This is a genomic window from Streptomyces agglomeratus (assembly GCF_001746415.1).
In the GTDB taxonomy this organism is placed as follows: Bacteria; Actinomycetota; Actinomycetes; order Streptomycetales; family Streptomycetaceae; genus Streptomyces; species Streptomyces agglomeratus.
The window spans coordinates 8200272-8257376 of the sequence record NZ_MEHJ01000001.1 but is presented as its reverse complement, the minus strand read 5'-3'; the positions used below and the strand labels follow the sequence as shown (position 1 = coordinate 8257376).

Below are 57105 nucleotides of genomic sequence, written 5' to 3'. Positions count from 1 at the left end.
CCGTTGACCGACTCGATGGGCCGGCCCAGGAGACGCGGACAGTCGCTGGAAACACCAGAGCCCGCCGGTCATCTGACCGGCGGGCTCTCGGCTTTCGCGTGCTGCTGAAGGGTTTAGCTGCTGTGTCGTCGTGATCTCTCGCGGGTGCTGTTCTCGGATGCGTTGTCCGCCGCGGCGACAAGGGCGTCGAGTTCCTCATCGCTGACGATGACAAACGCCGTTGCCGGGACCCGACCGACCTGCGCCTCGTAGCCGACGCTGCGGAGTCGCCGGGTGAGCGACTGCGCCTCGTACGGTGTGAGGACGTACTTGCTCTCCGGCGGATCGGCGAGAGCCGTGACACGGTAGATCCATTCGTGGCCTGCCTCGTGCGCTGGCATCGTCATTCCATTCGCTCGTGGTGACGACCTCATGGTGACCGTCACCAGTCTCTGTCCCCGGTCGGGACGTCGTGCGTGGGCATCGCTGAGCGCGGCCTCCGGGTGGAGGCCGCGCCTGTGGCTTCAGCGGTGTGGCGCGCCGCCCATGTCAGCCGCGCTTGCGGAAGAAGCGGCGGCGGGTACGGGGCTGCGGCCGGTGCGGCCGCTGCCCGGCCAGCTCGTAGACGGCGTCGTGGAGCTGGGGGTGCGCCAGGAGGGTCCAGTGCTTGCCCAGGGCCGCCCAGACTTCCGTCAGGGCGGTGCGGGGGTCCGTTCCCAGGAGGGTGCTGTACGTCGCTGCCACGGCGGGGGTGCGGGAGCGGCCTGCGACACAGTGGAGGAAGACCCGCTTGCCTTCCTTGCGGAGCCGGAGAACCTGGCGGGCCGCCTGGTCGAGGGCGTAGTGAAGGTTGGGGTTCTCGCCCTCCTTGTCGACCAGCCATACGCGGACGTGTTCGACGTCGGTCCGGGAGAAGATCGGCCCCTGTCCGACTCGGCACAGGGAGACGACCGCGTCGACCGGCGGTGTGCCAGCGAACTCGGTCATGGGGAGGTTGCCGAGCAGGACTCCGGGGTCGTCGGGGTGCTGTGCGACGTACTCCTTTCCGGCGTAACCGGGGATCTTGACGCGCGGGGCCGAGGGCCAGCCGTCGTTGTCGTCCATGCCCTTGCGGGCGGTCAGGACGGCCAGGCGGACGAGATCCGGGGCAGTCATTGTGGGCCAGCCGTTCACTGCCTGCTGCCAGGCGAGCGGGATGGCCGAGACTCCCCAGCGCGCGCCCAGGAGGGTGCCCGCGATTGCGGCCACGGTGTCCGTGTCGTTCCCCGCCCGGACGGCCGCTTCGGTGGCGAGCTGGAAGTGCTGGGCGGGGAACGATCCGCGCTCCGGTGCCAGCTCGGGAACGGGCGTGCGGGTGATTGCGGACCACGCGGCCTGAAGGGCGGTGACGACGTACCCGTTGCGGGCCCAGTGGTGCGGCGGGTTCGCCTCGGCCTCATCCAGCCTCGCGTGCCAGATCTCCTGCCGGTCCTCGGGGAGCAGTGTGATGCCGTCGCGGACGCCGCTGAAGGTGCCTTCCAGCACGGCGGTCCGGATGCCCGCGCACCACAGGATGCACGCTTCGACACACTGGGGGTCGCTGTGGGTGAGGGAGCTGATCATGGTGGCGGCCCGGACCATTCCGTCCACGTCGTCCAGGTAGGCGAGGGCGACGACGCCGGTCCGCATCAGCGAGCCGTTGCCCGCGCTGAACCGGGTGCGGGCGGTGTACGCGTCGGCTTCCGCCCTCATGGCCTGGGCGGGCGTCCCCGTCTTGTGGCTCTTCGCGGCGCGGAGCACGCCGCTGGTCTGGTTCCCGATGTCGCTCGCGCCCCCGTCGCGCCAGAGGTGGAAGTTGCGGGCGATCTGGTCGAGTGCGGTCGGGCTGGTGAGGTCGGTGCCGGTGGATGCGACGGCGGCGATGCACACGTGCATCTGGGTGTCGTCGGAGTACTCGCCGGGCTTGTAAGGGCCCAGCCCGCCACCAATCATGGCGGGCTGCTCATCGGAGCCCAGTCGGCGGGCGAACTCATAGGGAACGCCGAGGGCATCACCGCACGCGGCGCCGAGAAGGACGCCGGCTGCGCGGTCGGTGGCGTGGACGTTGAGCGGATGGGCCGCCGGGGCCAGGGTGTGGGTCGTGAGGTCAACGAGCTTGGCATTCACGGGTGTTCTCCCGAGGTCATGTACTACGTGCGTGGTCTGAGGAGGGCGGGGGCGGGGAGCGCGGCGTCAACTCACATGGCGCTCAAACCCGCTGTCGCTACGTCAGAGTGGCACGACCAAACCTCTTTCGTCAACATGACGATTAGCGTTGTGTATTCTCTTTTCCATGTGTACTATGATTTGGGCATCTCCCGGAGCCGGGGCAACGCGAACGGGGCCGAACTGAACGGCTCCTCCGCGACCAGTAGCACCAGCCAGTCCGTGACGGAGGCACCCGGCTCGACCGGCTGGTCGGGGGGCAGGGCCAGAGTGACGGCCGCACCGTTACCGGCCTCCGCCGTCCAGCGGCCCGCCACGTACTCCCCGGGGAACAGGTCCGCATGCATGCGGTGCCGGTCGGTCAGGTCGAGCAGGACACAGAACAGCTTCCGGTCTGTGGTATTGCGGAGCCGGACAAAGACCGTCGGCGGTTCCCATGTCGCGCCGGTCCAGGTGTAGGCGAAGTCGAGGTCTTTCACCGGTGCGGGGGCGCCGTCGCGGGGCGGGCGCTGCCGACCCGGCAGCGCCGGGAACAGCTCGAGCTGGATCGCCTCCTCAAGCGCCGGGGATGCGCTTTCCAGGTTGCGTACCTGCAGCCAGCGGGCGATGTGGTCCAGGTCGCTGACGGTCTGTTGGATGCCACGGTCGTCGATGGGGACCGGGGACGCCAGTGGCTTGTCGTCGAGGCGGTTACCTGAATCGTGCGGCTGCTGTGGGCTTGGCGTACCCGTATCCCGAGCCGGAACGCGGACTCGCCGGTGGTCGGGACGATGCGAATGTGCGGTGATGGGCCGCCGCCGGGGCCGGTGGTCTGGACGGTCTCGGTCAGGCGAAGGACGACGTCGGGGTCCGCCTGGATCGACACCGCGGCAGGCGGGAGCGGCACGTCGGTCAGGACCATGTCGTACTGCTGTTCTTCGTCGGGTGTCCAGTCGATCGGGTCGACGACGCTGCGTTGGGTGTACACGTTGGCAACGTGAACCTCCCGGAGCGGCGCGGTGCGGTGCACCCCGAACCGCGAGCCGGTGACGACGCCATGCATGGCCCCCGCGTCCACCTCCCACTGGTCCCGCAGTTACCGCATGGTGACCCGGGCAGCGCGCGGCCGCAGTGCCCCGCCAAAGACCTCCCGGTCGGCGAGATCCCCGATCGCTTCCAGGTTGGGTATCTGCCGCAGGAGCCGGCCCTCGACCCGGCATCGGGCGTAATTGAGCACTTGGCGGTAGGTGGCGTCGCGGCCGAGTCGGGCCAGTGCGTGACCGAGTGCCTCGGTGAACACGCCGTGCCAACCGTCGGGGAACGGCCGCTCGTTGGCCAGTTCCCACTCGTCGCACGCGGAGAACGCCACATGCCTGGGCAACTGCGCGCCGGGAACTGGACGGGATGGGTCCGTAGCGTCGGTAATCAGCTCGGGCAGCAGATCGCGGAGTTCGGGCGGAGTTTCCAACCTGGGAGCAAACCGCGGGGTCAGGTCGGGCGGCAGGCCGTCACGCATCGCGCTGCGGGAATGGCACGCATCCAGGATCGTCACAAGGGTGGCGCCGGTACTGACCACCTCGTAGGCCAGGATGGCGAGTTCCTTGTCGTACAGGTCCGGGACGCCGGCGCGGCTGTCGTGGCACACCATCGTCTGGCACATGCCGGCGCTTTCGGCGTACCAAATCTCTTCCGGTAACGGTCCCGTCGAGCCGTGACCGCTGTACCAGAACAGCGCGATGTCGTCGGCGCCGAGACCGCCGAGGTGGCTGCGGAACGCCTCGATGATGCCGGCGCGGGTGGCCTGCTCGTCGCAGCGCTTCTCGATGACCAAGTCCTCTGGCGCGACCCGGTCGCGCAACAGCCGCTCGGCCAGTTTGACGTCGTTCACGCAACCGCGCAGGTTCAGGTGCGGCAGCCGGTACGTGTCGATACCGACCAGCAGGGCATGGACCTTAGGCATCGATGGAGCTCCTGTCCGTGGCGTTTTCGCGGTCATGGACCGATGTGCGCGAACGCCGGTCCACGAGGTGGGCCAGTCCGCCGATTCGGCACGCAGCCGGCGTACGGCATAGTGCAGCCCGGCGGCGGCACGGTCGGCGTGCAGTACGCCGTCGGATGCCACGGCGCGATAGACGTCCGCGGCAACCTGTGCCGCCTCCCCAGCTCCACGATCCCCGCCCCCTCGGCCGTACGACGCCCGTCCGTTCGATGTGATGCCACTCATTGCCACGAGTCAGCGCCACTATCCGTTCCCGACCGCTGGGGGCGCACAGACGCACATCTACGGCGCACACCGTCAGATCTGAGCGACTCTGTGTCAGCGGCTTCGTAGAGCAGGCCAAACCCAAGATTCGTTCAGCGATCCAGGCGGCGCTTGCACCGAATCGGTGGCCCGACCGGCGGCCAACAACGTATCCAGAGCGTACGAAAGCTGGATGTCGTCGGGGTCGTGGGGCAGTTCGGCGAAGTCGCGCTTGTCGACGGAAGCTGTCACGCGGCCAGCGCCGTGGTGGACCAGGGACCCATGTGCAGCCAAACCTCCCGGTCCCCGAACGAAGATGCCCGAAGTCATACCTGGCTCCGAACCCGTCACTCAGGCGGCAGAATGTGGTCGCTGATGTACGGGTTCCACGCTGACGCCGTCCAGGATTCTGGGAACCTGCGCGCCTTCCCGTGCTCCGTGCGCACTTGCGGCCGCTCAGCACTAATCGGGATGTCCTCGCTGCTCTGTTGCGCGGCGACTACCACCCGGCAGTCAGCGAGGCGCCCGGGATTCGACCATAACCGACCACCTCTTTTGCCGATCGCAGCACTCCCCAATCATGCTACTGAAATACTGCTACTGAGGGAGTGCGCAGCCGGGCTGCACTCGTCTGGCCGATGAGGGGGGATCGGTGCTGGTAACTCCGTTACCGATCAACGTTTTTCTCAGGCATCTGCTGTCCGCGTCCGCTACGAGCGGCTACTTGGGTACGGTGCTGCTGCTGGCCCGCACAGCTGACGCCCGCGCCCAGCATGAAGAGCTCAACCAAGACTGGACGAGCGTTCACGATCTGACCGGTGCGTCGCTGGCGGTGCTGTCCCCTGTGGTGCTTCCGGATCGCGATCAGCCGAATATGGGGCAGGTCGGCGGCGTCCCGCACCCCCAGGGCGGGGGGAGAGTCGCGGGGGCCGAGGGCATGAGGCTTCACCTGCCTTCCTCGCCCGACGGATACTTCGAACGCGCGTTCTGGCAATCCGTGGAATTGGAGGGCTCGTATTCCCCATTCGTTCAGGCGGCTGGGACGAGGCCGCATTCCGCCGAAGTGCATGAAAGGGGGTGGACGCAGGCGACTACCAGCGCGGCAGCATTATTCGAAATCCCTGAGTCGCTCCTGCCCTGCCTCCTCGTACTGAGCATGCGGGAGCGGCGCGGCATGGTTCTCGACATCGAGGAACACCTTTCCGTCTACCGTCTATTCAAGCGACTCATCGTGCACATAGGACCTGCCCACATCCAACTCGCCGAGCTGCTGCGGGAGCAAGAATCAGCGGAACGGAGACTGGCCCATCTGCGGATTGCTGAGCAGCAGTGGAGAATCGAACTCAGGCGCGTTCCTATAGAGTGGCCCGTGCAGATCGATGCCCTTTGGCGTCACCTCGGAGAGGTGGAGAACTTGGCCCCTGAGCTGATTGTGGACTGCCGCGGTCGGCTCGCCGCCATCAGGGATACTGGGGCATCGGATTGGGGCCTTGCTGAGAAGCTGCGCGAGGCGATCGACGCACTTCCCCCGGAGTCGGAGCTGCACCGGCAGAACATTCGGAGTGGTATTCGCAGACGGCTAATACGCGTCATTTCCAAAATCGAGAACGGCCATCCTGGGGGAACAGAAGGGTGTCCACGGGGTGTCCGCCCGGACGGACTGGACGAAATTCCCCTATTGCGCGAACGGCTTGCCGGACTACGCGATGAAATAATGTCGTTGAGGCGGCTGGTGGAGTCGGCGAGTCTCTCGGATGCCGTACTCAGTGTGGGGGAAGAGCTCCTGGCCCCTCTGGATAGGCAGCGTCTGGCCTCACCTCGATCCCTCGCTGACTGGTCCTTCACTCACCTAAAACGCCGTGCAGGTCGGACATCTCCGACAGCAATGCGATCTGCCTGACAAAGCTGCGGAGGGTGGGATTATGGCTACGCCGGAAAGCAACGCCAGACAGGTCCTCGGCGCACTATTGGAGGATCAGCTCAATGAGGAGCGCAAGATCAAGGAATCACTGATCCAGCGCGGCAACGCGGTGGTGAGCAGCAGCGGCGTGCTGGTCGCGCTCGCCCTGGGAGCCGCTTCGGTTAGCGGCCGGGACCCCAAAGGCCACCTGCCAGCAACCGTGACAGTCCTGACCATAGCCGCACTGGCTCTGTTCGTCGCCGCCGCCGTCACAGCGCTGACCGTGAGCACCCCGCGCCGCCAATCCGCTCTCAGTACGCAATGGCTGCGGGAAGTCTGGGACAACTCCGGCCCAGATCCATTCTCGGCATCGCATAATGCCCGACTGGACCTGCTCGACAGCCTGCGCGGCACGAACCGCTCCGCGGCCCGGTTGCTCCTGTGCTCGCTTGCCCTGGAAGTGGCCGCGGTCTCTCTGCTGTCCCTTGCCGTGGCCGCCATGCTGGTCCAGGCCGGTTTTTGAAGAAGCGGTCGCCGAAAACGGACAGCGTCTCAGCGAGCCAAAGGATCAGGATCGGTCGCTGCCGCAGCAGGCTCACGTACCTCACCCGCGCGACTGTGGGGGCCGACGAACATCAAGAAGCGTCTTCGGCCACTCTTCCGTAGAAGGCAGCAACGGCCGTTTGCGGCGCCGACGCGTCCTGTCCAGACCGGAGCCGTGCCTTACATGCCTGCACGAGCTTCAACCCCATGACCTGCAGTGGTACTTGACAGATGCAGATAATCCCCGCGGCGGTCCACCGGTTCGGGCTGCTGGACCTCGAGCCCGCAGGGGGCGACGACGGCCAGGTGGTCGACGGCAGCCTGCTGGTGGGTGTCGTCGTCCTGGGCGTCCCGATGAGCCGTCGTGCTCTGACCAGGGTTTTCCCGTCGCTGTGCCCGTATACGGAGGCGTTGGAAATGTCGAGGGTGTGCTTGTCCCCCTCGGTGGCGAGCAACGGGGAGAGCTTCGCCGTCGCGGGTGCCCTGCGTCTGGCCGCAGGCCGCGGCGTGCGGGGAGTGGTCACCTACGCGGACCCCGTCGCACGGTGAGAATTTCAGCAGAGGCTGGCGCTAGAAGTGGGCGTTGATCTGCGAATTTGGCAAGTTCTGTCAGGGTGACTTGGCACCGGATTTCGATAAGGGATGGCACCTTACTGGCCTTTCAGTCCTTCTGGCACCGCTTTGATCGAATACATCTGTACAGGACCTTTGCCTGTGTCTTCTGTACCCATGAGACAGATCAGCATGGATGGGCCGTCAAGGGCAGTTGAGCGCTTACTCGCCTGAGCCAACGACCCCGGTCGACGCGGGATTGCGCGTGGGCCAGGGCGGGACACCACCGTGTACGCCCCGGCCACTGTTCCTCGCGCAAGGCGACGGGCTCTGTGTAACAAGGTTGTCACCGGTTGTGCATGAGGAGGTCCGTCGTCGGGCCCGTGGAGGGACGATGAGACGATGACTGGGCGCGTTCAGGTATGGGTTGGTGGGACGGTTGCGGCCGTCGCCGTGGTGGGGCTTGCCGTGCATCTAATGCTGGTGGGGCTGGATGCCGCGGACAAATGGGCCAGTGTGCTGGGCTTGTTCGTGGCCCTGGCCGGCCTGGGGGTGGCAATGGCCGGACTCCGACAAAACCGACAAGAGGGCGGCAGTCAGTCCGTGGAGAACAGCACGCTCGGCGGAGCTGCCACTCAGGTCGCCCGGACCGGCGGAAATGTGCGCATCAACCACCACGCTCCCGCATCCCTGCCGGCCACAGGTCCGCCCACAGGCGCTGTTCCGCCCGTCGGCATGCCCCCCGTACCGGATGGCGGACAGTCCGTTCGTAACTCCCAGACGTCCGGGCCGGTCGACCAGGTGCAGAGCACGGACGGGAATGTGGAGATCGAGGGCCCGTGAGGTCCTTCCGACGCCGCACGCGGCAGCGCCGCGGCCCGTCGGCGGCTGACACCCCCACGCCCGACGCTGGCCAGGAGCCGGGGGCGGGTCAGTGGGTGGTCGACTCGGTCGTGTACGGATCGCTGGCCATGGTCAACAACACCGCCGGTGATGTGAACATCACGTTCACCGGACCGGCCGCCCCGACCGCTCTGGCGTCCTTGCCTCCTCCTCCAGCAGGCTTTACCGGTCGAGACCGGGAACTGGCCGAGCTGCTTCAGGCGCTGGACACAAGCACGGGCAATCCGACTCGGCAGGGAGTCATCGTCTCGGTGGCCGGGCTGCCCGGCGTCGGCAAGACCTCTCTCGCTCTGGCAGCTGGTCACACCGGGTGCGAGGAGGGCCAGTTCGACGGAACGCTCTTCGTGGACCTGCACGGCTACGACGAGACCCCCCTCCAGCCCTCCCAGGCTCTGGAGAGACTGCTGCGCGGCTTGGGCGTCGCCCAGGAGTTCATCCCACATACCTTGGAAGAACGACAAGGGCTCTATCATTCTCGGCTGAGTGCCCTGGCCGCCGAGGGCCGCCGTGTTCTGGTGGTGGCGGACAACGCCTCCAGGGCTGAACAAGTGCGCCCGCTACGGCCGGCCTCTGGTCGCCATCGGCTGCTCGTGACCTCTCGGGACACGCTCGCCACCCTGGGCGCCCGCCTACTCGACCTCCCCGTCCTGTCGCCCGAGGCGGCAGTGAACCTGCTGGACACCGCGCTGCGCACCGCCGACCCTGCCGACTCGCGCATCTCCCAAGACGCAACCACGGCGCAGAGTCTGGCCTTGCTGTGCGGATACCTGCCGCTCGCCCTGCAGATTTCTGCTGCCCGCCTCATCGCCGACCGGGGCCGGCAGGTGGCCGGACTGGCCACCGAGTTCAAGCAGGAGCGCACTCGTCTGGAGCATCTCGACGACGGGGAACGCGCTGTGCGCGCGTCCTTCGACCTGTCCAGTCGCCACCTGTCCGGCCCCTTGACCGAGACCTTCCGGCTCCTGGCACTCAACCCCGGCTCGGACATCTCCACCGAGGCCGCCGCTGTCCTGACGGACCAGCACCCCGATGAGATACGGTCCCTCCTGCTCGAACTCGCGCAGACCCATCTCCTGGAGCAGGTACCAGCTCAGGACCGGTGGCGGATGCACGACCTGATCCGGGCTTACGCCAGCGAACAGGCCGATGCCTACGGTCGAAGCCACCCCCAGGCCAAACGTCTCTACGAACAGGCTAGACGCCAACTGCTGGAGTACTACGCAACGAGTGCGCAGGCTGCTGGCACCCACCTCGATCCCAACCCGTCCGCGACCAGATCGCCACGCTTCGAAACCAAAGAGCAGGCTGTGAAGTGGCTCGACGCGGAGTTACCCAACCTCGTCGCCGCTTCAACAGACAGCACGTCCCAGGAACAAAAGCGCATCATCCTTGGCCTGCCGCGCGCCTTAGCAAGCTACCTCAACACGTCTGGCCATATCGACGAATGGCTCACCATCTCCCAGGCCGCCCGCCAGGCGGCACGCGACGTCGCCGACCGGGACGCGGAAGGCGTTGCTCTGGAAGCCTATGGAGCAGCCCTCGGCATTCTGCGCCGGGAGCACGAGGCCAATAAGACACTCGAACACGCCTTAAAGATCTCTCGAACCACACGCAACCGCGAACTTGAGGCGCTGGTACTCACCGACATCGGTAATCTCGCCGTAGCGTTCAACAAAGGAGAACGCGGCCTCGCCTGCCACAGGCAGGCGCTTCACTTGTTCAAGGAACTAGAGGACCAGTACGGCGAGGCGGCAGCCTGGACGAACATTGCACAGGCTTTGATGCAAGCAGACGCGTCTGGTGATGTGTTCGACGCTCTCAAGCACGCCGACCGCATCTACCGCCAGCACGGAGACGAATCAAGATCCGCAGCCGTGGTAATGACCAGGGGCATTGCCCTGGGACGAGTCGGCAGGCTGGACGAAGCGATCACCTGCTTCCGCACAGCGGCCGCGACCTGGCACACGCTCGGAGCGAACTTCCACGAAGCGGTGGCGCTGGGCAACCTCAGCTGGACCCTGTTGCGCGCCCGAAGGAACAAGGAAGCTCTCTCGGCCAGCTGCAGCGCGGTTGATCTCAGCCGCCGGGCGGCGCAGGAGAGCGGCAGCCATATTCCCTCTCTCGGCTTCGCCGGGGCGCTCACTGCGTACGCAGAGGCGTTGTACCGCTCGCGCAAGCATCTGCCTGAGGCCGCAGCCGCAGTCCACGAAGCACTTACCCTCTTCGAGCAGATCCCCGGCGCCCCGGCAGTCAACCTGACAGCGGCCCGCTTCACTGCCGTCAGAATCCTCCAGAGTTTGGGGGGAGGTAAGAAGAACGCGTTGATTCGACGCCAACTCGAAGCACTCCTCGGCTCAATCCCCACGCCACCCGTTCGGCGACGGGGGCGACGACTCTCCCGTCATCGTGTCGTGACACTGTTCCAGTCCGCCTGGGTCGCCGTGGTCTGGTGCGGCTTCTATCACGCGCGCCAAGCGAGCACATCGCTGTGGCTGCTGATGCTCTACTGCACTGCTGGGCTGGTCATCACAGGCTTCATTCGCTTTAGGCCCTACCCAGGGACCGATGGCAGTCCCGGGCAGGTGGGGCAGACCGTGAGGACGCAGATTGGCTGCATGCCCAGACTTCTGCCCTTCCTCACCCTGATCGCTTCTCTTTCAGTGCCTGAGCAGCTTGGCCCGTTCAGCAAAGCAGGAGGAGCACTAGCTCGCGCCCTTGGGCTGGCCTGATGCGCCGGGTCCACAGCACAACGACGCCGAGGACCCACAGCTTTATTGTCTACACCCAAGGCCGAGACCAGTCGACCTCAGGGCGGTGCCACCTCTCACTGAAAAGTGCCATGTCGCGCTGAAATTCTCACACGGCTTCGGACCCTGCCGGACGGGCGCACGGCCGGCTCGCCCCGAGGGCATCTCGGGGTCACCTACCAGGCCCTCTCCGCGACTTATACGGGCCGCAGCACGGCGAGGACGGTCATCGTGCTGACGGATGGCCAGGTGCTCCCGGCGCGGTCGATCGCGAAGTTCGTCACCGGAGACTGCGGTGCCGACGGGTTCGAGCGGCGCATCGTGGCGATGGGCGCCTCGGAGCGCCCTGCGGGGGCCGACCGGCGCGCCTGGCTGCGCACCGCGCTGGAGCAGATCGGGGCCAGGCGCCAGCGGCACCCTGGGACCCACAGGTATGCCCTGCCCGTGGGGCGTAGCCGGGCCGAGCGGTCGAGGGCGGTCTTCGGCATGCCCGCACTTGCGTACCCGAAGTGGGCAGACTCCGGTCACACCATCTAGCATGTTGCGTATTCATATATCTATATGTATTGTGGTTGTCGTGGTTGAGCGACGCCTTCGCTCTCACACCGTCATCTTGGAACCTCACCCAGAGGAACGACCGTGGACAAGCCCCTCTCCGAACGCAAGGCTGCTCGCTTCACCGCGGCGCTGAACTCCGGCGTCAACATGACCCCCATCCGCGAGTGCACCCTCGCGGACCGCGCCGCATGGGCCAATGCGGCGCTGAAGGCGTACAACAGGCAGGCCCCCAAGGCCCTGTTGCCCGTTCCCGAGCTGGCCGAGCGGGTACGACTCGGCGTCCTCGCGGCCGAGGCCATGGCCCAGATCGCCTTCAACATCCCCGGCGACCGGGTCGTGGACGACCAGGAACGCGCCGACCGCGTCATCGGTGATCTGGTCGCTCAGGTCTTCTGCCTGACGGACGGGCGGGTCACCGCCCATGAGCTCCACCAGGCCGCCGAGAGACTGCGCAGCGACGCGTACCCCGTGAGGCTTGATGTCCTGTGCGCCGTCGTTGCCGCCGGGGCTGAACGAGAGGCCGCCATGCTCGCGGCGCTCCTGGACGCGGCCCAGTCCTTCGGGTGCGACGTCCCCGGCATGGTCGACAGCGCCCGCGCCTACTTCGAAGAGCTCAAGGCCGAGGACGAGGAGGCCGACGCGGCACGCGCCTGAGCAACGTCCGGGAGCGAGGGCCGCAGCCCTGGCGGCCGCGCTCGCTCCCGGCAGGGCCGCCACGGAACACCACTGATGAAGCTGATCGTCCCCGCCTTCGACCAGCACTACCGCGCATCCGCCACGGACTACGCCTGGACCGGCCCCGGAGAGATCCTCACCATCGGCACCGACGACGCCTTCGTCGGCATCGACAGCTGCCGCTACACCACCCACGGCCGGGTCACCGCACTCGACGTCACCCGCGACGAGGTCACAGCCAAGATCATCAACCTCCTCACCCAGGACGGCTTCTACGTGCCCGGACGTGAGCGGCAGAGCACGGAGACCCGCAGGCACACGGCCGAAGTCTTCGGCCTGGCCCGCGGCTTCGAGGTCGGCGCCGTCATCGGCGTCCACCGCGGCCGGCCCCGCCGCCACGCCGCACCCACGAACTGACTCGCTGGCCGCGGACCATGCGCCAGCACCCGCCGTCCCCAGGAAGGGCCCCCATGGACACCATGCGAGGACACCTGCGCGCATTGTCGACGCCTGCTGCCGCCAGGAGCCGGGGCGTTGCGTCGGGGGCGGACTGGCTGGCTGACCTACTGCCCCTCCGAAGCCCCTGACCCGCAACACCCGGGCCTGGTCCTTGAGTCCCGCGATCCAGACCAGAGACGCCATGATCCTCTTGCTGCGTTCGTGCACGCGCGCCTCGACGAAGACGACCAAGGCACCTCGGGCGACGGGACTTCCTGGCGGCACCGTCCTCGACGACCACGACGAACCCGTGGTGCACACCCAGCGGGACATCGCCACCCACCTGGAGACCTGGGACCCGCCACGCGTCTGGGCCAACATCGAGTCCCGCCGTCTGATCGTGGACCTGTCCGAGGCCGCGGCGGCCGGCAGCCCCGAAAAGGACGCTCTTCGGGACGCGGTGAGCGCAGTCGCGATGGCCTACCAGGACCACCCCGACTTCGATCCAGACTGGCTGCTGCGGGAATGGTGAACGACACCGACTGCACGACTGATCAAGAAGACCATCGGCGGCAACAGCCCTGGGGTGCCCCTGTCTTGGCCTGAGCCGAAGCGTCATCGCAGCGTCTGCAATTGATCCCGATGGCGCTTTTCCCTTTGGTGTTTCCAGTACGCGCAGCACAGCCCAAGACTCATGAGTCCAAATAGTGAGTATTCGGCAGTCATGAATGTGTCGGTCGGAAGAATTGCGTCGTCGTATCCCAGACTGAAAAGGAATTGAACTTCGATTGAGAGGGCGAAAAGCATCCAGCCGACGAACAGTCCGGCCGCGAATCGGTGTGGTTGAACGATAATCCCGAATACGGGTAGAAGTGACGCAAGAAGTGCAATCACCAATGCTCGTGCGAATTTCCCGGAAGGCTCATACTCGACTAGTCCTCCGATCCCAATCTCGGTATTCAAGGCGATAAAGAACCCGACGTATGCACTGCCGAGTGAAAGTATGAGGATGGCGATAGGGGTGGCGTATCCGGCGGGGCGAGTAATTTTGAATCGTGGGCGCATCCGGATTGCAGCTATAAGGCCTGTGACGGCTACTAACCCTAGGACTGTCCTTGCGGATACGATTACATCAGCCAACCAATGGTCACCGTAGGCGGCAACCTGGCTATACAGATATGCAGAATTGGCAAGTGGGATACCCGCCGCGTCGGCAAGGCCATATCCTAGTATGGCGCCGACGGCCGTCCATGAATATATACTTGGCCGGCGCGCGAATCGCCAAACAAGGAATCCCGTGAGCATGTTGAAAAGTGGCACTATGATATCGATCAGGGTTACTCCGTGATCACGGCTTCCCGTGGCAAGTTCTCGGAAGCTTAGCTCGAGGGTCGGGCTTGCTAATGCCTCGATCATCACTGAAATCGGCACCGCTAGTTGAGCCAGTCCGTAGAGCCAGGTTGTAAAGAGAGTGGTCCAGGCAATAGTGCGTACGACGGTGCTCTGGCCTGCGTGCTTAGTGGGAGGATCTGCTGGCTGGGCGCCTGGTCCGGTCGGTGCCGCAGACCCCGCTGGGTTTATCAGAGTGCTAGGCGCGTCCGTGGTTGACTCCGACTCTGCCAGAGAGGGTTCATAGGCCGCGGTAGTCTCATCGGCTGCAAGGCCCTGTCGGGGGGGAGGAGCCACCGACGGTGCGTAGATGTGGCGCAACGGAGGCTCAGCGGTCCGTGTGCGGACAGTCTTGGCGACCGGGGGAGGCAACCAATCCGGGTTAGTAGGAACTTCCGCAGCGCCCTCTCGAGCTGCTGCGGTCTGGTCCAGCAGCGCGGCGACGGTGGGTCGGCGCCCAGGTTCCTTGGCTAGACAACTGCCCACAATGCCCTTTAGGGCCGGTGGGAGTTGGTTGAGGGCAGGCTCTTCGTACACGGCTCGGAAGTTCACTCCGTGCGCGGATCCGGACCCAAATGGGCCGGCGCCGGTGGCTGCAAAAGTCAGCACCGCCCCCAAGGCGAACACATCGCTGGCCCGACCGACAGCCTTTCCAGTCACCTGCTCGGGGGACATGTATCCAGGTGTGCCGACCATCATCCCCGTTCGGGTCAGAACACTATTCTCGGCGGCAACTGAGATGCCAAAGTCGATCACCCTCGGCCCATCAATGGCGAGCAACACATTCGAGGGTTTCAGATCGCGATGAATCACCCCGGCACTGTGAATGGCTTCTAAGGCCTCGGCTAGACCCGCCCCCAAGGCCAGGACCGAACTCTCTGTCCAGCACCCGTGGGCGCGCACCGCCTCCTCCAGCGACATCCCGGGAATGTAGGCAGTGGCAAGCCACGCTGGGGACTTCTCAGCGTCCGCATCCACTACCGCAGCAGTGAAGAATCCGGTCACCCGGCGAGCTGCCGAGATTTCCCTGGCGAACCGTCTCCGAAAGTCGGCATCCTCGGCCAGTTCAGCACGAATCACCTTAACCGCCACAGCCCGACCACTCGGCGAACGCCCTAGATAGACGCGGCCCATTCCACCGGCGCCCAGCCGCCCCACGATGCGGTACCGCCCCACCCAGCTCGGGTCCTCCGCCGACAGCTCTTGCAACACTGCCCCCCTGCCAAGGGCCCACCCCCGGGGCCGTCGCATGGACGATTAGACACCCAGCGGGTCTGCTTTGAAGGCGTATTCCGGTATCTCGAGGCAGCCGCCGACACGTTTGACTGTGGCGAGGTACAGCGTGGACGTGCGGGGAACCGATTCTCCACACTGTCCAGGTCTCCTAGGGCCTATTCTGAGTTCCGATCACTGGGATGTGGCGTTCGCCCTCCGCGACGGGGTCGTGGGATCACAACTGCGCCGCTCGATGCTGCAGGCGATCGGCTGCCCTCCTGGACAGACCGACTGCGCGACCCGCGCACGCGGGAAGGAGGGCGGCGCCGTGGTGCGTGTTGTGGCGCGGTGCGCGGCCGTGGAGGTCCGCCGACACTTCGGCCTCGTCCGCATGCTCAGGGGGGCGGCGGGCCGGTCGGGTGTTCCGAGGTGATGCCGTCGGCCAGAGCCTTCCCGCAGGGTCAGGCTGGCACTCTCTTGGGATCAGGCATGAAGCAACATGCCTAATGTCCCTCACTACATTCCATGGCTCTGATCTGCCCAATGACTTGACAACCCTAGATACCGATCGTCACGAACGCCATGGGCGACATCCTTCTCTTCACCGACCGCAGACCCGGCGAACTGATGCTCGAACCCGCCGCCGGGACCGGCACGATGGCACGGTCCGCCGCCGCCACGATGCGGTTCTTCGGCACCGACCCCACCGCATGCCGCTGGTGGCTGAACGACATCGACCCGCTCAACGCCGCGTGCTGCGCCGTGAACGCCCAGCTCTGGAGGCTCGGCCGGCAGATGACCGTCTCCTGCGGCGACGCCCTGAACCATCCCCGACTCCTGGAGGAGGCCGTACGGGAGCGCGCCGAGCGGGCGAGCGCCGAGCAGAAGGCCCGGCCGGTGCTGTACCCCACCAGGACCCGCTCGCCGTTCTGGCCGTGGCAGTTCGTTCCGCCCTCCTGACCCGGCACGGCGGCCGTGCCGCATCCCGCGGCGGGCCGCCGCTCTCCCCTCGCCCTCTGCACGAAAACGGAGCCCTCCCATGGTCATCAACACCACACCGCCGCCCGCCATCGCCACATTGGTCCCCGACTCCGAGGGACACGGGACGGTCCTGCGGATCGTCTACGCCCACCACCTGGACGGCGAGTCCTTGGCCTTCCAGCTCTTCCACCGGTACGTCCACCGCTTGTGGAACGGCACCCAGCTCACGGACGAGATCACCCGCGCCGAGGTGATGGCCCTGCTCGGTGAACAAGGCGCGGACTGCGCCGAAGGCTGGCACTCCTCTGCGAACGAGCCCACCGAGGAAGCCTCGGACGAGGCGTGGCAGTGGGTCCGCGCAGGTGAACCGCCTGTTCCCCGACCTGTCCTGGAAGGTCGAGCCCGACCGGCGCATGAACATCCCCGGGGTCGACGAGGACAAGGTCGCCGACATCGTGATCCGGGCGCGCCCTCTGACATCGGACGTGACCCGCCCCGCGACCATGTTCGATCCCGCGCTCACCTACTACGCGGACGGAACGCACGTGGTCATGCGGGCCCAGGGGACGGAACGCTCCGGGCACGCCTTCGGCCTGGCGGAGGGCGCCGCCCCGTACTGCTTCCAGGCCGTGCGGTGGGATGACGGCGGCGCTGACCTCGTCGCCCCCCACGTCCTGCATCGCGTCGAGAACCAGGCCCAGGACGGCGTGGCGTAGGCGGCCGCAGGGGGCCGGCGCCCAGGATCACCGCAAGGCGCCGGCGGTCAGGTGCCGGTGACGGAACTCCAACAGCGTTGTGTCTTTTTTTTTCAATGTGTATTGTAGTTGCCATGGGGCGGGAAGTCTCCCAAGTCCAAGCCAATACAGAACAGCCGCTTCGCGCGGCTCGCCCTGGCCGTGGCGGGTTCTCGCAGAATGCCGCCGCCTTGATGACGTCCGCGACATCCCGTGCAGCACGACAACTCAGGACTGAAGATGGCAGATCTCAAGGGCATGAAGGCCGGTGACACGGCTGAAGTGACCTTCTACTGCGCTGGCAGCTGGCAGCTGGCACCGCGAGGACGTCACTATCTCGAAGATGGGCCGCGAGTACGCCTACGTGGACAACGGCGTCTTCGTCCAGAAATTCCGGATCGCCGATGGGATCGAAGTTTGTGACCGTGCTGGAGCCGACGCGCTCTCTCCGAAGTCGAGTTGGGGACCACGCGCGGTAACGCCCACCCGCAGCCTTCCGAGTCCGATCAGCAGGACAGCTCCTGGGCCCCGTCCCAGAGCCACAGCAGCCCCACCCGGCGGCTCCCATATCCGGCCCCAACCGCCCCTCCCGCCTCTGCCCCTCATTGTCAGACCTCTACGACAGGATCATCCTCATGACGACGCTTCCCGCCCCTCAGGCGCAGTCCGCCGTGTCCAGCCGCACCGAATACGAGGCCGCGCTCCAGTCGCTGCGCTATGCCTCGCAGGCGTACTACGGTGACGGCGTCAGCGTCATGGACGACGCCTCCTACGATCAGCGCCGTCGGTCGGTGCAGGCATGAGAGCAGGAGAATCCCGCCGAGGTTTCCCCGGACTCCCCCACCGGACTCGTGGGCGACGGTGCAGCACCCATCGGCGACGTCGCGCACACCACCCGCCTCCTGAGCCTGGACAACGTCTTCGACGCCGAGGGCCTGGTGGCATGAGGTGCTTCGGTCCAGCGCCGTCTGGGCCACGCGCCGCAGGGCGGGTTCGCCGTGGAGCCGAAGATCGACGGCGCTGCCGTGGCCGCTCGATACCGCGACGGCCGTCTGGTTCAGATCATCACCCGCGGGGACGGCAGTCACGGCGAGGACATCAGCCATGTCATCGGCCAGATCGACGGCCTCCCCGAGCAGCTGACCGATCCGGTCACCATCGAGGTCCGCGGCGAGGTCGCCTTTACACAGGAGCAGTTTGAGAAGGCGAACGAGATCCGGGCCGCGCACAACGCACAGGTCTTCGCCAATCCCCGCAACGGCACGGCCGGCACGCTGCGGGCGAAGGACCGGCCGTACCGGCTCCAGATGACGTTCTGAGCCTACGGCGCGGTCGAACTGGACGGCGTATCGTTCCTGCCCGCCGGAGCCACGCACGCCGAAACCCTGGCCGTCGTGGCCGCAGCTGGCATCCAGACGACCGCGGACTCCCCGGCCGGGCTCCACGTCGTCGCCGACTTGGCCGCAGCACAGGAGCGGGTTGACGCGATCGCCGACATGCGTGCGGACCTGCCCGTCGGAATCGACGGGGTGGTGATCAAGATGAACGACACGGGAGAGCAGACGGCGGCCGGGTTCGGCTCACGCTTCCCTCACTGGGCCATCGCGGTCAAGCTCCCCGTTCTTCCGCCAGTTTGAGTTGCTACTACTCTTCGTCTGGCGGCGGCTGACCTGCTGTTGTGTCTGGCATCGAGACAACAGCACTGTTGCAACCGCTTAACCCCGTTGCGGTGATGTCTTCCGCTGCGAGGATGTGCTTCATGTTCAGCGTTGAGGAGTGGATCCAGGCCCGGAGAGGCCTGCGGTTGGGACAGAGGCTTTCAGGGACGGTGGCCGCGGTCCCGAATCCGGGTGCGACGGGGATCTTCGTTGACATCGGCCTTCCGGTTGGAGGGTTCGTCGACGTGCTGCTGCTTCCGTTCGCCGCGGAGCGTTGGCCCGCGATAGGGACCGTGGCGGAGTTCGAGGTCTGGTGGGCCGATGAACGGCCGCAGGTGCGACTCAAGCCCGTAGAGCGCCAGTTCTTGCGCGAGGACTTCGACGAGTGGCTGGCCCAGTGGCGGCCGGGCTGGCCTGAGAACGTACCCGTGGATCAGGCGTGGGTTGAGGCGGCTGCGGCGGTCCGGCGGGATGCCGGTGAGGTTGAGGAGACGCTGCGTGCGGCCGGATGGCAGCCGGGGCGACGCGTCCCGGTTCAGCAGTGGCGCGAGATGCTGGAGGCAACTGGGCTGGCCCGTATGCATGAGGCCGCCGAACGCTTCTTGACTGAGTTCGGAGGCTTGGACGTACAGATCAGCGGGCCGGGCATCACCTGTGCAAGGACGCCCTTCAACTTTGATCCCGAACTCGCGGTGGGCGAGGAGGATCGATTCGCAGACTGGAGCTCGACGGTTGGGCGGGACATCTTCCCCATCGGTGAGCTCGACGAGGGCCGATTCTTCCTCGGTATCGACGAGACCAGCGAGATCTATCTGATCGAGACCTGGGTGGCGACGTTCGGCCCGGTCCGGGAGGCACTGGAGAAGCTCGTCCTGGGCATATCTCCACGGCGTATCGGTTGAGGTGAGTCGCCATCGCTTGTCGCGCAACAGCACTGTTGCTCTGAATCGGGTGTCTTCCGGTGCTTGTCAGGGCATGTGCTGTGGCATGGCTCGGACCTTGGCCGCGTCAGCGTCTCGGCCTGAGAGGGCAGCGTTCTCCAGGGACAGCAGGTTCAAGGTGGTCGCGTAGAGCTGAAGACGCGTTTCCAAGATTCTGCAGTGGGCCTGCAGCTCTTTGTGCTTCTTCTTCAGCTCCTCGAAGGCGTCCATGGACTGCGCGTTCGAGGTCCTTCTCGTCTCTAGCCTCGCTGTTTCGCTTGGGGTGACGAGGTGGCGCTGTGGGGTCGATCGAGGTGGTATCGGGCGGTGGGCATGGTGGGGACCCGGCGCGTTGGTCGGGTTCTCCAAGGTCTTTCGTGTCGTAGGTGGCCGGGGCGGCTGGTCAGTTGGCGGGGCGGGGTAGGGCGGCCAGACGGTGGAAGGCGGCGGCGAGTTGGTGTCGCCAGGGCCAGGTTGCTGCGATCCGCAGGTGGAGGCGACGGCCGCCGCGGGTGAGACGGGCAGCGACGTGCAGGATCCGGTAGCGGAGTTTCTTGGGTTCGGCGATAGCCAGCTCGCCATCCAGCAGCAGGACGCGGGTCCAGGCCAGAAGGTCGATGGCCGCGAGGCTGAGCTCGAGCCAGGCGGCGTTGACGGAGAACAGGCGGGATGGGAAGCGTCCGAAGCCGGTGGTCTTGCCGCACCGGATGTGGTCCTCGACGGTGGCGTGTCCGCGGTGGCGGATCTCCAGGAACTGGGCCGAGCCGCCGCCGGAGTACGGGGTGTCGGTGAGGAAGACCTGGTGCCGCAGGCCCTCGTCACTGTCGAACAGGGACAGCTGGGCGCCGGGGTGCGGGCGTTCGCGGCGCACGATGATGCGGGTGCCGGCCGGGTAGCCGTTCAGGTCGACCATGCCGGTCAGCTCTGCGACCTCGGCGGACTCACGCAGGGTCCCGTCGGCGTCCAGGGCGGGGTGCCAGACCTGTTCGGGCAGGGCGCGGATCGCGCGGCGGACCGGTGCGGTGACGGCGTATCCGACCGAGAAACGCAGGTGAAGGCCGTTGTCACGCAAGGCGCGTAGATGCGTGAGGAACGCCTTTGCGCTGCCCGCGCTGTCGGTGCGGACCAGGATGTCGGTGCCGTGCCGGTGGGCGTCGGGGATCTGCGCGAGGGCCTGGTCGAGCACGGTGATGTGATCGGCGGCGGTGTTGGCTCCGGCGTTGCCAGGCCGGAGCAGCCCGGACATCGCCTCGCCGGTGTTGGCCAGGAAACACAGCAACGGGTGGAACCCGAAGCCGCCTTTGTAGGTGGGTGCGGCCTGGTCTTTCTCGGAGTGGCAGGTGACCAGCGTGGCGTCGAGGTCCAGGACCAGGCCGGGCAGTTCGCGTCCGCCGGCCTTCACTGCGGGTATCGCGGTGCGGGTCTCGGCGGCCTGTAGCCAGGCCACCTCCCGGGCTGCGGCGCGGGCCGACCGCAGGCGGTCCAGTATGCGTTCGTCGACGGCGGCCAGCAGCCGCCAAGCCGTCGGGGTGGAGGCTACCGGTCCGAACACCTCGCGCTGGTCCCGCAGAACGGCCAGATCCGCGATCGCCTCGCCGCCGTCGGCGAGCATCACTGCGAGATCGGTGGCGATCCGGCCTGGGTCATGGCCGGTGCCGCGCGGCCGAAGCGGCCGGAGCACGGTGGAATAGGCCGCCGTCAGCCTGGTCGCTTCGGCGAGGTCCGCCAGCAAACGTGCTCCGGCGTGCCCGACCACCCCCGACCCGTCGGTGGACACCACAAGCCGGGGCCGTGAACCGATATCCTTCACGCAGAAAGTGCCTTCCTCTGGCGACGACAGAACCCCTAGACAAGGTCCATCGTCCCAGCTCAGGAAGGCACTTTTGCGCTTCTACCCAACCCCTCAGCCGCACCCCAACCGAAACGGCGAGGCTAGCTCGGCGGTCTTGGTCTGAAAGAATTGTCGGAGGTCGGGGTGCTGGTGAGTCAGGTGCCAGCGCTTGACGTTGGCTTCGATGGCCAGTTGAGAGATGTTGAGACGTCCGTTCGACCGCTGCGGGGTGCCGGCGAAGAGGCGGTTCATCGCGCTGATGATTGCCCGGCGGGTGGGGTCCTGCTCGTTGTCGAACGGGATGCTGTTCACGTGTCCGTGGCCCCTCGCTCGTGGTTGCTGATGATCGACTTAAGGCGGTCGAGTTCGCGTCGCTCGCGTTCGTGGCGGATGGGTGGCGCCAGTGGATCAGCGACGATGTCGGCGAGCTCAGCCGCTCGCTGTCGGACGTAGGCGATGTCGCGATCGGTTCGGGCGATGTTCGGGCATTGAGGGCGGCAGTCGTCGGTGTCGGGGGTGACCTGGGGGTCGTCCATGGTTCCGCGGAGCTGGCATGCTGCTGTGGCGGGGTTGAGGACGCAGGTCATTCCTTCGCCGTGGTGGATCTGCAGCAGTGGATTGCCGAGCAGGTCGCGGGCATGGCGCTCTTTGGTGAGGACGCGGCCGGCGAATTCGCGGTTGGCGGCGGTGATGCGGTTTCGGTAGGTGTCGGCGGCGGGGCCGCTGACGTGTTCGCCGCTGCTGAGGGCTTGTTCGTCGTCGCTCAGGCACTCGATGCGGTAGAGCCAGTCCTCGAACGCGTACTCATCGGGAAAGCCGGATTCGTAGCTCCCCGCGTAGCCCTGGAGCATTTGCGTGTGGGCATGGCCGTACTGAATCGATGCGGCGACCAAGCCTCTCGGACGGCGCCGGATGAACCACGCGAGGGTGCGGCGGAAGCGGCTGGCTTTGAGTCGGTCGCGGCCGTCCTCGGGGATGTGGTCGCTGCGACCAAGTAGGTGGCACTCGTTGTTGACCCAGGTCACGAAGGCTGCCAGGTCACCGGTGATCGACTGGTCTCGTCGTGCGTTACCCAGTCGCTTTTCGCCCTGCGGGCGTCGCCGGTGCGGTTCGATTCTGGTGGAAACAGCAAGGGGTGCGGGTGAAGCCGTTCGAGGACGGTGACTGCGCGGGCGACGATTTCGAGGACGACCCACGGGTCCTCGCGGGGCTGGCCCTCGGGAATCTTGTTGCCGTTCTCGTCCTCGGCTCCCTTGAAGTAGAGACCTTCCATCAGCCACAGGTTGGCGTTCTTGTCGTGCTTGATGCAGCCGCGCCGGAGGTTGAGCACCTCTCCGACTCGGGCGCCGGACAAGTAGGCGATGACGATGAAGCAGGCCGTGCTAAGCAGCCGGGCGAGGCCGGGCCCCTCTTCGAAGCGGATGCGTTCTTGTCGCCAGGGCTGTCCGTCGAGGAGCCCGGTGATCTCGCCTCCAAGGTAGGTGTGCTCGCTGATCGGCAGGCCGGATTCGGTCACCAGGTGGGCGGTGGAGGTCTGTTTGAAGGTCTCCGCGCAGTTTCAAGATGGCAGCCAGATGCCGCCAGTTGACCGTAAGCTCGCCGTTCTCGAGGCGCTTGCCGGGAAGGGCCTCGCCTCGCTTCCGCAGGTCGTCCAGGAAAGCAGGGATCTTGAGGCGGAGTTCTCCCGATCGGTATCGCGGTTGCCTTGGCAGGCCGGCGGACCGCCGTCTGCCCATGGTGGTCCTCGCATGCAGTTCCACGCCTGCTGCGTGGGCCGTCAGGATGTCGTCGGCGAAGTCCTCGACGAACCGGATTGCCCAGCGCAGGAGCATCTGCATGGTTGGCTCCGCGATGCGGCGGGTGCGATTGTCCCGGCTGCTGCGGCGGGAGCCTGTCAGCAGATCCTGGGTGTCCCCGCCGGCCCAGGGCGGGGCGCCGGGGAGCCTCATGCTGGCGGGGAGCGTGTCGCGGTAGGCCCATAGTCTGCGTACTTCGGTCAGCCGTCGGTAGCGACTGTCCAGGGGCACCTCCTCGTCTTCGAGCGAGTCGAGATAGTCGTCCAGCATTGCGTTGGTGACCTGACTGAACTCCGTGACCCCTTGGCCGTCCAGCCAGTCGAGGACGAACCGCAAGCCGCTGACGAAGGCGAAGTGGATGGTGCTGACCGCCGTGCGGCGTCCTGTCCTGCCCCGTGCATCGCGGGGATCTTCGTGGTTCAGCAGTTGCCACAGGTAGAACTTCGCCGCGGGCCGTAGCCGGTGGGGGGCCAGGGTGAAGTTGAGCGTGGTCGAGCGGTAGTGGTCCTCGAAGATCGCGGGGTTGAGATCCCAGCGCTCGTCACGGAAGCGGGACAGCGTCGAGAGATCGGTTCCTGGCCTCAGGTCTCGGTTGGCCAAGACCAGTGTGTCGGGCTCGGGCCACTGGGTGCCCGCCGGGACTTCGCCCCAGATCGGAAGTGCTTCGGCTGTGGTCATCTCAGGTCGAGCTCCCGGCTCAGGAAGCGCTCCACGACAGCGTGGTCGGTTGCGGTGGCACTTCGACGGGCGTCGGCGACTGTCTCGGCGTCGTGCTGGTCGAGAAGATCAGCAAGCTGAGCGTGGGGCGCCGCGAAGCGATGGGCCCACCTCAGCGCCTCCATCTGAGCGCGGCCGGCCTGGAGCCGGTCGTGGACCAGCACTTGGACTGGAAGGTGCCGGGGCAGTGCTCGCGCGCATTCGCATCCCAGGCAGAGCATGAACGAGGCTGGACAGGGCTGGCCGGGGGGTGCGTGAGGGCTGTTCTTGTTGTCGGCGCAAGCGGCAAGCACGGTGTCGAGTTCGCCCGCGATCATGCGCTTGAGAGTCACTGGATCAAGCCCCTGCTCAGCGGCGACTGTCTCAGGTTCGGTGCGGGCCCGCTCTACCTCCTGCGGGGACATCACGGCCACCGAACCGCGAGCGCGGGCCTTGTCGACTTCCGAGGCCAGAGCCTGAGCGACGACTTTCCGGTACTCGGCGACGTTGCCTCGGTTGCGGGCCATGTAGGTCGTTGCCGCGGTGCGCTCGGTGTGCGCCACGGGCCTCTGGTTGAGTTCGATGTAGGTGAGCCGTAGCAGGTCCAGCCGGACCGCCAGCGGCACCGGTTTTCCCTGCTCATCCAGGGTGTCCGAAGGAAGACCCCAGCGCCTGCCGAGCCGAAGGACGCATTCGCTGGTGGTGATCGGCCGCAGCCCCCGGCCGCCGTCCGCAGCCCCGGTATTGGCATAGCCGATCAGCAGTCGGTTGCCCCCAATGTGGGCTCGTGAGGCTGCGGTGAGTTCATGGAGGAGCACGTAGAGGCCGAAGGGGGTGTGCAGTTCATCGCGCGTCGAGATCTCTTCCGGCTTGCCCGGGATGCTGATCCACTCGGGGATGTCCGACAGGGCGAGGTTCATGTAGGCGCGTCGTCCCCGCCGGAGCTTGCGCAGGTCCACGATGGCCGTGCCGCCGTCCCCGCTGTAACCGTCTGCTCGGTGATGGGCCGCCGGGGTCTTGTGGATCACGTCCGGGTTCTCGCCTGTCATGGCTGCCAGCAGGATCGCGCCAGCTGCCGTCTCGTCCACGGTCAGATGGAGCCAGGACATGATCTCTTTGACAGTGCCGACCTTCTTCACCCAGGCCATGGGTTCGCTCTTGCCGGCGGTGAGCCCCACGGTCCTGACGTGGCGGGGAACGTCCGCGAATCGCTCCACCGAGTCCAGCAGCTCCAGACGCCGGGCCAGATCCAGGTCGTCGCCGGACACGACTTGCCCCTGCCGGAACCGCTGGAGAAGGTCCCGGTTCTCCCGGATCCGCCGGGCGGCCGCTCGTAGGTCTGTGCGGGCGGCATCCGCGATGCGCTTGAACTCCGCCCGGCTGTAGCTCTGCCGGCCGTTGCCACGTCTCACCCGCGGCAGTGCCGCCGCGATCCGCCCGGCGACGGCGTCGCTGACACCCTCGGTCCTCGCCAGCAGCCGCTTCAGTTCGCCCATCTCATCGGCTGCCTGCGCAAGGTGCTTGCGTCTGTCGTAGAAGGCATCGACATGTTCCGGGGTCAACTGCGGCACTGATCGAGGCGGCCAGCGCAAGGTCGCCAGATACCGGTCGAACTGCAGCAACGTCCGGTAGACCTTGTCCATCGAGTGCAGCGAGGCCAGTCCCGCTCCGGGAGCCGTGCGCTTGACGAAGGCGGATCCGAACGCATCCCTCAGCTCCGTGGGCATGCTCAGCTTCGACAAGTCGAAGTCCCGGTGCTCCTCACCATCCTGGCTGAAGCATCGCACCACCCAGCGTTCATCCGACCCGGTCAACCGGCCGCGTTCGGTCCTGGGTCCGCCGCCTGGAAAGGATGCTCGTCGGCCTCTGCCGCTCATGAGCTCTCTGCCAGCGGATCGGTGCGGACCCTCGGATGGCCGGTGAAGACATTCGCCATGAATACCTCCAAGGGAAAGCCGTCCGCGTGAGCCAGCAGAATCTCCACGTCCAGGCTCCGGAACGGCTCCAGGTAGACCTCTTTCGTCGTCTCGACCCGGCGATGCCCGATCATCGTCTGAACCAGATGCCAGGTGTCGCCGAACTGTTCCCGGAAGTCCATCCACTCCGTCTCGCTGAGATGTCCGAGCCGAGCGGCCTGCACCAGCTTGCCGATCGCGTACCACTTCAGCGCGAACGAGTGCCGCAGCATGTGGGCAGTGCACGAGAAATGCTCCAGGCCCAGCGCCGCAATCCGCTCGTTGGCGACGGCGAAGGTGTGCTCCCAGCCTCGCCCGTCCCTGGGCAGGCCGTCCTCGTTCAGCCAGAGAGCCACGGGCTCGAGTCCCTGATCTGTTCGACGGAACAGCCGAAGCCGGGTGCGCGGACCGACCTCGTTCCACAGTCTCTCCTCCACCCCGCCGCGGGCACCCTCCAGCGTCACAGCTTCGGTCCCGTGAACAGCGAGGACCAGGCGCTTCCCCTTCACCCGCTCGTAGCGACCTGCGGCCTGGGCTCGCCGGACCGCCGCCGCCCTGGGGCCCTCGATGTAGGAAAGCACCCCTTTCATGGCATCACCATCCCCGAGCACCCCGTAGGGCCCGCCGACGCTCCGTGGTCCGACCGGCTGCGCCGCGCCCGGCTCCGCCCCTCGGCGGCGCCCCGGCGCGCCGCGAACGCTTAACAGTCCCCTGTGGCCGGGCGGGCCCCGTCCCGCCCGGCCACAGAGCGCACGGCCCGTGCATCAAGCCCAGCATCCCGATCGTCTTCAGCCGAGGAGTCTCAATGATGAAGTCAAGCCGCTTGCGCGACTGGCAGCTCGGGGGTGAAGACCCGGTTGTCGCGCAGGAGAGCCCACAGGACGCTGGCCCGGCGCCGGGCCAGGGCGATGACGGCTTGTACGTGTTTGCAACCCTCGCCGCGCTTCTTGAGGTAGAAGTCCCGGTTCGGCCCCTCGCGCATCATGCTGGTCTGTGCGGACATGTAGAACACCCTGCGCAGGCGGCGGCTGTAGCGCTTTGGCCGGTGCATGTTGCCGGTCCGGCGGCCGGAGTCGCGCGGGACGGGCACCAGCCCGGCCGCCGAGGCGAGATGCCCGGCGTCGGCGTAGGCCGTGAGATCGCCGGCGGCGACGACGAACTCGGCGCCGAGGATCGGTCCCATGCCGGGCAGGGACTCGATGATCTCCGCCTGCGGATGGCTTCGGAACGTCTCGCGGATCTGCTGGTCGATCCGCTTCAGCCGGTCGTCCAGGGCCAGGATGTGCCCCGCCAGGTCGGCCACGATCTGAGCGGCGACGTTCTCGCCGGGCAGCGCAGTCTGCTGGGCCTGGGCCGCCTCCAAGGCGGTCGCTGCGACCGCGTCGGCGCCGCGCACGCTGCGGTTGGCCAGCCAGGCCGTCAGCCTTGCCCGGCCGCGACCGCGGATCGCGGCGGGCGTCTGGTAGCCCGTCAGCAGGACCAGCGCGCCCTTCTGCGAGCTGTAGTCGAAGGCCCGCTCCAGCGCGGGGAAGACGCCAGTCAGCGTGTCGCGAAGACGGTTGATCATCCGGACTCGGTCGGCCACCAGGTCGGAGCGGTGAGCGGTCAGCAGTGCGAGGTCGGCGGCCAGCTGGGCCGGCACGTCGATCGCCGCGAAGTCCCGGCGGTTGCGGGCGGTTTCGGCGATGACGTAGGCGTCGCGAGCGTCGGTCTTCGCCTCGCCCCGGTAAGCGCCCGACATGCGGTTGACCGTGCGGCCGGGCACGTAGACGGCCTGCTGGCCGTGGGCCGCGAGCAGGGCCAGCAGGAGTGCGGAGGACGTGCCGGAGATGTCCACCGCCCAGTGGACCTCGTCGGCCAGGTCCAGGATCTCGCCCATGGCGGTCAGGATCGCCGACTCGTCGTTGTCGACCTTCTTCGACCACAGCGTCGCACCGGTCTCATCGACCGCCGCCGCCCAGTGATGCCCCTTGCCCGCGTCGATGCCGGCCCAGGCATGGTCCCGTCGCTCGCTCACTCGCCCCTCCTCGCTCCGAACAGCATGCCGTCGGCCCGAGGAACACCCCGCTGTCATCTCCGTAAAAAGCGACCGAAGCGCACATCTCAATCAGCAGCCAGGGCGCCCCGGAGAGCCGGGCGGCCACTCCTCGGAAGCCACTGAAGGCAGAGAACCATAAGCCACACCCGGCCCTCCCGGGCCGCCTAACAACTTACGGAGAGCCATGTCCGAAGACTTCCGTCCCTGCACCGTGCAGCACCGCCGTTGCCAGCTGCTGCAAACCGTCTACGGGTTGGTGGCGCTGCTCGCCGGCTTCGGCATCCTGATGGAGCAGCCCGGCGGGGACAACGCCGGCACGATCCCTCTCGTCGCGCGCTACGACTACCACGAGCTGGTCACTGGGCCGCCTCTGCCACACCTCTTCCAGCGCCGGATCGGCTGGAAACGCGACGTCATCAGCACGAACACGCTCTACCAGCTACTCAACGACACTCTGGCCCGAGCCGCCCTCACCGACCAGACAGGCGAGCCCCTGCACTTCACGCCGCACGATTTCCGAAGGATCTTCGCTACCGAGGCCGTCGCCGGCGGACTGCCCGTCCATATCGCCGCCCGTTTGCTCGGCCATACCAGTACGAGCACCACGGAGGCATACCTGGCCGTCTTCCAGGAGGACCTGATCCGCTCCTACCGGGCCTTCCTCGACCAGCGGCGAGCGACACGCCCCGCGGAGGAATACCGCGAACCCACGGCCGATGAATGGCGGGAATCCAGGAACACTTCCACACCCGCAAGCTGGAGCTCGGCGACTGCGCACGGCCCTACGGAACCCCGTGCCAGCATGAGCACTCGTGCCTGCGCTGCCCGATGCTGCGGGTTTCCCCCAGACAGCGGCCCCGGCTGATCGAGATCATCCGCAACCTCGCCGAGCGCATCGCAGAAGCACGGGACAACGGCTGGCTCGGAGAAGTCCAAGGACTCCAGGTCAGCCTCACCAAGGCCAAGGAGAAGCTTGTCGCTCTCGACCGTAGTTTGCAGCGGACACGTGAGGTTGGCCAGGGCGGCCCTACCGACCTTGGCATGCCAGTAATCACCAGGCCGCAATGACGGCGCTGCCCAAGCCGGTGTCTTCCGATCCGGAGAGGCTACGCCAGGAAGTCCTGCCAAAAGGCCACAGTTGCTCTGGGGTTCCAGCCGTCAGGGGTGTGCGCGCTGAAGTCGTCGAATTCGTGGTTGATGTAATCGGCCAAGTCAGCGCCGTAGTAGATGATGTCGGTGCCCCAAATGGACATGACTGGATGCCCGTGGGAGCCGTGACCGGCAGGCAAGAAGCGGTGCGCGTACACGGGCACGAGCTTCGGCACCTGGTCCAGCATCAACGTAGTTTCTTTGTGCGCTTCATCCGCATCCGCAGGCCGCTGCCCCCACGTCGGATGCCAGTAGCCGTGCTGAACTGCTCCAAGGACGCCTTCGACCGGCCATTCAAGGTGTTCCCGAAGCTTCGCCGGATCCCCATGCCGCCAGTCGGGCCACGGGTTCTCCCACGTGTCCCCCTCCTCAGGCGGCTGCCTCACCGGAAGCCCCACAGCCAGAAATGCCCGATGGTCGTCGGAAAACTCGAAGCCGTACTCCTCCTCGATGCGGCGGAACTCGGCATCGGTCAATCCGGGCTCAATCTCACAGCAGTCGGCGGCGGCGAGCAGGCGCGCGGCCTCCAGCCCTAGCTTCACTCCCTCGGGCGTCATCACCCTCGAACAGTAACCTCCCTGACCTGGGGTGATGCCAACCAATTTCGGATTCACACCGCACGAGCAAGGGCAGGTTCGGCTTCCTGCGGCCCGTAGTCCGGATAATCGTCGGTCATGGCCTTGAACGCCACCGACGGACGGCGCAGCAGATCGGTCGCCACCTGTGCGGCGACCTGTTCATCGGCGACCAGGTCGTGCACGGCCTCGACCTTCTCCTGCGCCGTCTCCGGGCCCGACCCGTGGTAGCCCACCCGCCGCCAGGACGTCTCCGGCGTCCACCGCCGCCTGCCCGTCCGCTCACCCACGGGCGGATTCTTGATCGCCTCCCACCGTTCCTCGTCATCAGAGATCGCGGCCAGAGTCTGGGGGGTGCTGAACGCCACTTCAGGGCATCGGTGCTGCTCAGGCCACCGGCTGGCCACCCACCGGTACGACTTCAGGGTGTTGTAGGGAACGTCGATGTCCTCCGACAGACGGTGCAGCCACGCCGACACCCCAAACAGGTCATCGCCCGCGGACCGGCCGCCGTGATCCTGCATCGGGCACACCTCCAGAGCCCTGTCGCCGATGATGAACTGACTCTTCGACAACTTCTCGACTGCATCACTCAGCCGTGCCACGATCCGCTCGTACCGGTCCACGCTGACGCTGCCGACCATCTCCGAACTGGTTACCACAACCCACCCCCTGCCGGGCCGGAGCACGGCGCCCGTGGCCGTGAAGAGGAACCCCGACCCACCCGGTACCGGCAGAATGCGCCCGCCGACCCCTCCCGCAAAGGCGTACCGACACGGAACGCGGAGCACCCGAACGCTCTCCGCAAAGCCCGCTGCCGGACCCCTGCGAACGGAGAGCCGTGTGGGTACAGAGCCCTCCACCGTGGCGCTCAACCCAACTGGGGCTCCGCCGTACATACGCCGCGGTGGAGGGCGCGGTCCCCACTGTGCTCTGCGTTCGCAGGGGCCGGGCGACGGTCAGTTCTCGGTGCGGTAGGCCGTCACCGTGTGGTCGGAATCCGTGAGGGCGATGCCGACATACCCGTCGCTGAAGTACGGCGCGATGCCGGGCTGGTCTTCTTTGTCTGCGCCGGTGGTGGAGTCCAGGACGACAGGGCCGTTTTCCGTGGTCCCGTAGACCAGGCCCGCGCGCACCAGCGTGACCTCGGGGGCCACCCGGTTGCCCGACTTGTCGGGGAGCGTCCACCGCGCCTTGCCGGTCTGGGTGTCGTAGGCGGTCACCGCGTCCGCGCCGGCGCAGATCGTCGTGGAGCGGCCGTCATAGTCGCAGCTGTCGGCCTTCATAATCCCGTCGTAGGTTTCGATGCGCTTGCTGCTCGCAGCTTCGAGCAGGACAGACCCGTCCCTGCTGTCCTCACTGCTCAAATACCCGCCCACGATGACGGTGCCGGGGCTCGCCGCATTCAGCGTCTCGGCGGAAACGTCGTCGATGGCCCACTTCTGGCTCCCGTCGGCCGGATTTAGCCCCACCGGGCGCCTGTCGCCGTCCGCGTCGTCTCGCAAGGCCACCAACTTCCCCGCGGCCAGGACCGCCCCTGCGGCGTACGTCCCTGGCGCCGTCCACACCTTCTGGTGGCTGTCCACGTTCACGCCAAAGAGCCTTCCCTGGGCGTACAGCGCCACGGTGTCCCCGTAGAGCCCGACGACCTCGGTATCCTCCTCCTTCACGTCCAGGGCGTACTCCATCTCTCCCAAAGGGATCCGCGCCGACCATGCCATGGCAGCCGTGTCCGTGTCTGCCACGAGGAGCTCAACCTCGTGGTGCCCCTTGGTGGTGCCCGAGCCGGGCACCTTGGTGACCACGCTGCTCATGGCCAAGGTCTCGCCTTTGGACTCCGCGATGACCGGCCGCCGCGCGGGGTTCGAGCCGACCGTCAACCCCAAGTCGTCCATGGTGGTAAGGGGTTCGTGCTTGGGCGTGAGCAGCACCGGGGCCGCCTTCCGCAAGCCGCTGGCGATCTCCATGCCGTCGGGGCGGGCGATGTAGGCCATGCCTCTGTGCAGGGCGAGGGGCAGCGGATGCTGCAGCCCTCCGATGGAAATGTTGCCGGCCCCTGCGGACTCGGGCAGGGCGACGGCCTTTCCCGTCGAGAAGTGCACTGGTGCCTTCACTTCACGCATCGCGGGGCCCTGGGTGCCGGCCGGGTCGCGCGGATCCCCGCCGCGCGCAGCTCCCTTGTCGTCTCCGTCCGAGCCGCCGCACCCTGCCACGAGCATGAGGGCGACTGCAGCAGCCAGTCCCCCCGTTCGCATAGACCTGCGCTTCATACAGTTCCCCCTCTAGTGATCATCGCGGGACGAGGATAGCCACTCATGGGCACGCGGGGCTGCGGAACCAGACCGCCGTTGGCCGAACTTGAGCGCCAGGTGCTCGCTACCAGCGCAGCCGGTCATCGGGTGGAGAGGGGGCCTTTCACCCAAGCGGTGCGGCATCGGCCGACAGCTCCCGGGCCGTAGCCAAAAAGGGTGTTAGTCCGCCTGGTCCTGCTTCAGGAAGCCCATGGCGTGGCGTCCTGAGTCGACGTCGATGAGGAGCCCGCTCTCAGAGATGCTGAGGCCGAAGGCTTTGTTCATAAACGCCTTCCACTCGCGGTCGCTTATCTCTTCACTCACGGGCTCATCCGGCTGTACAGGTTCAAAGATGGGTTCTGAGATCCCCCACGCAGCGCGTTGTGTATTTGTATTTCAATGTGTAATGTGATTGCACGTCGGGTCCGGCGGCACCGCCCCAGACCTGGACCACCCCCCTTTTCTTCCCCCAGCTCAGGAGACGACTGTGCCCACCCGTGTCGTGACCCGCACCCCGACCGCCGCGTGCCCAACGAGCGCGGCCTCCAGACCCGCCAGAAGCTGATGGACGCGACGATCGAGCTCCTCGCCACCCGGTCCTACCGCGACATCAAGGTGATGGACATCGCCCACGTGGTGGGCACGTCGCCCGCGACGTTCTACCAGTACTTCCCCGACATCGAGGGCGTCGTCCTTGAAGCGTCCCGGCTCCTGGCCGAGGAGACGAACGCGGCGCTCGACGGCTTCGAGGACGGCTCCTGGTCCTCGGACGGACTGCCCGGCGCCACCCGGCTCGTCGACGCCGTACTCGACGGCTGGAGCGGTCACCTCCCGGTCATGCGGGTGCTGACCGCCGTCGCGGCCGAGCGGGACCCCCGCTTCGTCAAGGCGTACTTCGCGGCCACCAGGCCCGTCGTCCGGGCCCTGACGGCGGCCGCCCAGACGACCACGCCCAACGGCGAGGGCAAGGAACTGGTCCACGCCCTCGTGTCCGGGCTGACCGCCGCCGCCGGACACGAGAACGCCGGAAGCGTCCAGGGGCTGACCAAGCGCCAGCGACGCCGGGGACTCGCCCGCCTCGTCCACGCCGCCGTGACCACCGCCGACGCCTAGAAGCCACCCTCCGCCACCAGCCCGGCCGCAACCCCAGGGGAACACCGTGATCCAGCCAGCCTCTCTCGCCATCGGCTTCGGCCTCGGCGTCCCGATCCGCGCCCTTGCTCTGCGCATCCGGCCGCGCCACCCCTTGCTCCCCCTCTCGGTCGCCTCGCCAGGCCCCGAACTCGTCACCGCCCTGTCTGCGGCCGTCGCCGAGCGGTACCCGAACCTCGGCGGGTTCGGGTACGCCACCGTCAGCGTCTTCGAGCGCAACGCACCGGAGAACACGGTGCACCTCTACCCCGTGCGCGGCCCCCACCGGGGCGCCATACGCCTGGACCCCAGCGATCCAAGCAGCCCTGGCGGCCGCGCCGCCCGGCTGCTGGCCGAGATGAGCCTGCCTCACGTCGGCGTCCTGGTCATCCCTCTCGCCCCGCGCTGAACCGGCTCGCCACCCCGGCTCGCTCCTGGGCGGCGCCCGAGCGGCCTTGGTGCCTGCCGGCCACTGCAGGCCGCCCCTTCCCATCACCGATCCCCGACCCGTCAGCGAGGAACCGTGACCACCCCTTCCCGCCAGATGTTCAAGTACGGAGGCTGGTTGGTCGACGTCGACCGGGCCATGCGCCTCCTGGACGAGCACCCCCGAGCCGTCGAGCAGACCCCCGTGGCCGACTGGTCGGCCGCCTACCACCTGACCTGCTCAGGCCGGAGTACGACGGCCCGTCCTGGTGCCCGATCTTCGGCCCGGACCAGTCCCATTTCAACGTCGAACACGCCATGCGCACCGACCTCGACCAGCCGTTGATCATCGCCACCCTGGAGTTCGACAGTGGCCCGACTCGCCTGCTGATCGACGGAGTGCACCGCATGTACCGGGCGACGGCCGAAGGCCGCCAGACCCTCCCGCGCACGTCCTGACCGTCGCCGAGACCGCGACGATCCGCGCGCACTGACGCCACCCTCCTCCACACGGGAGTCCCCCTTGACCTCCATCGGCACCGCCCGTCACTTCCAGCCCCACGGCACGCCCGGCCACGTATGCCGCGACCACAACCGGGCGGTCCTGGCCCCCGCCGTCGCCGTCGAGGCCCTCCGCCAGGGCCTAGGGCCCGACCTGACCGACACCCAGCTCGACCAGTGCGCGGAGATCGCCGAGCGCAACCCGCTGTCCGACACCTCCCGCGCCGCCGTCCGTGCCGCGCTGGAGCCCGCGTTGTCCGTGCGCAACTCCCCCGCGACCGCGCACCATCGGCTGTTCACCCTGGTTCCCGGGCACCCGGTGCGGGTCCGCGTCGGCGACGCCGAGTACTTCCTGGTCCCCATCCCCATCACGCTGTGACCCGCCGCCCGCACACGCGGCGGGCGGCCCGAATCAGACATCCCTCACCAACGCGCCCGGCCCCGGCCGGGCGCGTTTTGGCATGATCCCTCTCGACCGAGATCCGGTACCTGACAGGGGGAACCATGTCCATGCGCCTGCGCCACGCCCTTCCGACCGTGCTCCTGGCCGGCGCAGTCCTGGTCTCCGGCTGCGCCGACTCCGACAGCGAGCCCAAGGCCGATGGCAAGCCGACGAACAGCGCCCCGGGGGCCCGGCCTTCGCCCTCCACGGTGCTGCCGGACGGCATCGTGAAGCCGGGAACCGCGCAGCCGGTCGGCGACGGGGCATGGACGGTGACGCTGCAGGGCTTCGAGCGGCTGCCGGCCGGGGCCGTGCCCGGCGTGCTGGCCGGCTCGAGCGCGTACACGGCGCGGGTGACCGTGGCCAACCAGCGGGCACAGGTCGCAACCGCGCCGCGGACCGCCGTCACCGTCCGCTACGGAGCTCTCGGCCGCACCGCTGCCGAGGCCACCGATAGCAGCACGACCTCCGCCAAGGACGAACCGCAGCAGGTGCGCCCCAACGGGTCCGTCGACAGGGACGTGAAGGTGGTGCTCCCCGACCAGGCCCAGGGCCTGCCGGTCACGGTGACCGTGGAAGCAACCGAGGAGGGGTTGGCCGAGCCGGAACTGCTGTTCTTCGAAGGCGCCCTGCCGGGCGGTGCCGCCGCCTCCCCGGACGCCCAGGCGCCGCAGGGTGCGCCGGCCCGGCAGCCGGTCATGCCGCTTGGGCAGTGGAACGGCCACGTGCGCGTGGGCAAGGTGACGGTGAGCGGCGAAGGAGCCGCGCGCACCGGGAGCCTGGAACTCAGCGTGGTCAACCGCTCCGGCGACCCGATGCCCGGCCTGGGCACCACCCTGCGGATCCTGACCGGCCAGGACCTGCACCTGGCCGCCACCGTCCGTCCGGTGTTCGGGTACCGCGACGCCGCGATCGCCCCGTACCGCACCGCCACGCAGAGCGTCTCCTTCCGCGCCCCAGAGGCGGCCGTCGGCGGCCCGGTGACGGTGGAGGCCGTCGACGCGGGCGGCTCAAGGATCACCTTCGAGGGCACGCTCGGCTGAAGGAGGTCACAAAGGTTTCGGGCGGAGTGTCACACCGGCGGCCCGCGCCATACCTGTAGCAGGTGAACGGCGCTTCCTCCGACCCGAAACAGGACCCCCTTCACGGCCCCTCGCCTCCTGGCCGCCAACCTCGTGCTCACCGGCGCGGTCTCCGCCTGCGGCCCACTCTCCGCCCTCGTCTCCACCGCCGAGGCCGCCCCCGCCCAGGGCGCCGTCGAGCTGTCGCGGGCTTCCTGCCCGGGGGCCCGCTCCGGCCTCGCTGAGGCGGACCAGCGATTAGGCCGACTACACAGCCCCTGCCGTTCGACGCAGATCGTGAGTGGTGGGCCGATGTTCTTCGGGAGGCGGTCCCCCTCCGGTACGCGGCGCGGGCCGCGTTGGCCCGCCGTCCCTCCTCGGGTGCCGCACGGGCCGCGGCCGAGGCGCAGCTGCAGATCCGGGAGCGGGCTCGGGGAGGGTGGCTGCGCTGGGGCGTGCTCTCCGCTGGCCGGCTGCGCCCTGCAGGCGTGCTGCGCCAGGCGGGCGTCTTCGATCCCGGGCAGAACGCGGTGGGGCGGTGGTTCTGCCGGATGGTGTGGGGACGTCGTGCTCCCCTGTGTATCTGGACGCTCGCGGGCCTTGAGCTTCCGCGTCCCCTACAGGTCGGCCGGGCTGCTGTGTTCACCGCTACCGCCTTCGCCGCACTGGGCCCTGTGACGTCGGTGCTGCCGACGTCCGCCCGTCTACTTGCGGCCGGTGCGCTCGGCGCGGCTGTGGCAGCAGGACTGCCTGCTGCCATCCGGCACCGCACCCGGCGCCGGGTGCGCGTGGTGAAGGATGTCGAGACGTACGCGGCGGTCTTCTTCCGGCTGCTGGCCAGCGAGCAGCAGTTGCGCATGCTCGCCGGGCGCAGCGGGCGCTCCAAGCTGACCCGGGCGTCGGCGGTGTTGCCGCGGCTGCTGTGCGACACGGCCGGGTTGGTGCCCTTAGCGGCGGGGGATCCGGAGGCGCGTGAACTCCTCCTCGGCTACGAGCAGTCGGTCGCGCTTTTGGTCAACCAGGCCGTCGCGGTGGAGCGGCAGGAGGATGCGGTCGAGTCGGCGATCCGTGACGACCACGCGTTCGCGGAGCCGACCGGGCCTGCGCTACCGGACGGGCTGCTGCCCCGGGCCTGCCTCGGGGAGCTGGGACAGGGACTGCATCATGCCCGGGAAGTCCTGGGCGGCGCTGATGCCGACGCGAGAAGCGGAGAGATACATGAGTGAGCACCAGCGCGACCGGTCGGCTTCATGGCGGGAGGCCCATCCGGAGGCCTTCGCGGAGCTGAAACGCACCTGGGGGGTAATCGGGCACAGCAGTGTCCTCATGGTGCTCAGTCTGAGCCTGATCGGCACGTCGCTGACCGTGGGCTACCTGCATCTGTCGGGGTGGCTGGAGGCCTCGGTGCGCCTTGGGGCGAGCCTGGCGGCGGTCGGCTGCGGCGTGGTCGGCCTGTGGCGGCTGGTCCGTGCCCTGTTCCGGTCAGTGCGGGCGGTCATCCGTACGGGCCGTCGCGGAGCCGACCGCGAGACGCATGTCGCGGCTGCCGAGGACAACCTGCCCGAGGCCACGCCGGCTGCGGGATCCTGAACGGAAGGGGAGCCGTGTTCCGGTTCGAGAGCTTCGCCGTCGGGTTCGTCGTCGGTGCCGTGGCCTGGTGCGTGCCGTACGTGCGCAGCCGGGGCGGGCGCGGGGCCTCCAGGGGGCTCGGTCCCTGGCGTCGCAGACGGCCTCCCACTCGGCGAAGGTGAGGCGCCGTTCAGGTACGTGCCCGCCCGTGCGCGCGCGGAGAACCTGGCCTGGCGGCAGGCGCTCTGCGCGCATGGGGATCGCTCAGCTGCTGGTGTTCGCGGCGACTTCGGGTAGGGCCAGCGGTTAGGACGTCGCGGTGGGTCCCCCGGGGCCGAGAATGACGGGCAGTTCCCGCGGTGCACGGAATCGGAACGTGGTCGTCCAGCGGACATCCTCGGGAGCGGAGGCGAGCCGTAGCCCGGGCAAACGGCGCAGCAGGGCGTTGAGGGCGAGGGTGATTTGGGTGCGTGCCAAGGAAGCACCAAGGCAGTAGTGGAGGCCGTGGCCGAGGGCCAGGTGGTCCTTGTCCAGGCGGTGGATGTCGAACCGGTCGGGCTGCGGGTATCGGGCCGGGTCTCGGTGTGCGGATGCGAGCGAGAAGAGCACCGTGTCGCCTGCGGGGATACGGACCTCGCCGACGTCGACCGGCTCCGTCGGGAAGCGGCGGATGGCGCTCAGATTCGGATGGGCGTATCGGAGCAGTTCCTCGACGGCGGCGGGCAGCAGTTCGGGCTTCTCCCGCAGCTCGGACAGCTGGTCAGGGTGGTCCAGGAGCGTCATCACGGCGTTGCTGATCTGGTGCTGGACATTCTCGCTGCCGGCACCCAGGATCAGGAACGCCAAGGAGACCAGCTCGTCTTCCGTGAGCCGATCCTCTTCGTCACGGGCCGCGATGAGACCCGACAGGATGTCGTTTCCGGGGTTTGCTCGGCGACTGGCTACGAGGTCGACGAGGTACCGGTGGATGCTGCCGATCGATTGGACCAGCTCCTCCCCGCTGGTGGGCGTGAGCATGCCGGATATCCACTCCGAGAACGGTCCCTGCTCCTCGGCCGGTATGACGAACAGGTCTCCGATGACCTTCAAGGGGAGTGGCTTGGCGAACTCGGCCACCAGGTCGGCCGGCCCGTCGGTTTCCAGGCGTCCGAGGAGCTGGCGCACGAAGGTGTCCACCGCGCGCTGGATGTGATTCCGCATGCCGTCGACGTGCCGCGGGGTGAACCCTTGTGCGACCAGGCGGCGCAGCCGCAGATGGTCGCCCGCGTCCAAGTTGAGGAGGTTGGCATCCAGAGCCGGAGGGAGCGAGAAGCCCTTGAACCCGGAACCAGAGTGCTGCTTGTCGACCGAGAAGCGGGGGTCCGCCAAGCCGCGCCGCACGTCGCATTCGCGCGTGATGAGCCACACGGGCGACCCGTCGGGGAGGGCGATCCGGTGGGCCGGCCCCTTCTCCCTCAACTGCGCGAACACGGCGTGCGGGTCGGCTTGGAAGTCGGGCCCGAAGGGCTGGGCAAGAGGCGTGCTGGAGTCGTGGGTCATGCGTTTTTCCTCGCGAACTGGGTCTGCGGCGTCGTATCGGTCAGGTCGAGCGGTTGCTTCGTCGGATGGCCGCCGGCGTCGGTCAGGCCCGGGAGAGGCGGCGCCGCACCTTACGGAAGGCAAGCCCGAATACCGGCAGGGTGAGACCGATGAAGAGGAAGACGATGGCGATGCCGGACAGCGAGGGAGAAAGCCTCTCCTCCACCCCGAGCGACCACGGGCTGCCGGCGGTGTAGGCGAGGAGGTAGCCGCCCTTGGATGCGGTGTAGCCGATGCCAGCGACGGCGGCGGTTGCGGACGATCCGTAGCCGAAGGAGCTCCATGGGCGTTCGGGCCAGTTGAGGTTGGCGCTCTTGCCGCACATGAACGCCAGCTCGCAGCAGGTCAGGAACACATAGCCGAGGTAGACAAGCAGGTAGACGCGGACCGGCACGTTCGCGGCGAACGCCGTCGTGAACTCGACTCCGGGTGTGTTTGCCTTGAGCCAGAGCGGGATCATCACCAGGAGAACGATGGAGGCCACGGTGGCGCGCTGGTAGATCGCCGTCCTGAGGTATTCCGGGTCGTAGGCGATGTCGACCATGGTGAGCTGGAGGCTGGCGCACCAGAGGATGGCGCAGATGTGGGCGATCAACTTGGCGACGTTGTCGACGCCGGTCAGCTCCTCCGCCCACGAGGCGACGGCGGGGATGGCAAAGGCCACTCCGACTGTGCAGATGCCGAAGGCGGTGGTGATGCACCGGTTGGCGACGGTGGGCGTCGTGCGGGCCCGGTACAGGCAGGCTGCGGTCACCACCGCTCCCAGAACGGCGCACACGCCGAATATGAGGCCATCGAGCGGTGTGGAGCTGCTGGTGCTGTTCACCGGGGGTTAAAGCCCTTCCAGGGAGTCGGCGGCGTACTTCGCGGCCTCCTCCATACTGCGACGCCGGCGGTGGCGACGGTTGACATCCCCGGAGTCGGACTCGGCATCGATCACCGTCGCGGGGACGTCGTGAGCGAGGCCGAGTTGGCTCCGACGCTCGCGGAGATGTTTCAGGAGCGCGTCGAGATCGGCTGGTGAGAGGCCATCGAGATGTCTGACTACATCACGGGCCTTGGGGTTGCCCTCTATGACCGAAAGCACATCGAACTCGTCCCAGCCCGGCAGGAGAAACGGGGCGGGGGCGCCGAGCACGGTTGCGAGGGCACAGATGGTGTCGAGCGTGGGGTTCTTGTCGTCACCACGCCGCAGTTTGGATAGCTGACCCTTGGAACCGCCACGGCTATGACCTGGTAGCGCGCGGATCTCAGCCGACAGCGTCTGGTTGGAGGGAGGCTCTCCGTCAGGTCCTGGGCGTCGGCGCAGGAGGAAGGTGAGCTTGGCGGCGAGAGTCAGCATTGGTACCGATCAATATCAGTGAGTGAAGGCCGCCCGCATCCCATTGTTGAGAATTTCACCAACGCCGTCTCCGTGCAGCAGCCCCTCGTACACCGATCACTTTAGTTGACAGTTGGGGCGACGGGTGTAGATGATCGGATCGTCTTTCTTCGGTCAACTTGCGTCGAAGGTGCATGTTTTGGTGTACGCCGTCTGCGGGCGGCACTGCGAGCAGGGGGAAGCATGATGCAGCACGCCGTTTTTCTGCCGGCGCTCCCGTCGGCCGACCTGACGCGAAACACCATGCCCGCCCATCGGCCCGACAGCGGCCGGGCCAGCCTCCTGTGCGTCGCCCAGACCTACTTGGCCCCGGAGCGGAACCGGACGCGACGCGTCCCTGCGCGCCGCCTCCCAACCGGCAGCGGCACCGGCCTGCAAGGCCGCCGCGGAACAGCCGTGACGTACCGCCATGGCGGACCGCTGCTTCGCCGAGCCTCGCTGCGGCTAAAAGCGCGTGCCACCGGCCCCTGTCTCGTTTTGGGCTCATGACCCCGCTGACGTCCGCCCGCCCGGGCCCGTCACTGCGATGTCGTCGAACGCCACAAACCACTCTTTCGACCACAACACATGCGGGGATATGCCAGTGGCACACCTGATTCAGACCGACATACGCCGCGCGGGTCTCGCTCTCGCCGCCGGCTCCGCCGCGGTTGCGGTGCTGGTCGGCTGCACCAGCGGGTCGGCCGAGAAGAAGCCCTCGACGAAGGCTTCCGCCTCGCCGTCCGCAAGCGCAGACCCGCAGGCCGCCGCGAAAGCAGAAGTGGCCGCGGTCTACCGGAGCTACTGGGATGCCCAGATCGCGGCCTTCGCGAAGGCGGATGTCCGCGACACGGGCCTGGAGAAGTATGCCTTCGACGAGGCCTACAGCAAGACCCTCGCGGACGTGGCCACGATGAAGGTGAACGGAAGCGTGATGACGGGGAAGCCGCAGATCACGCCCGAGGTGACGGCAGTGAGTCTCGACCAGGACCCGAAGAAGGCCTCCATCAGCGACTGCGTCGATGTCAGGAACTGGAAGGTCGTCGACCCGAAGACGGGCAAGGAATTCCCCTTGCCGCCCGAGCGTCTGAAGCGCTTCGTCACGAAGTTCGAGGCGCGCACCGTCGGTGGCGAGTGGAAGATCGTCTCCGTCGAGCAGCAGGACCGCGCATGCTGAGATCACGCGCCTTGCCGGCAGTCTTCATCGGCTTCCTCGCGGTCATAGCGGTCCTGATCCAGCCGACGACCCCCGCCTGGGCTGATGGCGACCCCGATGTCGGTCACTGTAATTCGTGGGTGTGCAGCGGTGTCACCGTGCCCGGAAAGCCTCCCACCGGCGGTGGCGGCGGTGGCGGAGGTGGCGGCGGAGGTGGGGGTCAGGATGGCAAGACCTGCGGCACCGGCGCCACGCACTCAGGTCCTTGGCCGTGCGAGATCCCAGGCATCGGGCGGTTCGATGAGAACCGCCAGTGCTACATCGGTCTCGCCAACCCCCAGCCGGCCAAGTCCGACCCGATCTGGCAGGGACACACTGACGGCGCGATCTACTACTACGCCTGCCTGTCGCAAACCAACGGGCTGCCCAACGAGCAGAACGGCGGCTTCATGGCGTGGCACGCCACGGACCCCCTGGGAACAGGCCCGTCGGCAGCCGAGCTCGCCCAGCAGGCCTTCAGCCGGATGCGCCTGAACGGGGCGCAGATCGGCTCCGCTCCGCCAGCCGGCTCAGAGGGGCTCGTCGGACTCCCCGTGTGGCTGTGGACCACTCAGTCCCCGCAGACCTGGGGACCGCAGACGATGACGGTGTCCGCCGGCGGCCTGTCCGTCACGGTGACAGCCAAGGTGAAGAACATCGGCTGGTCCATGGGCGACGGCACCACCGTGAACTGCACCAAGCCCGGAACCCCGTACCAGAAGGGCTACGGCAAGGCGGACTCCCCGGACTGCGGGCACCGCTACACGAAGGTCGGCAACTTCACGATCACGGCCACCAGCACGTGGACGGTGGACTGGACCGCCACCAACGGCGAGACCGGCACGCTGGCGGACACCACCCGCACCTCCACGACCACGGCTCGCATCGGCGAGTTGCAGGTCGTCAACTAGCTCGAGGAACGGCACAAGACGATGGCAACGACGATCACATCCAGGAAGTCCAAGGGATCCGAGCAGCAGGCCGCTCCGACCGGTCCGCTGCCGATCACCCAGGAGGCACCGCGGCGCCGCCGCCGGCCCGTCGTGGTGGGCGCCGGCCTGGCGCTGGCGGCTGTCGGCGCGCTCGTGGCGGTCTGGCAGGTCAACGAGGCCGGCAACCGGGTTGCCGTCATTGCGGTGGCCCACGATGTCAAGGCCGGCGAGGTCGTCAAGGCCAGTGACCTCGTGGCCGCCGAGGTCGCTCCCGACCCGGCCCTCAATCCGGTGCCCGTGAGCCGGAGCAAGGAGATCGTGGGCAAGACCGCAGCCGCCGATCTCCCCAAGGGCACGCTCGTCACCGGAGCCTCGGTCAGCGAGGGCGCCAACGTGGCAAAGGGCCGTGACACCGTCGGGCTCCTGGCCAAGCCCGGTCAGCTCCCGGCCCAGAGGCTGCGGGCGGGGTATGCCGTGATGGTCGTCAACACGCCGCAGGACAACGCTGACCCGACGAAGAGCGGCCAGAAGCTGGCAACGCCGGACAGCATCAGCGCCGTCGTCGTCGGCGTGTCCGCTCCCGACGCGAACGGAGCGCAGGTCGTCGATGTGGCCGTCGCCCCCACGGACAGCGCCCCGCTGGCCACCTGGGCTGCTCGCGGCAGTGCGGCGATCGTGCTGAAGGCGAGGAACTGATGGCCGTCATCGCGCTCGTGTCAGGAAAGTCGAGCGGCGTCACCTGCTCGGCTCTCGCCCTGGCTCTGGCCTCCCCCAGGCCGTCCCTGCTCGTTGAAGCTGACCCGGCCGGCGGTACTGTCCGTGCCGGGTACCTCGCCGGCGAGGGCAGCGCCGCGTTCGGCATGCACCGGCTGGCTGCCGCCGACCGGCAGTCCACCCTGGCCCGGGAGTTCGCCCAGCACTTCGTCAGCCTGGACCGGGACCACACCGGCAACCGGATGCTGCTCCCGGGCCTGACCGATCCCTCGCAGGCCCCTTCGCTCGCGCGGACCTGGGACCAAATCGCCACGCTCCTGGGCGTCATGGACCAGAGCGGCTACGACGTGATCATCGACGCCGGACGGATCATCGCCGAGTCGGAGACCCGCCTGAGCACCACCGCCTACCCGACGCCGATGCTGCGCCGAGCCGACGCTGTTCTGCTCGTCGTACGGACCACGCAGGCGTCGATCACTTCCGCAGCGCCTGCCGTGCGGATTTTGCGCGAGGAACTGTCCCACAACGGCACCGGGGCCGACGCCCTTGGCCTGCTCCTCATCGAGGAGGGGTCCTTCTCTTCCAGCAATGTGCAGCAGGAGCTACAGACCCCGGTCATCGGCATGCTCGCCTGGGACCCCGACACCGCCGACGTATTCACCCACGGCAACTACAAGAGGACACCGAAGGCACTGCTGCGCTCGGCCCGGACCGCGCTCGAGGGCCCCATCAACGAACTCGTCACCAGGCGCAGGGTCCAACTGCGGCTTGCCGGAGTGCCTGCGGTGGCAGGGAGGGCCTCATGACCAGCACCCGACCGGAGACCCCGGCGATTCCTAACCTTGAGCACCTCTTCGTCCAGGCGCTGAACCAGACACCCGCTCCGGCACCGAAGCTCACCGCCGTGCCCGGTCCGGCCGCCGCGCCCACAGCCCTCCCGGTGCCCTCGGCATCGGCGCTGGACGGAGCCACCCCTGGCACCCTGCCCGTCGGACACGAGGTCATCACCGAACTCCGCGGCCGGGCCAGCGTCCGGATCGGCGAGGCCGCTGCGGCCGAGGCCGGAATGAGCGATCAGGACCGCCGCCAGCGGGGACAGTCGATCATCAACGAGGTCGTCTCCCAGTGGGCGACGAAGTACGCCGCCACAGCCACACCCCTGTCCTCTGCCCAGGAAGCCCGGCTCAAGAAGGCGGTGTTCGACGAGCTCTTCAGGGCCGGCCGGCTCCAGCCGCTGCTGGACGACCCGAACGTCGAGAACATCATCATCAACGGGGACCAAGTGCGGGTCGACTACGCCGACCGCCCTTCCCGAAGGTGGGATCCTGTCGCGGCCAACGACAAGGACCTCATCGGGCTGATCAACCACATCTCCCGCATGCAGGGTCAGGGCGAGAGGGCCCTCACCCCGGCCACCCCGAATCTGAACATGCGCCTTGCCGACGGCTCCCGTCTGGCCGCCTCGGCCTGGGTCACGCCCAGCCCGCAGGTCGTCATCCGCCGACACCGCACGCGCGGGCAGAGCCTGGACGACCTCGTGCGCTGGGGCACTATCGACACAACCCTCGCCCACTTCCTGCGCGCCGCGGTCAAGGCCCGCCAGAACATCGTCGTCGTCGGATCCCAGGGAGTTGGAAAAACGTCACTGCTGAGGGCCATGGCCCGTGAGATCCCCCGCAACGAACGAGTCGGCACCCTGGAGAGCGAGTACGAGCTCTACCTCCACGAGGACCCCGAGGGGCCGGAAGTCGTCGCCTACGAGGGACGCGAATCCAACGGCGAGCGCGGCCCCGACGGCAAGCTCCAGGGCGAACTGACCCTGTCCGATCTCTTCCCGCAGCTGCTGCGTATGAGCCTGCGGCGGGTCATGGTCGGCGAGGTGCGCTCCAAAGAAGTCGTGCCCATGCTGCACGCCATGAACGAAGGCGAAGGCGGCAGCATGGCGACGTTGCACGCCCGCAGCCCGCAGCTGTCCATCGAACGCCTGGCCACGCTCTGCCTGGAGGCCGGCATCGGCATGACCGAGGCACTGGCCTACCGGCTCATCGCCCAGGCCATCAACCTGGTCGTGTACGTGCGCCTGGTCGACGAGACCGAGCTCGTCGGACCGGACGGCAAGACGGGCCGTAAGCACAGGTTTGTCAGCCACGTTATGGAGATCACCGGCATCGGTGAGGGCGGACGTCCCAGCCACCAGATGGTCTTCGCCCCCCGTGACGAGGACGGCCGCCGGGAGGCCCGGGCGGTGCCGCACGGCAACATCTCGCAGGGCCGCCTGGAAGACATGGTTCGCGCCGGCCTCGACCGCAGGATCCTGCACAACCGGTGGGGGACCTGGGGCGCACCGCTGAACACGGTGATGCCGCTGTGAGGCTCACACTCTCATCCCTGGTCGCAGCCCTCGCCGGCCTCGCCGCCACAGGGGGGCTCGCGCTCGCCGTCGCCGGCGGCATCGGCTGGGCCCCCTCCGCTACGGTACGGCGTCGCAGCCGTACCGAGCAGAAGCTCCGAGCCTTCTTCGGCAAGGACCCCCGGTCCAAGACCGCCTGGTGGGCGCAGGGCAGCTTCCGGCTGGGCGCGGCCGTCCTCGTCGGCATGGGGGTATGGCTGTTCACGGGCTGGCCCATGGGCGGCCTGATCACCGTTGCCGTCGTTGTCGGCCTGCCCTGGCTGCTCAACACGAGCGGATCGGGCAAGGCACAGATCGCGAAACTGGAGGGCGTCGAGGAGTGGGTGCGGCGCATGTCCGACATCCACACCGTGGGTGTCAGCCTGGAGGCGTCCGTCCAGCGCAGTCTGGAGACCGTCCCGAAGGCGATCAAGGACGACGTCACCCTCCTGGTGTCGCGCCTGACTGCCGGTTGGCTGCCCCAGGACGCCTACCGCGCCTTCGCCGACGACCTCAACGACGCCACCGTCGACGAAGTCGTCGCCCTGCTCATCCTCCACGTCGAGGACCGCGGAGCCGGCCTGAGCCGGGCCATGCGGGAACTCGCCGAAGCGCTCAGCCACGAGGTGCTCATGCGCCGTGAGGTGGAGGCCGACCGGCAGAAGCCCAGGACCAACGACCGGTGGGTGACCATTTTCTGCCTCGGCATCTTCGGGATGACGATGCTCTCCGGCGGATACGTCGAGCCCTACAACACGGTGATGGGCCAGGTCGTCCTGGTCGGAGTCGGAGTCGGCTTCGTGCTGGTGAAGATCTGGATGCGGAAGATGGCCATCATCGAGCCCGCCCCGCGGTTCCTCTCCTCCGCCGACCGCTCCGGCGCCGGCCTCAGCCTGGAGGAGTCCTCGTGATCCTCTCCCCGTACGCCGTGGTCGGCGGCGCCATCGTCGGCCTCGGCCTGGTGATCGCCGCCCGCGGGATCATGCCCGGCCGGCCCGACCTCAAAGACGTGCTGGCCCGTATGGACGCCAGCCGCCTGGAGAACCTCGAACGCAACCGCCGCGCAGGCAATCCGGATTCGCTGATGGAGAAGGCAGGCGACGCCCTGCTGCGGTCCGCCGGCGAGGGCACCCTCCGTATGCCCCGCCAGCAGCTGGAACTCGTCGGCCGTTCCCCCGCTGCCCACCTGGGCCGCAAAATCGGGCTCGCCCTCTACGGACTGCTCCTGCCCGTCCTGGGCGTGAGTCTGGCCAGCATCGCCGGCTTCCCGATCCCCTTCGCGATTCCCGCGATCGCCGGCCTCGCCCTGGCGGTGGTGTTCTGGCTGCTCCCGGACCTGCAGCTCAAGCAGCAGGCCACCGAGGCGCGCGAGGACTTCCGTCATGCCATCAAGGCGTACCTGAGGTTGGTCCAGCTGGAGCGTGCGGCGGACGCGGCGCCCACGCAGGCGCTGAAGAAGGCGGCGGAGGTGGGCGACGGCTGGGTGTTCGCGAGGATCCGCGACACCATCACCCGCGCCGAGCTTGAAGGCATCAGCCCCTGGGAGGGCCTCAAGCGGCTCTCCGTCGAACTCGACGTCCCAGAGCTCGGTGCCCCCGCCGACATCATCGCCATCGCCGGTGAGGAGGGCGCGGCCGTCGGGGACACCCTCGGCGCGCAGGCGCGCTCCCTGTCAGGAGCGCTCGTCACCGCGGCAAAAGCGCAGGCCAACACGGCCAGCGAAAAGATGGTCATGCCTGTGGCGATGCTCGTCCTGATCATGACCGTCTACATCGGCTATCCCGCGCTCTCGCGGATCATGGCCAGCTAACTCCCGGAAAAGACAAGGAACTTCGCCATGCAGAAAGACTCGACCCTCGACTTCTTCAAGGTCTACTTCGGGGCACGCCTGGAGCGGCTGCGGCAGGTCCGCGACGACCGCGGGGCGATCTCCATCGAGACGATGATGATCGTCGCTGGACTCGTCGTCGTCGCGGCCATAGCCGCCGGCGTCATCCTGACCAAGGTCAACGAGAAGGCGAAAGAGATCAAGTGACCTGGCCCCGCAGGGCTGTCCGACGCTGGTCCCGCGCGCTCGCCGACCGCGGTGCGCGGGACCGCGGTGGGATGAGCCTTGAAATGCTCATCGTGTTCCCCGTCGTGCTGCTGATCATCCTGCTCGTCGTCCACGTCGGACTGTGGTGGCATGCCCGGAACGTGGCGATGTCCGCGGCGCAGCTGGGTGTCGAGTCCTCGCGGGTCCGTGGCGCATCGATCGGCACCGGCACTGCGGAGGCACGCGACTTCCTGTCAAGGGCGGGCGGCAGCATCTCGGGAACCTCCGTGAGCGGCAGCAAGGGGGCGACGGTGCGGATCCGCGTCACCGGCTACGTCGACACCATGGTTCCCGGGCTCCGCCTGAAGATCGACCAGCATGCGGATGCCGCCGCCGAGCGCGTCACGGAGGCACGATGAGGACCTTCGCTCTGCGGCTGCGGCGCGCACCAAGCGACCGCGGGGCGTTGTCGCTTGAGGCGATGGTGCTCTTCCCCGTGCTGATCATGGTGCTGCTGCTCGTGGTGGCCTTCGGTCGCGTGACGTCGTCCCACAACGCGGTCGACGCGGCCGCGCGCAACGCGGCCCGTGCCGCTTCCCTCGAACGAATCGGGGGGTCGGCGAGCAGCGCGGGCCAGGCGACGGCGCGCGAGGTGCTGGGTCAGCAGGGGCTGCAGTGCACGAGCACGTCGGTGTCCATCAGCACCGGCGGGTTCTCCGCGCGCATCGGTGAGACCTCGTCCACCACCGCAACGGTGACCTGCGTCGTAAATCTGTCCGATATCGCGCTGCCCGGGCTGCCTGGGGCCAAGACCCTGACCAGTTCGTTCACTTCGCCGATCGACTCGTACCGCCAGCGCGGCTGACCAGGAAGAACGCATGAAAGCCCTCGCCCCACGCGTACGCCGCGCCTTGCTGAGTGACCGCGGCTCGATGAGTCTGTTCGTCCTCGTCACCATCGTGGCGCTGCTCGCCGTCGCGGCGCTCGTGGTCGACGGCGGGGGCAAACTGCGTGCCCGAACGCATGCCGAGGGCGTGGCCCATGAGGCGGCCAGGGCGGGCGGGCAGGCCGTCGACGCCGGGAAGGCCATCTCCGGCGGCGGGGTGAGCGTGGACCGTAACGCCGCCGTCGCTGCCGCCCGCTCCTACCTGAGCAGCGCGGGAGTCAGCGGATCGGTGAACGTCAGCGAGGACGGGGGCTCCCTGGAGGTCACCGTCAACGAGCACTACCAGCCCATCTTCCTCGGAAGTGGCAGCTGGTCCGTCACCGGCCAGGGCCGCGCGAGCCTGGTCTACCGGGGGTAGCAACGATGAACAACCGAAGCACCACCACCACCACGATCCTGCGCGCGCTCGCCGCCCTGGCCGCCCTCACCGTTCTCCTGGCTGGCGTGCCTTACGCGCTACTCACCGTGGGTGTACTCCCCGAGCACCTGCCGAGCCTGGAGGAAGTCGGCACAGCACTGACCAGCCCGGACAGCGGAGCGCTGTTCCTCGGGGCGATCACCTTGATCGGCTGGTACGGCTGGATCACGTTCGTGATTTCGGTCGTGCTGGAGACGGGCGCCGCGCTGCGCCACGTCCGCGCGCCCCGGATCCGCATGCTTGGCGGCTCCCAGCAGCTCGCTGGCGCCCTCGTCGGCGGGATCCTCGTCCTGCTGCCGGCCGGTACCGCGATGGCCACCCCCGCCACCGCCGCTTCTGTCACCGTGGCCACAGCCACCGTGACGGCCGACACGCACACCACGGCGAACACCGCGGCTCCCGCTTCGGCTTCGTCCTCGACCTCCTGGAACGGCCCCGTCCACCACGTCCAGGACGGCGACACGCTCTGGGACATCGCGGAGCAGCGCCTGGGTGCCGGTATCGAGTGGCACCGGATCGTCGACGCCAACGAGGGCGTCCGCCAGGCAGACGGCTCCCTCGTCACCGCCGACACCACCATCCTGCAGCCCGGTTGGACCCTGCGCCTGCCCGCCGACGCCATACCCGGCCCCCCGGCCGACCAGGGCGGAACGCGTGCGCAGACTGCCGGCTCCACGGCCAGCGCGTCGACCCACACCGTCCGTGCCGGCGAGACGCTGACCGGCATCGCCGAGGACGAGCTCGGCGACGCCGAGGACTATCCCCGGATCGTCGAAGCGAACAAGGGCCTGAAGCAGGCCGACGGGCGCACCCTCGGCGACCCCGACGAGATCTACCCCGGCTGGAAGCTGCAGATCCCCGCCGCGCCCGGCAGCGACCGGAGCGACTCCGGCCCGGACGACGCACAACCGCCGCGCGAGGAGCAGCCCGCCGACCAGGGCAAGACCGACGAGCGGCCCCGTGCCGATCCGGCGCAGCCGCACGGCCAGGACAAGCCGGGCCAGGGCGAGGAGAAAGCCGACCGCGCCCAGACTCCCGGTCAGGACGCGGGCAAAGACAGCGGCAAGGACAAGGACGGCCGGGGCGGCGGGCAGCCGACCATCCGGCCGGCCCCCTCCGTCCAGCAGCCCACCGCGCCCGACCACGAACGTCCGTCCCACGGCACGCCCACCGAGCTGGCGCCCCAGCCGCACGACGCCGCGGAGGCCTCCGACAGCGAAGACCAGAGCGTGCAGACGATCGCCGCGGCCGGGAGCATCCTGGCCGCGGCCGTCCTCGCCGTGGTTGCGACCCGCCGCGCCCGCCAGCAGCGACGGCGCCGCGCCAAGCGGCGCATCCCCATGCCCTCCGGCGCGACCGCCGACTTCGAAAAGCAGCTGCGGGTCGCGTCCGACTTCACCGGCACCACGCTCGCCGACCGCGCCCTGCGCACCCTGGCCGCCAACTGCCGCCGGGCCGGCCGGCCGCTGCCGGAGGTCGAGGCGATGCGCATCACCGCGCGCGGCATCGACCTTCACCTGGCCGCCGCCACCCCGCCCCTCGAGCCGTTCACCGAGAACGAGGACAACCCGATGGTGTGGGGCTGCCCCGCACGAGGCGCGGCCCTCCTCGACGAGGATGAGGCCGCCGACATCAACCCGCCCTACCCGGCCCTGGTGAGCCTCGGCGAGACCGAGGACGGCGACGCGGTCCTGGTCAACCTGGAGAGCATCGGCCTGCTGCGCTTGGCCGGCAGCCCGGCCGACGTACGCGCGGTGATGCTCGCGCTCGCCGTCGAACTTGCGTCCTCCAAGCTGGCGCCCGACACGCAGATCGTCCTCGCCGGCGTCGGCAGCGACCTGCACCGCCTCTACTCCGACCAGATCGAGCACCACCCGGACCTCGTCGGAGCGATCCCTGAACTGCGGGCCCACGACGCCTTCCAGCGCCAGGCCCTCGCAGACGGCGGCCACGACCATCTGCGAGCCGCCCGGCTCGACGAGGACGGCGGGGACACCTGGATTCCCCGCATCCTCATCGCCACCGACCCGCCCACCGGCCCGGCGGCCACCGAGCTCGAGGACCTCCTCGCCTCGCGCCCCCGCACCTCGGTTGCGGTCGTCACCGCTGCGGGCGGCGAACTCGACCTGCCCGGCGCCTGGACGCTGCCCGCCCAGCCCGGCGCCACCGTCGAACTCCCCGACCTGGACCTGGCGGTCAAGCTGCAGCACCTGGACGACGCCTCCTACGACCGGCTCGTCCAGCTCCTGGCCACCTCCAGCCGCACCGACGACGTGCCCCCGCCGCCCTGGACCGGGCACACCGGCCCGGTCGACACCAACGGCCCCCGGCGCAGCGTCCCCGCCGGCACGGACTCCGCGCTTGCCCCGGAGACCACCGGAGCCCCTCAGGCACCGGTCACCATCTCCGTGCAGGGCAGCGGCCTGGCGGCCGCGCTGCCGAGCTTCACTGCACTGTCCCCCGCCCTCACCTCCGACCACGTTGACCCGGCCGACGGCAGCAGCGCTCTGCACGAAGAGGGGGACGGCAGCGCCCTGTCCCCCGCGGTCGCCGGTTCCCCCACTGTCGGGGAGGCGTACGACGAGCAGGCCGACGGCAACGTCGAGGGCGAGGCTTCCGCCGGTTGGGACGAGCCGGAGGCCGCAGAGGACGACGACCCCGAGGAGGCGTCCGCGCTGGGTGCCGACGTGTGGGGCACAGCCGAGCCGGGGGAGGACTTCGAGACGGTTCTCGGCGAAGTGCTGGCCGAGCAGGAAGACGGCTCACCCCTTCAGCCGGACGGCGATGAGGCCGACTCCGGCCTGTCCGCCGCCGCGTTTGGCGAGGACGGGGACGAGGAGGAAGCGCCGGAGGCGGACGCTGCCCTGGCCGATGACGACGAAGAGGCCGAGTCCGGCCTGTCCGCGGCCGCGCTCGGCGATGGCGCCACAGCCGTGACGGCACCCGAGGCGCGGATCATCCCCCGGCCCAGCGCCGCGACCTCCACCGTCCTGGCCGCGCTGGCCGCCCCGCCGGCCGAGCCCGCAGGCCCTCAGATCCAGGTCCTGGGCCCGGTGACGCTGGTCGGCGCGCAGGGCCGGGTGGGCACCAACCGGCGCAACCACCTGTTGGAGATCGCCGCCTGGCTCGTGCTGCACCCGGGCCTGGGCCGTGTGGACCTCGACAACGCGATCTGGCCCGGGCTGCGCAAGACCTCCGGTACCCGCAACACGGCGATCTCGCGGCTGCGTTCCTGGCTCGGCCAGAACCCCCACCTGCCCGCCGAGGACCCCCAGGCGTCCTACCTTCCCGCGGTCACGGACGGCATCTACCGGCTCGGCCCCGCCGTCACCTCGGACTGGGACCGGTTCAAGGAGCTGTACCAGCAGGGCATGCACCACGACGGACAGGACGCCGACATCGCCCTCGCCCACGCCCTGGCCCTCGTACGCGGCCGCCCCTTCGCCGACATCGACCCGTCCAAGTACACATGGGCGGAGGCGGACATCCAGGAGATGATCAGCGCGATCGTCGACGTCGCCCACGAACTCGCCGAACGGCGCCGCCAGGTCCGCGACTACCGGGCAGCGGCCCAAGCAGTCACGAAGGGCATGCTCGTCGACAACCAGAGCGAGCTGCTCTACCGGGACCTTTTCACGATCTGTCACGAGATGGGCGACCGGAAGGGCCTGGAGCGCGCCGCCGCCCAACTGGCCCGGATCAATATGGAGGAGGGCGTGGACTCCTCGCCCGAGACCGTCGGCCTGCTGCGCACCCTCCTCAAGGGCGAGAGGATCCAACCCACTTTGGGGTCCGCCGCCTCATGAGCCGACCCAGATTCACCGACCTCCGGTGTCACACCGCACCGCTCGATCACACCTGTAGAGAGTGAGGGGCCTCTTCGGCCGACCATCCGACGAAGGAGACCGCGCACATGAGCCGCCGCCGGCAGCACGCCGCCGTCCCGCCCGCCGGGCCCACCACCCCGGTGGGCCACGCCCAGGAAGGAGACCGGCGATGAACATCTCCCCCTGGGCGCTGCCCGCCGGCCTCGCCGTGGCCGGGATCGGCGCCGCCGCTGTCGTCGCCCTGCTGGTCGGCAACCGCCGCAGGGCCGAGGAACACAACGCCACAGCCGAGGAACGCGCCCAGCTCGCCGTCCAGCGCCGCAACGCCTGGCAGCGCCGCCTCGCCGTGATCGCCCTCGGCGTCGGCTGCCTGATGATGTTCGTCCTCGCGGGCATCGCCGCCTGGCTGAGCTTCGGGGCGCAGCGCGAGTACGCCCACGCCCACAACGGCGGAAATTGGGATCAGGCCACAGGGTTCGCGCTGCTCCTCGATGCCGGCGCGCTGAGCCTGTCCTTGATCCGCTTCTTCGAAGCTCTCACCCTGCGCTCCTCCGCCCTCACGCGGATCCTGCTGCTCGGCTTCGTCAGCGCTTCGGCGGCGATGAATCTGCTGCACGCCCCGGGCAAGGGCGCCGGCAGCGCCTTCCTCGCCGTCGTGCCGCCGCTGGTCTACGCGATCCTGCTCGAGATGCTGCTCTTCAAGGTCGAGCAGGTCATCATGGGCCGGCAGAAGCGCCGCAAGGCCGACCAGGACCGCGGCTACAGCCTGCTGCTGTGGCTGCCCTGGCCGATCGGCGCGCCGGTGAAGATGTGGAAGGCGTGGCGAACCGAGCTGTTGAAGACCGTCGACAACGTCCGCGTGATTGGCTCCCAGCGCCCCCACCCGACGGAGGCCGTAGGCGAGATGACCGTGGAACGGGCCGACACCGCCGCACCCACCGTCACCACCGCAGCCGACACAGCACCGGCGAACGCGCTGCCGGCCGGCTCCCCGCTGCCCACCGCCGAAAAGGCTGAGGAACCCACCGCCACGACGCCGGCCGCCGCGCCCCAGCCCGTCGTCGCGCCGCAGGGCTCGCAGGAGCCGGCCGCGAAGAACGAAGAGGCCCCGGTACCGCCCGCAGTGCGCGAGCCCCGCCCGGAACCGGAGCCGGAACCCGAGCCGGAGGCCGAGGCTGAGGCTGAGGCGGACGAAGGCCCGGGATCTACGGCAGACCCCGTCGAGCCCATCGGGAAGGGCGCGCCCCTGGACCCGCCAGGCGAGGACGAGCCGCTGCCCGGTGACGAGGACGATGAGGAGCCGGACCCGGAGCACGACACCCCGCCGGACGACGAAGGCGACCAGGAGGCACGAGAGCGACTACGAATCGAGATCGACCTTTCGGTGCTCCCTGCGAACTTGTCCCAGCGGCAGCGGGCCGAGCGGATATACATCGCCCACCAGGCCGCCGGCGTAGCCCTGTCGCATGCTGACCTGGGCAAGTGGGCCGGCTACAAGAATCCGAACTCCGGCGGCAACGAGTACCGCAGGCTGGAGAAGACACACGGACCCATCCTGGTCCGCGAGGGTGCCACCCACGTCGACCTGAACTGGTCCCACCAAGAGGAGCGGGCCGACTCCGGCCACGCGGTGGCGGCCTGAGCGCATGGCTGCGCTCTCCCCGGCCGGTGTCCGAGCCGGGGAGAGCGCCGTGTCGGACCGTGCGGGTAGCGACGTTGCGGCTGGGCCCGGCCCAGGACGGCAGCACGCACCCGCTGCGCCCACTGGACCGAGCGACCCGGGCGGTGCTGGACGAGCACGGGTGCTGACCTGGAACGCTCGGAGCCCGGAGGCCGGCGAGGTTCAGCCGTGGCCCTGGCCCAGTTCAAGGGCGGGGACGAGGATCTCGGCGGCCGGGCAGTCGTGACATGCCCTCGCTCCGGGCCGCATCAGAGCGTCCAGTGCTTCGAGCGTGCCGACCTCGTGTCCCCCTCCGGCAGCCGCAGCGCAGGCGGCATCGTGAATGACGGTGCCGCGGCGGCCGGCCCCAGGGCGGACGACCCAGCCGGTCGGTCTGGGCGGAGGCAGTGTCCGCGGGTCGCGGTGCGTCGGGACGCCCGACAGGTCGACCCCGTCGATCGGCCGCAGCTGCTGGTCGGTGACCCACACCGAGTATTCGGCAGCTTCGGCGCCGTTTTACTGGGAAAGAGGCAGTGTTCCAATGTTGCGCTATGTGTATGTATGGCACGGCAGAGTTGGGATCGATGCTTGTCGTGCCTGGCTGCCTTGACTGACTGCCTGGGGGTGGAGGCGGCGTGCCTTGTTGAAGGCCGTCGTCTCGATTCCGTGAGTTGATCACCGCAGGTGTGCCGCTTCGACCTGGTGGAGGTGGATGAGGATGTCGTAGGAGCGGCCGAGGGCGGTTTTCGGGTCGTCATTCGACCAGTACAGGCCGTAGGAGCGGGTGGGGCGGGCTGCTTGGAGCCACGTGTGCGCCGCCGGGAGGGCGGTGCGCATGTCGATGGTGAAGTCGCGGTAGTGGACCTTGTCGAGGGTGTTCTCGTTGTGGTTTTCCGGGGCGGGGCGGACGGTGTAGGTCTTGGGCTGTGGTGTGGTGAAGTCGGGGTATGCGTTGACGGTGCCCTGGTTGAAGGTCAGACCGATGTTGATGTACTCGTCGCCGAGGCTGCGACGCAGGAATGAGCCGGTGGGTTCGGGGAATTCGGCTGGGTTGTCGCTGACGTAGGCGATATGGCCGTTGTTGGAGGCGAGCAGGATCTTGCCGCCTTGGTGCTGCAACCACCAGGCGGTGTTGTCGGCCATGGCCTGGTCGCGATAGCGCATCCGCTCGGGGAAGTCCTCGAAGGCATAGCCGGTGAAGCTCTGTGTGATTGCGGTGGCGTTCTGCACCGCCCAGGCGTACGCCTCCTGGCTCCTGCGGTCGTCTCCGTTCGGGCGGCCCTGTTCGCGCAGTAGCGTGAGGGCGTGGGAGGCCGCCTCAGCGTCGGCCTTCTGCTCCTCGGCGCTTTTGCCGAACAGCTGGGTCCTCATCCATTCGCCGGCTTGGCTGTTCTCTTCCGGTCGCAGCGACTGGTAGGAGGTCTCGATGGTGTCCGCCAGGTCCGGGCGGTGCGCAGTGAGGTAAGCGGTGACCTGGTCGAAGGCTGCCTTGCCCGGGAAGCCGAGGTCGTTGCCGACGAAGCGGAGCTGTGGCCGGCCGGGGTGGGCGAGGTTGTAGCGGCGCATCCAGTGGATCAGGTCGAGGTACTCCTGGGTGTTCCAGAACGCGTACTGGCCCTGGAAGTCGTCCCGCATGATCTGCGCGGGGTCGCCGATGCCACGCGTGACGTAGGCGTCCAGGCGCAGCCCGGTGCTCCAGCTCGTTTCCAGGGCGAAGGATCTGAAGCCCTTGGTGGTGACGAGGTGGCGGAAGACGCGGTGCTTGAGGGTGAAGAACTCGTGGGCGCTGTGGCTGGCCTCGCCCAGGCCGACGATGCGGGCGCCGCCGACCATGTGGCCGAGGGCGGTCAGGTCGCCCAGCGGTCGTGCGCTGCGGTTGAGGGCGTCAACGGGGCCGACCGGTGAGGTCTTGGCTCTGGCCGTGCCGCTACCCAGCACGCCTGCGGTGAGGACGCCGGCGGTGGCGAGACCGAGCAGGCGGCGGCTGATCGGACGAGCTTGATTCATGTCGTCTCCCTGAGCTGATTGGTGTGATTGACCGTAACCAAGATTTGGGCGCTTGCACAAGACGTTTGCCTAATGCGCATGCGTAATGCGTTCGCCTTAGTTGTCGGGTAGGGTGCCCCGCATGGGAAACCGCGAGGATCTGCTTGCCGGGGCAAGGCGTTGCCTGCAGGAGAAGGGCTGGGCCCGGACCACGGTGCGCGACATCACCACCGCTGCGGGTGGCGTCAGCATGGCCGCCATCGGCTATCACTTCGGCTCCCGCGAGGTGCTGCTGAACGCCGCTCTCATCGAGGCGATCGACGAGTGGGGTACACGAATGGGCCGCGCACTGGCCTCCTTCGGCGACTCCAAGAGCAGCCCGGCCGACCGCTACGAGGCGATGTGGGCAGCGATCATCAAGTCCTTCCAGGACGAGCGGACGCTGTGGCTGGCCACCCTTGAGGCCCTGATCCAGGCCGAACACTCCGACGAACTGCGCCGCTACCTCGCTGGCAGCCAGGCCCAGGGGCGCCGTGGACTGGCCGCCCTGCTGCTGAACTCGCCCGAAGACGAGGTCACCGATGCCTCCTCCCGTACCCTGGGCGCCGCACAAATGGCCCTGTTCACCGGCCTGATGACGCAGTGGCTCACCGACCCCGCCCATGCCCCCGACGCCCGCGAGGTCGTCGCGGGAGTGCAGATGCTCACCGGCATCGTCGACGGCGCGTCAGCCGTATCGCGCCCGCCCGCCTGAACGGCGCATCGGCTCAGGGTCCGGATGTGGTGTCTGCCGGGCTGCGAGAAATGCGTCCAGCTGTCGTTCGCGTATTTCGCCCATGTCTCCGCGGTGGAGGGGTGGAGGCCGAACAGGTCGGCGACGACCATGGGCGGCAGTGTAGTGACGGCCTCGATCATCGCGGTGTTCCTGGCGCTGAGCACAGGCAGGCCGTGCTGTTTCAGCAGGTTGCCCACCCCGTGGGGGTTGCGGGGACGGTGAGGGAACTTGC

At 68.2% G+C, this 57105-nt stretch carries 58 protein-coding genes and 1 pseudogene (1 of these 59 cut by a window edge); 36 read left to right on the top strand and 23 right to left on the bottom strand.

The window, feature by feature from the left end; translation table 11 throughout:
- Positions 1-113: 113 nt before the first annotated feature.
- From AS594_RS36345 to AS594_RS36325, 4 genes are all read right to left on the bottom strand, one after another.
- The gene (locus AS594_RS36345) at positions 114-380 is read right to left on the bottom strand and encodes a hypothetical protein (protein ID WP_141747231.1); all 267 of its coding nucleotides are present in this window, start codon (positions 378-380) and stop codon (positions 114-116) included.
- Positions 381-528: 148 nt separating this feature from the next.
- Positions 529-2124: an ADP-ribosylglycohydrolase family protein gene (locus tag AS594_RS47370; protein ID WP_276207460.1), complete on the bottom strand. Its 1596-nt coding sequence runs from the start codon at positions 2122-2124 to the stop codon at positions 529-531.
- Between the two features lie 173 nt (positions 2125-2297).
- A complete protein-coding gene (locus tag AS594_RS36335; protein ID WP_069935884.1) occupies positions 2298-2642 on the bottom strand; it encodes a hypothetical protein in 345 nt (114 codons plus the stop codon).
- Positions 2643-3238: 596 nt separating this feature from the next.
- Positions 3239-4102, bottom strand: a complete 864-nt coding sequence (locus AS594_RS36325) for a caspase family protein (protein WP_069935882.1) — start codon at positions 4100-4102, stop codon at positions 3239-3241.
- A gap of 934 nt (positions 4103-5036) precedes the next feature.
- On the opposite strand from AS594_RS36325, the gene AS594_RS44120 reads away from it, so the two are divergent.
- From AS594_RS44120 to AS594_RS36285, 8 genes are all read left to right on the top strand, one after another.
- Positions 5037-6284: a hypothetical protein gene (locus AS594_RS44120; protein WP_141747230.1), complete on the top strand. Its 1248-nt coding sequence runs from the start codon at positions 5037-5039 to the stop codon at positions 6282-6284.
- A gap of 22 nt (positions 6285-6306) precedes the next feature.
- The gene (locus AS594_RS45075; protein ID WP_069774234.1) at positions 6307-6807 is read left to right on the top strand and encodes a hypothetical protein; all 501 of its coding nucleotides are present in this window, start codon (positions 6307-6309) and stop codon (positions 6805-6807) included.
- A 251-nt stretch (positions 6808-7058) separates the two neighbouring features.
- The gene (locus tag AS594_RS36315) at positions 7059-7376 is read left to right on the top strand and encodes a Mom family adenine methylcarbamoylation protein (RefSeq protein ID WP_069935881.1); all 318 of its coding nucleotides are present in this window, start codon (positions 7059-7061) and stop codon (positions 7374-7376) included.
- A 974-nt stretch (positions 7377-8350) separates the two neighbouring features.
- Positions 8351-11011, top strand: a complete 2661-nt coding sequence (locus tag AS594_RS36305; protein ID WP_141747228.1) for an ATP-binding protein — start codon at positions 8351-8353, stop codon at positions 11009-11011.
- Positions 11012-11260: 249 nt separating this feature from the next.
- A complete protein-coding gene (locus tag AS594_RS36300; RefSeq protein WP_069935878.1) occupies positions 11261-11566 on the top strand; it encodes a hypothetical protein in 306 nt (101 codons plus the stop codon).
- Between the two features lie 102 nt (positions 11567-11668).
- Positions 11669-12241 carry a hypothetical protein gene (locus AS594_RS36295; RefSeq protein ID WP_069935877.1) on the top strand — a complete coding sequence of 191 codons (573 nt, stop codon included), beginning with the start codon at positions 11669-11671 and terminating at the stop codon, positions 12239-12241.
- Positions 12242-12316: 75 nt separating this feature from the next.
- Positions 12317-12679, top strand: coding sequence for a DUF7715 family protein (locus AS594_RS36290; protein WP_069935876.1), 363 nt, complete (start codon positions 12317-12319; stop codon positions 12677-12679).
- Positions 12680-12902: 223 nt separating this feature from the next.
- Positions 12903-13232, top strand: a complete 330-nt coding sequence (locus AS594_RS36285; RefSeq protein ID WP_069935875.1) for a DUF6221 family protein — start codon at positions 12903-12905, stop codon at positions 13230-13232.
- 83 nt (positions 13233-13315) lie between these two features.
- Here the strand turns inward: AS594_RS36285 and AS594_RS41860 are convergent, their stop codons facing one another.
- Positions 13316-15247 (bottom strand): serine/threonine-protein kinase, encoded by a 1932-nt coding sequence (locus AS594_RS41860; protein WP_420877913.1) that lies wholly within the window; start codon positions 15245-15247, stop codon positions 13316-13318.
- A 639-nt stretch (positions 15248-15886) separates the two neighbouring features.
- Between AS594_RS41860 and AS594_RS36280 the strand changes: the two genes are divergently transcribed.
- The 5 genes and pseudogenes from AS594_RS36280 (at position 15887) to AS594_RS41855 (ending at position 19579) form a co-directional block, all read left to right on the top strand.
- Positions 15887-16264: a hypothetical protein gene (locus AS594_RS36280; protein WP_240509214.1), complete on the top strand. Its 378-nt coding sequence runs from the start codon at positions 15887-15889 to the stop codon at positions 16262-16264.
- Positions 16265-16647: 383 nt separating this feature from the next.
- Positions 16648-17001: a hypothetical protein gene (locus tag AS594_RS36275; RefSeq protein ID WP_069935874.1), complete on the top strand. Its 354-nt coding sequence runs from the start codon at positions 16648-16650 to the stop codon at positions 16999-17001.
- Between the two features lie 653 nt (positions 17002-17654).
- Positions 17655-17822, top strand: coding sequence for a hypothetical protein (locus AS594_RS46780; RefSeq protein WP_240509213.1), 168 nt, complete (start codon positions 17655-17657; stop codon positions 17820-17822).
- Positions 17823-17987: 165 nt separating this feature from the next.
- Positions 17988-18656 (top strand): annotated as a pseudogene (locus AS594_RS36270) (hypothetical protein).
- 41 nt (positions 18657-18697) lie between these two features.
- Positions 18698-19579 carry an SUKH-3 domain-containing protein gene (locus tag AS594_RS41855; protein WP_206281742.1) on the top strand — a complete coding sequence of 294 codons (882 nt, stop codon included), beginning with the start codon at positions 18698-18700 and terminating at the stop codon, positions 19577-19579.
- Between the two features lie 66 nt (positions 19580-19645).
- On the opposite strand, the gene AS594_RS36260 is transcribed toward AS594_RS41855, so the two are convergent.
- The 9 genes from AS594_RS36260 to AS594_RS36230 form a co-directional block, all read right to left on the bottom strand.
- Positions 19646-19828: a hypothetical protein gene (locus AS594_RS36260; protein ID WP_069935873.1), complete on the bottom strand. Its 183-nt coding sequence runs from the start codon at positions 19826-19828 to the stop codon at positions 19646-19648.
- Between the two features lie 172 nt (positions 19829-20000).
- Entirely contained in the window at positions 20001-21437 is a 1437-nt protein-coding gene (locus AS594_RS36255; RefSeq protein ID WP_079144626.1) for an IS1380 family transposase, read from the bottom strand.
- A gap of 63 nt (positions 21438-21500) precedes the next feature.
- Complete coding sequence (locus AS594_RS36250) at positions 21501-21740, bottom strand: hypothetical protein (protein ID WP_069935872.1); 240 nt, start codon at positions 21738-21740, stop codon at positions 21501-21503.
- Complete coding sequence (locus AS594_RS46775) at positions 21737-22453, bottom strand: hypothetical protein (protein ID WP_240509212.1); 717 nt, start codon at positions 22451-22453, stop codon at positions 21737-21739. Before AS594_RS46775 ends, AS594_RS36250 begins: the two co-directional genes overlap by 4 nt.
- Positions 22450-22782 carry a hypothetical protein gene (locus AS594_RS46770; RefSeq protein ID WP_240509211.1) on the bottom strand — a complete coding sequence of 111 codons (333 nt, stop codon included), beginning with the start codon at positions 22780-22782 and terminating at the stop codon, positions 22450-22452. The genes AS594_RS46775 and AS594_RS46770 overlap by 4 nt, the downstream gene beginning before the upstream one ends.
- Positions 22783-22810: 28 nt before the next feature.
- Positions 22811-23902, bottom strand: a complete 1092-nt coding sequence (locus tag AS594_RS45545) for a hypothetical protein (RefSeq protein WP_206281741.1) — start codon at positions 23900-23902, stop codon at positions 22811-22813.
- Entirely contained in the window at positions 23899-25563 is a 1665-nt protein-coding gene (locus tag AS594_RS36240) for a hypothetical protein (RefSeq protein ID WP_141747227.1), read from the bottom strand. Before AS594_RS36240 ends, AS594_RS45545 begins: the two co-directional genes overlap by 4 nt.
- A 230-nt stretch (positions 25564-25793) precedes the next feature.
- On the bottom strand, positions 25794-26456 hold the full coding sequence (locus AS594_RS36235) for a hypothetical protein (protein ID WP_206281740.1): 663 nt from the start codon (positions 26454-26456) through the stop codon (positions 25794-25796).
- A 233-nt stretch (positions 26457-26689) separates the two neighbouring features.
- The gene (locus AS594_RS36230; RefSeq protein WP_069935871.1) at positions 26690-27892 is read right to left on the bottom strand and encodes an IS110 family RNA-guided transposase; all 1203 of its coding nucleotides are present in this window, start codon (positions 27890-27892) and stop codon (positions 26690-26692) included.
- A gap of 205 nt (positions 27893-28097) precedes the next feature.
- On the opposite strand from AS594_RS36230, the gene AS594_RS41845 reads away from it, so the two are divergent.
- Positions 28098-28778 carry a site-specific integrase gene (locus tag AS594_RS41845; RefSeq protein WP_240509210.1) on the top strand — a complete coding sequence of 227 codons (681 nt, stop codon included), beginning with the start codon at positions 28098-28100 and terminating at the stop codon, positions 28776-28778.
- 241 nt (positions 28779-29019) lie between these two features.
- On the opposite strand, the gene AS594_RS36220 is transcribed toward AS594_RS41845, so the two are convergent.
- The 4 genes from AS594_RS36220 to AS594_RS45070 all read right to left on the bottom strand — a co-directional run bounded on the left by AS594_RS36220 (position 29020) and on the right by AS594_RS45070 (position 32252).
- Positions 29020-29619 (bottom strand): hypothetical protein, encoded by a 600-nt coding sequence (locus AS594_RS36220; RefSeq protein ID WP_069935870.1) that lies wholly within the window; start codon positions 29617-29619, stop codon positions 29020-29022.
- Between the two features lie 53 nt (positions 29620-29672).
- Positions 29673-30281, bottom strand: a complete 609-nt coding sequence (locus tag AS594_RS36215) for a DUF6192 family protein (protein WP_069935869.1) — start codon at positions 30279-30281, stop codon at positions 29673-29675.
- Between the two features lie 315 nt (positions 30282-30596).
- Entirely contained in the window at positions 30597-31856 is a 1260-nt protein-coding gene (locus AS594_RS36210; protein ID WP_167368114.1) for an outer membrane protein assembly factor BamB family protein, read from the bottom strand.
- Positions 31857-32108: 252 nt separating this feature from the next.
- A complete protein-coding gene (locus tag AS594_RS45070) occupies positions 32109-32252 on the bottom strand; it encodes a hypothetical protein (protein WP_167368113.1) in 144 nt (47 codons plus the stop codon).
- 201 nt (positions 32253-32453) lie between these two features.
- On the opposite strand from AS594_RS45070, the gene AS594_RS36205 reads away from it, so the two are divergent.
- The 7 genes from AS594_RS36205 to AS594_RS36180 all read left to right on the top strand — a co-directional run bounded on the left by AS594_RS36205 (position 32454) and on the right by AS594_RS36180 (position 37079).
- Complete coding sequence (locus tag AS594_RS36205) at positions 32454-33041, top strand: TetR/AcrR family transcriptional regulator (RefSeq protein ID WP_069935867.1); 588 nt, start codon at positions 32454-32456, stop codon at positions 33039-33041.
- A 46-nt stretch (positions 33042-33087) separates the two neighbouring features.
- The gene (locus AS594_RS36200) at positions 33088-33468 is read left to right on the top strand and encodes a hypothetical protein (protein ID WP_069935866.1); all 381 of its coding nucleotides are present in this window, start codon (positions 33088-33090) and stop codon (positions 33466-33468) included.
- Between the two features lie 335 nt (positions 33469-33803).
- On the top strand, positions 33804-33944 hold the full coding sequence (locus AS594_RS45065; RefSeq protein ID WP_167368112.1) for a hypothetical protein: 141 nt from the start codon (positions 33804-33806) through the stop codon (positions 33942-33944).
- A gap of 64 nt (positions 33945-34008) precedes the next feature.
- The gene (locus AS594_RS36195; RefSeq protein ID WP_069935865.1) at positions 34009-34365 is read left to right on the top strand and encodes a hypothetical protein; all 357 of its coding nucleotides are present in this window, start codon (positions 34009-34011) and stop codon (positions 34363-34365) included.
- A 125-nt stretch (positions 34366-34490) separates the two neighbouring features.
- Positions 34491-35471, top strand: coding sequence for a hypothetical protein (locus AS594_RS36190; protein WP_240509209.1), 981 nt, complete (start codon positions 34491-34493; stop codon positions 35469-35471).
- 506 nt (positions 35472-35977) lie between these two features.
- Positions 35978-36715 carry a hypothetical protein gene (locus AS594_RS36185; RefSeq protein WP_141747225.1) on the top strand — a complete coding sequence of 246 codons (738 nt, stop codon included), beginning with the start codon at positions 35978-35980 and terminating at the stop codon, positions 36713-36715.
- On the top strand, positions 36708-37079 hold the full coding sequence (locus AS594_RS36180) for a hypothetical protein (RefSeq protein WP_069935863.1): 372 nt from the start codon (positions 36708-36710) through the stop codon (positions 37077-37079). Before AS594_RS36185 ends, AS594_RS36180 begins: the two co-directional genes overlap by 8 nt.
- A 285-nt stretch (positions 37080-37364) precedes the next feature.
- Here AS594_RS36180 and AS594_RS36175 read toward each other — a convergent pair whose 3' ends face one another.
- From AS594_RS36175 to AS594_RS44110, 3 genes are all read right to left on the bottom strand, one after another.
- On the bottom strand, positions 37365-38597 hold the full coding sequence (locus AS594_RS36175; protein WP_069935862.1) for a cytochrome P450 family protein: 1233 nt from the start codon (positions 38595-38597) through the stop codon (positions 37365-37367).
- An 82-nt stretch (positions 38598-38679) separates the two neighbouring features.
- Positions 38680-39462, bottom strand: a complete 783-nt coding sequence (locus tag AS594_RS36170; protein ID WP_069935861.1) for a hypothetical protein — start codon at positions 39460-39462, stop codon at positions 38680-38682.
- Between the two features lie 6 nt (positions 39463-39468).
- The gene (locus tag AS594_RS44110; protein ID WP_141747224.1) at positions 39469-39978 is read right to left on the bottom strand and encodes a hypothetical protein; all 510 of its coding nucleotides are present in this window, start codon (positions 39976-39978) and stop codon (positions 39469-39471) included.
- 565 nt (positions 39979-40543) lie between these two features.
- On the opposite strand from AS594_RS44110, the gene AS594_RS36160 reads away from it, so the two are divergent.
- The 13 genes from AS594_RS36160 to AS594_RS36100 all read left to right on the top strand — a co-directional run bounded on the left by AS594_RS36160 (position 40544) and on the right by AS594_RS36100 (position 54094).
- A complete protein-coding gene (locus AS594_RS36160; RefSeq protein ID WP_141747223.1) occupies positions 40544-41173 on the top strand; it encodes a hypothetical protein in 630 nt (209 codons plus the stop codon).
- Complete coding sequence (locus tag AS594_RS36155; RefSeq protein WP_069935859.1) at positions 41167-42102, top strand: ATP-binding protein; 936 nt, start codon at positions 41167-41169, stop codon at positions 42100-42102. The genes AS594_RS36160 and AS594_RS36155 overlap by 7 nt, the downstream gene beginning before the upstream one ends.
- Positions 42103-42123: 21 nt before the next feature.
- Complete coding sequence (locus AS594_RS36150) at positions 42124-42819, top strand: SAF domain-containing protein (protein WP_069935858.1); 696 nt, start codon at positions 42124-42126, stop codon at positions 42817-42819.
- Complete coding sequence (locus tag AS594_RS36145; protein WP_069935857.1) at positions 42819-43643, top strand: CpaE/TadZ family protein; 825 nt, start codon at positions 42819-42821, stop codon at positions 43641-43643. The genes AS594_RS36150 and AS594_RS36145 overlap by 1 nt, the downstream gene beginning before the upstream one ends.
- Positions 43640-45208 (top strand): TadA family conjugal transfer-associated ATPase, encoded by a 1569-nt coding sequence (locus tag AS594_RS36140; RefSeq protein ID WP_069935856.1) that lies wholly within the window; start codon positions 43640-43642, stop codon positions 45206-45208. Before AS594_RS36145 ends, AS594_RS36140 begins: the two co-directional genes overlap by 4 nt.
- Positions 45205-46137, top strand: coding sequence for a type II secretion system F family protein (locus tag AS594_RS36135; protein ID WP_069774306.1), 933 nt, complete (start codon positions 45205-45207; stop codon positions 46135-46137). The genes AS594_RS36140 and AS594_RS36135 overlap by 4 nt, the downstream gene beginning before the upstream one ends.
- Positions 46134-47036 (top strand): type II secretion system F family protein, encoded by a 903-nt coding sequence (locus AS594_RS36130; RefSeq protein WP_079144207.1) that lies wholly within the window; start codon positions 46134-46136, stop codon positions 47034-47036. The genes AS594_RS36135 and AS594_RS36130 overlap by 4 nt, the downstream gene beginning before the upstream one ends.
- A 27-nt stretch (positions 47037-47063) precedes the next feature.
- A complete protein-coding gene (locus tag AS594_RS36125; protein WP_069774308.1) occupies positions 47064-47261 on the top strand; it encodes a hypothetical protein in 198 nt (65 codons plus the stop codon).
- 71 nt (positions 47262-47332) lie between these two features.
- Entirely contained in the window at positions 47333-47680 is a 348-nt protein-coding gene (locus AS594_RS36120) for a TadE/TadG family type IV pilus assembly protein (RefSeq protein ID WP_240509208.1), read from the top strand.
- Positions 47677-48126 (top strand): TadE/TadG family type IV pilus assembly protein, encoded by a 450-nt coding sequence (locus tag AS594_RS36115; protein WP_069935855.1) that lies wholly within the window; start codon positions 47677-47679, stop codon positions 48124-48126. The genes AS594_RS36120 and AS594_RS36115 overlap by 4 nt, the downstream gene beginning before the upstream one ends.
- 13 nt (positions 48127-48139) lie before the next feature.
- Complete coding sequence (locus AS594_RS36110; RefSeq protein ID WP_069774318.1) at positions 48140-48565, top strand: pilus assembly protein TadG-related protein; 426 nt, start codon at positions 48140-48142, stop codon at positions 48563-48565.
- 5 nt (positions 48566-48570) lie between these two features.
- Positions 48571-52431: a LysM peptidoglycan-binding domain-containing protein gene (locus AS594_RS36105; protein ID WP_240509207.1), complete on the top strand. Its 3861-nt coding sequence runs from the start codon at positions 48571-48573 to the stop codon at positions 52429-52431.
- Positions 52432-52621: 190 nt separating this feature from the next.
- Positions 52622-54094, top strand: coding sequence for a DUF2637 domain-containing protein (locus AS594_RS36100; protein ID WP_069935854.1), 1473 nt, complete (start codon positions 52622-52624; stop codon positions 54092-54094).
- A 201-nt stretch (positions 54095-54295) separates the two neighbouring features.
- Here the strand turns inward: AS594_RS36100 and AS594_RS36095 are convergent, their stop codons facing one another.
- On the bottom strand, positions 54296-54601 hold the full coding sequence (locus AS594_RS36095; protein WP_069935853.1) for a DUF6233 domain-containing protein: 306 nt from the start codon (positions 54599-54601) through the stop codon (positions 54296-54298).
- 186 nt (positions 54602-54787) lie between these two features.
- Positions 54788-56119 carry an erythromycin esterase family protein gene (locus tag AS594_RS36090; RefSeq protein ID WP_069935852.1) on the bottom strand — a complete coding sequence of 444 codons (1332 nt, stop codon included), beginning with the start codon at positions 56117-56119 and terminating at the stop codon, positions 54788-54790.
- Positions 56120-56240: 121 nt separating this feature from the next.
- Here AS594_RS36090 and AS594_RS41835 point away from each other — a divergent pair, with 121 nt between their 5' ends.
- Both AS594_RS41835 and AS594_RS45060 read left to right on the top strand, forming a co-directional pair.
- Positions 56241-56852, top strand: coding sequence for a TetR/AcrR family transcriptional regulator (locus tag AS594_RS41835; RefSeq protein WP_079148839.1), 612 nt, complete (start codon positions 56241-56243; stop codon positions 56850-56852).
- 101 nt (positions 56853-56953) lie between these two features.
- A protein-coding gene (locus AS594_RS45060) for a hypothetical protein (RefSeq protein ID WP_167368111.1) crosses the window boundary here: on the top strand, positions 56954-57105 show its 5' portion. It continues 274 nt past the right edge of the window; only the first 152 of its 426 coding nucleotides appear in the window; it begins with the start codon at positions 56954-56956; its stop codon lies beyond the right edge, outside the window.

Bases quoted from the DNA above. Each gene is read 5' to 3' on its own strand.
- AS594_RS36345 (WP_141747231.1), bottom strand. From the start codon at position 380: ATGCCAGCGCACGAGGCAGGCCACGAATGGATCTACCGTGTCACGGCT.
- AS594_RS36325 (WP_069935882.1), bottom strand. From the start codon at position 4,102: ATGCCTAAGGTCCATGCCCTGCTGGTCGGTATCGACACGTACCGGCTG.
- AS594_RS45075 (WP_069774234.1), top strand. From the start codon at position 6,307: ATGGCTACGCCGGAAAGCAACGCCAGACAGGTCCTCGGCGCACTATTG.
- AS594_RS36315 (WP_069935881.1), top strand. From the start codon at position 7,059: ATGCAGATAATCCCCGCGGCGGTCCACCGGTTCGGGCTGCTGGACCTC.
- AS594_RS36305 (WP_141747228.1), top strand. From the start codon at position 8,351: ATGGTCAACAACACCGCCGGTGATGTGAACATCACGTTCACCGGACCG.
- AS594_RS36290 (WP_069935876.1), top strand. From the start codon at position 12,317: ATGAAGCTGATCGTCCCCGCCTTCGACCAGCACTACCGCGCATCCGCC.
- AS594_RS36285 (WP_069935875.1), top strand. From the start codon at position 12,903: ATGATCCTCTTGCTGCGTTCGTGCACGCGCGCCTCGACGAAGACGACC.
- AS594_RS36280 (WP_240509214.1), top strand. From the start codon at position 15,887: ATGGGCGACATCCTTCTCTTCACCGACCGCAGACCCGGCGAACTGATG.
- AS594_RS46780 (WP_240509213.1), top strand. From the start codon at position 17,655: ATGACGACGCTTCCCGCCCCTCAGGCGCAGTCCGCCGTGTCCAGCCGC.
- AS594_RS36260 (WP_069935873.1), bottom strand. From the start codon at position 19,828: ATGGACGCCTTCGAGGAGCTGAAGAAGAAGCACAAAGAGCTGCAGGCC.
- AS594_RS45545 (WP_206281741.1), bottom strand. From the start codon at position 23,902: ATGACCACAGCCGAAGCACTTCCGATCTGGGGCGAAGTCCCGGCGGGC.
- AS594_RS36240 (WP_141747227.1), bottom strand. From the start codon at position 25,563: ATGGACAAGGTCTACCGGACGTTGCTGCAGTTCGACCGGTATCTGGCG.
- AS594_RS41845 (WP_240509210.1), top strand. From the start codon at position 28,098: ATGTCCGAAGACTTCCGTCCCTGCACCGTGCAGCACCGCCGTTGCCAG.
- AS594_RS36220 (WP_069935870.1), bottom strand. From the start codon at position 29,619: ATGACGCCCGAGGGAGTGAAGCTAGGGCTGGAGGCCGCGCGCCTGCTC.
- AS594_RS36215 (WP_069935869.1), bottom strand. From the start codon at position 30,281: ATGGTCGGCAGCGTCAGCGTGGACCGGTACGAGCGGATCGTGGCACGG.
- AS594_RS36210 (WP_167368114.1), bottom strand. From the start codon at position 31,856: ATGCTCGTGGCAGGGTGCGGCGGCTCGGACGGAGACGACAAGGGAGCT.
- AS594_RS45065 (WP_167368112.1), top strand. From the start codon at position 33,804: ATGCGCACCGACCTCGACCAGCCGTTGATCATCGCCACCCTGGAGTTC.
- AS594_RS36190 (WP_240509209.1), top strand. From the start codon at position 34,491: ATGTCCATGCGCCTGCGCCACGCCCTTCCGACCGTGCTCCTGGCCGGC.
- AS594_RS36180 (WP_069935863.1), top strand. From the start codon at position 36,708: ATGAGTGAGCACCAGCGCGACCGGTCGGCTTCATGGCGGGAGGCCCAT.
- AS594_RS36175 (WP_069935862.1), bottom strand. From the start codon at position 38,597: ATGACCCACGACTCCAGCACGCCTCTTGCCCAGCCCTTCGGGCCCGAC.
- AS594_RS44110 (WP_141747224.1), bottom strand. From the start codon at position 39,978: ATGCTGACTCTCGCCGCCAAGCTCACCTTCCTCCTGCGCCGACGCCCA.
- AS594_RS36160 (WP_141747223.1), top strand. From the start codon at position 40,544: ATGTCGTCGAACGCCACAAACCACTCTTTCGACCACAACACATGCGGG.
- AS594_RS36155 (WP_069935859.1), top strand. From the start codon at position 41,167: ATGCTGAGATCACGCGCCTTGCCGGCAGTCTTCATCGGCTTCCTCGCG.
- AS594_RS36150 (WP_069935858.1), top strand. From the start codon at position 42,124: ATGGCAACGACGATCACATCCAGGAAGTCCAAGGGATCCGAGCAGCAG.
- AS594_RS36145 (WP_069935857.1), top strand. From the start codon at position 42,819: ATGGCCGTCATCGCGCTCGTGTCAGGAAAGTCGAGCGGCGTCACCTGC.
- AS594_RS36140 (WP_069935856.1), top strand. From the start codon at position 43,640: ATGACCAGCACCCGACCGGAGACCCCGGCGATTCCTAACCTTGAGCAC.
- AS594_RS36125 (WP_069774308.1), top strand. From the start codon at position 47,064: ATGCAGAAAGACTCGACCCTCGACTTCTTCAAGGTCTACTTCGGGGCA.
- AS594_RS36120 (WP_240509208.1), top strand. From the start codon at position 47,333: ATGAGCCTTGAAATGCTCATCGTGTTCCCCGTCGTGCTGCTGATCATC.
- AS594_RS36115 (WP_069935855.1), top strand. From the start codon at position 47,677: ATGAGGACCTTCGCTCTGCGGCTGCGGCGCGCACCAAGCGACCGCGGG.
- AS594_RS36110 (WP_069774318.1), top strand. From the start codon at position 48,140: ATGAAAGCCCTCGCCCCACGCGTACGCCGCGCCTTGCTGAGTGACCGC.
- AS594_RS36105 (WP_240509207.1), top strand. From the start codon at position 48,571: ATGAACAACCGAAGCACCACCACCACCACGATCCTGCGCGCGCTCGCC.
- AS594_RS36100 (WP_069935854.1), top strand. From the start codon at position 52,622: ATGAACATCTCCCCCTGGGCGCTGCCCGCCGGCCTCGCCGTGGCCGGG.
- AS594_RS36090 (WP_069935852.1), bottom strand. From the start codon at position 56,119: ATGAATCAAGCTCGTCCGATCAGCCGCCGCCTGCTCGGTCTCGCCACC.
- AS594_RS41835 (WP_079148839.1), top strand. From the start codon at position 56,241: ATGGGAAACCGCGAGGATCTGCTTGCCGGGGCAAGGCGTTGCCTGCAG.